At 73.1% G+C, this 57,094-nt stretch carries 52 protein-coding genes and 1 riboswitch (1 of these 53 only partly in view); of the genes, 28 read left to right on the forward strand and 24 right to left on the reverse strand.

The genetic code is table 11. The annotated features are described in order from the left end of the window. Positions 1–13 precede the first annotated feature (13 nt). The 7 genes from ACH4S8_RS35655 to ACH4S8_RS35685 form a co-directional block, all read right to left on the reverse strand. On the reverse strand, positions 14–1,057 hold the full coding sequence (locus tag ACH4S8_RS35655) for a zinc-dependent alcohol dehydrogenase family protein (RefSeq protein ID WP_398401660.1): 1,044 nt from the start codon (positions 1,055–1,057) through the stop codon (positions 14–16). A gap of 40 nt (positions 1,058–1,097) precedes the next feature. Next, positions 1,098–1,769, reverse strand: a complete 672-nt coding sequence (locus ACH4S8_RS35660; protein WP_398401662.1) for a lysoplasmalogenase — start codon at positions 1,767–1,769, stop codon at positions 1,098–1,100. Continuing rightward, positions 1,766–2,638, reverse strand: coding sequence for a sterol desaturase family protein (locus tag ACH4S8_RS35665; RefSeq protein WP_398401664.1), 873 nt, complete (start codon positions 2,636–2,638; stop codon positions 1,766–1,768). The genes ACH4S8_RS35660 and ACH4S8_RS35665 overlap by 4 nt, the downstream gene beginning before the upstream one ends. Positions 2,639–2,886: 248 nt before the next feature. Beyond that, positions 2,887–4,173: an amidohydrolase family protein gene (locus ACH4S8_RS35670; protein WP_398401666.1), complete on the reverse strand. Its 1,287-nt coding sequence runs from the start codon at positions 4,171–4,173 to the stop codon at positions 2,887–2,889. Further along, on the reverse strand, positions 4,170–5,453 hold the full coding sequence (locus ACH4S8_RS35675; protein WP_398401668.1) for an amidohydrolase family protein: 1,284 nt from the start codon (positions 5,451–5,453) through the stop codon (positions 4,170–4,172). Before ACH4S8_RS35675 ends, ACH4S8_RS35670 begins: the two co-directional genes overlap by 4 nt. Before the next feature lie 9 nt (positions 5,454–5,462). Further along, positions 5,463–6,347 (reverse strand): SDR family NAD(P)-dependent oxidoreductase, encoded by an 885-nt coding sequence (locus ACH4S8_RS35680; RefSeq protein ID WP_398401670.1) that lies wholly within the window; start codon positions 6,345–6,347, stop codon positions 5,463–5,465. Continuing rightward, positions 6,347–7,144 (reverse strand): acetoacetate decarboxylase family protein, encoded by a 798-nt coding sequence (locus ACH4S8_RS35685; protein ID WP_398401672.1) that lies wholly within the window; start codon positions 7,142–7,144, stop codon positions 6,347–6,349. The genes ACH4S8_RS35680 and ACH4S8_RS35685 overlap by 1 nt, the downstream gene beginning before the upstream one ends. A gap of 299 nt (positions 7,145–7,443) precedes the next feature. Between ACH4S8_RS35685 and ACH4S8_RS35690 the strand changes: the two genes are divergently transcribed. The 6 genes from ACH4S8_RS35690 to ACH4S8_RS35715 all read left to right on the forward strand — a co-directional run bounded on the left by ACH4S8_RS35690 (position 7,444) and on the right by ACH4S8_RS35715 (position 15,172). After that, the gene (locus tag ACH4S8_RS35690) at positions 7,444–10,023 is read left to right on the forward strand and encodes an MXAN_6230/SCO0854 family RING domain-containing protein (protein ID WP_398401674.1); all 2,580 of its coding nucleotides are present in this window, start codon (positions 7,444–7,446) and stop codon (positions 10,021–10,023) included. A gap of 202 nt (positions 10,024–10,225) precedes the next feature. Further along, positions 10,226–11,224, forward strand: a complete 999-nt coding sequence (locus tag ACH4S8_RS35695) for a DEDDh family exonuclease (protein WP_398401676.1) — start codon at positions 10,226–10,228, stop codon at positions 11,222–11,224. A gap of 78 nt (positions 11,225–11,302) precedes the next feature. After that, complete coding sequence (locus ACH4S8_RS35700; RefSeq protein WP_078943477.1) at positions 11,303–11,536, forward strand: hypothetical protein; 234 nt, start codon at positions 11,303–11,305, stop codon at positions 11,534–11,536. Positions 11,537–11,627: 91 nt separating this feature from the next. Beyond that, entirely contained in the window at positions 11,628–12,419 is a 792-nt protein-coding gene (locus ACH4S8_RS35705) for an SURF1 family protein (protein WP_398401679.1), read from the forward strand. A gap of 168 nt (positions 12,420–12,587) precedes the next feature. Further along, a complete protein-coding gene (locus ACH4S8_RS35710; protein ID WP_398401681.1) occupies positions 12,588–14,402 on the forward strand; it encodes a glycoside hydrolase family 15 protein in 1,815 nt (604 codons plus the stop codon). A 14-nt stretch (positions 14,403–14,416) separates the two neighbouring features. Then, complete coding sequence (locus tag ACH4S8_RS35715; protein ID WP_398401683.1) at positions 14,417–15,172, forward strand: SDR family oxidoreductase; 756 nt, start codon at positions 14,417–14,419, stop codon at positions 15,170–15,172. Between the two features lie 71 nt (positions 15,173–15,243). Here ACH4S8_RS35715 and amaP read toward each other — a convergent pair whose 3' ends face one another. The 5 genes from amaP to ACH4S8_RS35740 all read right to left on the reverse strand — a co-directional run bounded on the left by amaP (position 15,244) and on the right by ACH4S8_RS35740 (position 17,751). Next, a complete protein-coding gene (gene amaP / locus ACH4S8_RS35720) occupies positions 15,244–15,822 on the reverse strand; it encodes an alkaline shock response membrane anchor protein AmaP (RefSeq protein ID WP_398401685.1) in 579 nt (192 codons plus the stop codon). A 5-nt stretch (positions 15,823–15,827) separates the two neighbouring features. Beyond that, positions 15,828–16,523: a DUF6286 domain-containing protein gene (locus ACH4S8_RS35725; RefSeq protein WP_398401687.1), complete on the reverse strand. Its 696-nt coding sequence runs from the start codon at positions 16,521–16,523 to the stop codon at positions 15,828–15,830. Further along, positions 16,520–16,942, reverse strand: coding sequence for an Asp23/Gls24 family envelope stress response protein (locus ACH4S8_RS35730; protein WP_398401690.1), 423 nt, complete (start codon positions 16,940–16,942; stop codon positions 16,520–16,522). The genes ACH4S8_RS35725 and ACH4S8_RS35730 overlap by 4 nt, the downstream gene beginning before the upstream one ends. A 3-nt stretch (positions 16,943–16,945) precedes the next feature. Continuing rightward, positions 16,946–17,131: a hypothetical protein gene (locus ACH4S8_RS35735; protein WP_398401692.1), complete on the reverse strand. Its 186-nt coding sequence runs from the start codon at positions 17,129–17,131 to the stop codon at positions 16,946–16,948. A 137-nt stretch (positions 17,132–17,268) separates the two neighbouring features. After that, a complete protein-coding gene (locus ACH4S8_RS35740) occupies positions 17,269–17,751 on the reverse strand; it encodes an Asp23/Gls24 family envelope stress response protein (protein WP_398401694.1) in 483 nt (160 codons plus the stop codon). A gap of 87 nt (positions 17,752–17,838) precedes the next feature. On the opposite strand from ACH4S8_RS35740, the gene ACH4S8_RS35745 reads away from it, so the two are divergent. Further along, positions 17,839–18,744, forward strand: coding sequence for a nucleopolyhedrovirus P10 family protein (locus ACH4S8_RS35745; RefSeq protein WP_398401696.1), 906 nt, complete (start codon positions 17,839–17,841; stop codon positions 18,742–18,744). Between the two features lie 311 nt (positions 18,745–19,055). Here ACH4S8_RS35745 and ACH4S8_RS35750 read toward each other — a convergent pair whose 3' ends face one another. The 3 genes from ACH4S8_RS35750 to ACH4S8_RS35760 all read right to left on the reverse strand — a co-directional run bounded on the left by ACH4S8_RS35750 (position 19,056) and on the right by ACH4S8_RS35760 (position 22,196). Continuing rightward, positions 19,056–19,859: an enoyl-CoA hydratase/isomerase family protein gene (locus ACH4S8_RS35750; protein ID WP_398401698.1), complete on the reverse strand. Its 804-nt coding sequence runs from the start codon at positions 19,857–19,859 to the stop codon at positions 19,056–19,058. 143 nt (positions 19,860–20,002) lie between these two features. Further along, complete coding sequence (locus ACH4S8_RS35755; protein WP_006123601.1) at positions 20,003–20,224, reverse strand: helix-turn-helix domain-containing protein; 222 nt, start codon at positions 20,222–20,224, stop codon at positions 20,003–20,005. A 373-nt stretch (positions 20,225–20,597) separates the two neighbouring features. Then, a complete protein-coding gene (locus ACH4S8_RS35760) occupies positions 20,598–22,196 on the reverse strand; it encodes an ABC-F family ATP-binding cassette domain-containing protein (RefSeq protein ID WP_398401700.1) in 1,599 nt (532 codons plus the stop codon). Positions 22,197–22,521: 325 nt separating this feature from the next. On the opposite strand from ACH4S8_RS35760, the gene ACH4S8_RS35765 reads away from it, so the two are divergent. After that, on the forward strand, positions 22,522–22,935 hold the full coding sequence (locus ACH4S8_RS35765) for a VOC family protein (protein WP_398401702.1): 414 nt from the start codon (positions 22,522–22,524) through the stop codon (positions 22,933–22,935). 48 nt (positions 22,936–22,983) lie between these two features. Here ACH4S8_RS35765 and ACH4S8_RS35770 read toward each other — a convergent pair whose 3' ends face one another. The 3 genes from ACH4S8_RS35770 to ACH4S8_RS35780 all read right to left on the reverse strand — a co-directional run bounded on the left by ACH4S8_RS35770 (position 22,984) and on the right by ACH4S8_RS35780 (position 26,621). Beyond that, complete coding sequence (locus ACH4S8_RS35770) at positions 22,984–24,393, reverse strand: hypothetical protein (protein ID WP_398401704.1); 1,410 nt, start codon at positions 24,391–24,393, stop codon at positions 22,984–22,986. 201 nt (positions 24,394–24,594) lie between these two features. After that, complete coding sequence (locus ACH4S8_RS35775; protein ID WP_398401706.1) at positions 24,595–25,722, reverse strand: alpha/beta hydrolase family protein; 1,128 nt, start codon at positions 25,720–25,722, stop codon at positions 24,595–24,597. A gap of 158 nt (positions 25,723–25,880) precedes the next feature. After that, the gene (locus ACH4S8_RS35780; protein ID WP_398401708.1) at positions 25,881–26,621 is read right to left on the reverse strand and encodes a class II aldolase/adducin family protein; all 741 of its coding nucleotides are present in this window, start codon (positions 26,619–26,621) and stop codon (positions 25,881–25,883) included. A gap of 505 nt (positions 26,622–27,126) precedes the next feature. On the opposite strand from ACH4S8_RS35780, the gene ACH4S8_RS35785 reads away from it, so the two are divergent. The 9 genes from ACH4S8_RS35785 (at position 27,127) to cobI (ending at position 40,111) form a co-directional block, all read left to right on the forward strand. Then, positions 27,127–28,368, forward strand: coding sequence for an anion permease (locus ACH4S8_RS35785; protein WP_398401710.1), 1,242 nt, complete (start codon positions 27,127–27,129; stop codon positions 28,366–28,368). Positions 28,369–28,387: 19 nt separating this feature from the next. Next, complete coding sequence (locus ACH4S8_RS35790) at positions 28,388–28,606, forward strand: hypothetical protein (protein WP_385405459.1); 219 nt, start codon at positions 28,388–28,390, stop codon at positions 28,604–28,606. 204 nt (positions 28,607–28,810) lie between these two features. Further along, positions 28,811–28,954: riboswitch (cobalamin riboswitch) on the forward strand. A 105-nt stretch (positions 28,955–29,059) separates the two neighbouring features. Then, complete coding sequence (locus tag ACH4S8_RS35795; protein ID WP_398401713.1) at positions 29,060–30,031, forward strand: cobalamin biosynthesis protein; 972 nt, start codon at positions 29,060–29,062, stop codon at positions 30,029–30,031. Beyond that, positions 30,028–31,623 (forward strand): cobyric acid synthase, encoded by a 1,596-nt coding sequence (locus ACH4S8_RS35800; protein WP_398401715.1) that lies wholly within the window; start codon positions 30,028–30,030, stop codon positions 31,621–31,623. Before ACH4S8_RS35795 ends, ACH4S8_RS35800 begins: the two co-directional genes overlap by 4 nt. Continuing rightward, positions 31,620–35,273, forward strand: a complete 3,654-nt coding sequence (gene cobN, locus ACH4S8_RS35805; RefSeq protein ID WP_398401717.1) for a cobaltochelatase subunit CobN — start codon at positions 31,620–31,622, stop codon at positions 35,271–35,273. Before ACH4S8_RS35800 ends, cobN begins: the two co-directional genes overlap by 4 nt. Further along, complete coding sequence (locus tag ACH4S8_RS35810; protein WP_398401719.1) at positions 35,270–37,315, forward strand: putative cobaltochelatase; 2,046 nt, start codon at positions 35,270–35,272, stop codon at positions 37,313–37,315. The genes cobN and ACH4S8_RS35810 overlap by 4 nt, the downstream gene beginning before the upstream one ends. Beyond that, positions 37,315–37,914 (forward strand): cob(I)yrinic acid a,c-diamide adenosyltransferase, encoded by a 600-nt coding sequence (gene cobO / locus ACH4S8_RS35815; protein WP_398401721.1) that lies wholly within the window; start codon positions 37,315–37,317, stop codon positions 37,912–37,914. Before ACH4S8_RS35810 ends, cobO begins: the two co-directional genes overlap by 1 nt. Beyond that, complete coding sequence (locus ACH4S8_RS35820; protein ID WP_398401896.1) at positions 37,911–39,365, forward strand: cobyrinate a,c-diamide synthase; 1,455 nt, start codon at positions 37,911–37,913, stop codon at positions 39,363–39,365. The genes cobO and ACH4S8_RS35820 overlap by 4 nt, the downstream gene beginning before the upstream one ends. Next, a complete protein-coding gene (gene cobI / locus ACH4S8_RS35825) occupies positions 39,362–40,111 on the forward strand; it encodes a precorrin-2 C(20)-methyltransferase (RefSeq protein WP_398401723.1) in 750 nt (249 codons plus the stop codon). The genes ACH4S8_RS35820 and cobI overlap by 4 nt, the downstream gene beginning before the upstream one ends. Before the next feature lie 50 nt (positions 40,112–40,161). On the opposite strand, the gene ACH4S8_RS35830 is transcribed toward cobI, so the two are convergent. Continuing rightward, a complete protein-coding gene (locus tag ACH4S8_RS35830) occupies positions 40,162–40,890 on the reverse strand; it encodes a ZIP family metal transporter (protein WP_398401725.1) in 729 nt (242 codons plus the stop codon). A 108-nt stretch (positions 40,891–40,998) separates the two neighbouring features. Here ACH4S8_RS35830 and cobM point away from each other — a divergent pair, with 108 nt between their 5' ends. The 6 genes from cobM to cobC all read left to right on the forward strand — a co-directional run bounded on the left by cobM (position 40,999) and on the right by cobC (position 47,328). After that, complete coding sequence (gene cobM, locus ACH4S8_RS35835; protein WP_398401727.1) at positions 40,999–41,853, forward strand: precorrin-4 C(11)-methyltransferase; 855 nt, start codon at positions 40,999–41,001, stop codon at positions 41,851–41,853. Positions 41,854–41,930: 77 nt separating this feature from the next. After that, complete coding sequence (gene cbiE, locus ACH4S8_RS35840; protein WP_398401898.1) at positions 41,931–43,199, forward strand: precorrin-6y C5,15-methyltransferase (decarboxylating) subunit CbiE; 1,269 nt, start codon at positions 41,931–41,933, stop codon at positions 43,197–43,199. Then, positions 43,196–44,902, forward strand: coding sequence for a precorrin-3B C(17)-methyltransferase (gene cobJ, locus ACH4S8_RS35845; RefSeq protein ID WP_398401729.1), 1,707 nt, complete (start codon positions 43,196–43,198; stop codon positions 44,900–44,902). The genes cbiE and cobJ overlap by 4 nt, the downstream gene beginning before the upstream one ends. Then, positions 44,899–45,240 (forward strand): hypothetical protein, encoded by a 342-nt coding sequence (locus tag ACH4S8_RS35850; protein WP_398401731.1) that lies wholly within the window; start codon positions 44,899–44,901, stop codon positions 45,238–45,240. The genes cobJ and ACH4S8_RS35850 overlap by 4 nt, the downstream gene beginning before the upstream one ends. Next, the gene (locus tag ACH4S8_RS35855; RefSeq protein WP_398401733.1) at positions 45,237–46,172 is read left to right on the forward strand and encodes a sirohydrochlorin chelatase; all 936 of its coding nucleotides are present in this window, start codon (positions 45,237–45,239) and stop codon (positions 46,170–46,172) included. Before ACH4S8_RS35850 ends, ACH4S8_RS35855 begins: the two co-directional genes overlap by 4 nt. Then, positions 46,162–47,328 carry an Rv2231c family pyridoxal phosphate-dependent protein CobC gene (gene cobC, locus ACH4S8_RS35860; protein ID WP_398401735.1) on the forward strand — a complete coding sequence of 389 codons (1,167 nt, stop codon included), beginning with the start codon at positions 46,162–46,164 and terminating at the stop codon, positions 47,326–47,328. Before ACH4S8_RS35855 ends, cobC begins: the two co-directional genes overlap by 11 nt. Positions 47,329–47,613: 285 nt before the next feature. On the opposite strand, the gene ACH4S8_RS35865 is transcribed toward cobC, so the two are convergent. The 5 genes from ACH4S8_RS35865 to ACH4S8_RS35885 all read right to left on the reverse strand — a co-directional run bounded on the left by ACH4S8_RS35865 (position 47,614) and on the right by ACH4S8_RS35885 (position 52,494). Further along, positions 47,614–48,543, reverse strand: coding sequence for an SCO1860 family LAETG-anchored protein (locus tag ACH4S8_RS35865; protein ID WP_398401737.1), 930 nt, complete (start codon positions 48,541–48,543; stop codon positions 47,614–47,616). A gap of 284 nt (positions 48,544–48,827) precedes the next feature. After that, on the reverse strand, positions 48,828–49,919 hold the full coding sequence (locus tag ACH4S8_RS35870; RefSeq protein ID WP_398401739.1) for an amidohydrolase family protein: 1,092 nt from the start codon (positions 49,917–49,919) through the stop codon (positions 48,828–48,830). 102 nt (positions 49,920–50,021) lie between these two features. Next, the gene (locus ACH4S8_RS35875) at positions 50,022–50,813 is read right to left on the reverse strand and encodes an amino acid ABC transporter ATP-binding protein (RefSeq protein ID WP_398401742.1); all 792 of its coding nucleotides are present in this window, start codon (positions 50,811–50,813) and stop codon (positions 50,022–50,024) included. Further along, entirely contained in the window at positions 50,810–51,646 is an 837-nt protein-coding gene (locus ACH4S8_RS35880) for an amino acid ABC transporter permease (protein ID WP_398401744.1), read from the reverse strand. The genes ACH4S8_RS35875 and ACH4S8_RS35880 overlap by 4 nt, the downstream gene beginning before the upstream one ends. Then, positions 51,643–52,494 carry a transporter substrate-binding domain-containing protein gene (locus tag ACH4S8_RS35885; RefSeq protein ID WP_398401746.1) on the reverse strand — a complete coding sequence of 284 codons (852 nt, stop codon included), beginning with the start codon at positions 52,492–52,494 and terminating at the stop codon, positions 51,643–51,645. The genes ACH4S8_RS35880 and ACH4S8_RS35885 overlap by 4 nt, the downstream gene beginning before the upstream one ends. Before the next feature lie 195 nt (positions 52,495–52,689). Between ACH4S8_RS35885 and ACH4S8_RS35890 the strand changes: the two genes are divergently transcribed. The 5 genes from ACH4S8_RS35890 to thpD form a co-directional block, all read left to right on the forward strand. Continuing rightward, entirely contained in the window at positions 52,690–53,790 is a 1,101-nt protein-coding gene (locus tag ACH4S8_RS35890) for a pyridoxal-phosphate-dependent aminotransferase family protein (protein WP_398401900.1), read from the forward strand. A gap of 419 nt (positions 53,791–54,209) precedes the next feature. Next, positions 54,210–54,749 (forward strand): diaminobutyrate acetyltransferase, encoded by a 540-nt coding sequence (gene ectA / locus ACH4S8_RS35895; RefSeq protein WP_398401748.1) that lies wholly within the window; start codon positions 54,210–54,212, stop codon positions 54,747–54,749. A gap of 122 nt (positions 54,750–54,871) precedes the next feature. Next, a complete protein-coding gene (gene ectB, locus ACH4S8_RS35900; RefSeq protein WP_398401901.1) occupies positions 54,872–56,134 on the forward strand; it encodes a diaminobutyrate--2-oxoglutarate transaminase in 1,263 nt (420 codons plus the stop codon). Positions 56,135–56,232: 98 nt separating this feature from the next. Beyond that, the gene (locus tag ACH4S8_RS35905) at positions 56,233–56,637 is read left to right on the forward strand and encodes an ectoine synthase (RefSeq protein WP_398401750.1); all 405 of its coding nucleotides are present in this window, start codon (positions 56,233–56,235) and stop codon (positions 56,635–56,637) included. A gap of 7 nt (positions 56,638–56,644) precedes the next feature. After that, on the forward strand, positions 56,645–57,094 hold the 5' portion of the coding sequence (gene thpD, locus ACH4S8_RS35910) for an ectoine hydroxylase (protein ID WP_398401752.1). Its footprint extends 438 nt past the window's final position; the window shows 450 of its 888 coding nt (coding positions 1–450); it begins with the start codon at positions 56,645–56,647; the stop codon falls past the right edge of the window.

A 57,094-nucleotide genomic window follows, 5' to 3' on the forward strand; every position in this document is an offset into this window, starting at 1 on the left:
GACGGAGCTCGTGTCAGCCGGTGACGAGGACCTTCAGGGCGGTTCGTTCGTCCATCGCCTTGTAGCCCTCGGGCACGCCCTCCAGGCCGACGGTCATGTCGAAGACCGGCGACGGGTCGATGGTGCCGTCGAGGACGTCGGGCAGCAGCTCGGGGATGTAGGAGCGGACCGGGGCCACGCCTCCGCGCAGGGCGATGTTCCGGTCGAACATGACGCCCAGGTCGAGGCCCGTACCACTGCCGTGGGGCACGCCGACGAAGCCGATGGCGCCGCCGTCGCGGGTGATGTTCACCGCCGTGCTCATGGACTGCTCGGTGCCCACCGCCTCGACGACGCAGTGCGCGCCCTGGCCGCCGGTCAGCTCGCGGACGGCCTCGATCGCCGCCTCGCCGCGCTCGGCGACGACGTCCGTGGCGCCGAAGCGGCGCGCGATGTCGGTGCGGACCTGGTGGCGGCCGAGCGCGATGATCCGGTCGGCGCCGAGCCGCTTGGCGGCGAGGACGGCGCACAGACCGACGGCGCCGTCGCCCACGACGGCGACGGTGGAGCCCTTGCGGACACCGGCGCCGAGGGCCGCGTGGTGGCCGGTGCCGAGGACGTCGGAGAGGGTCAGCAGCGCCGACAGCAGGTGGTCGTCGGAGGCCGCCTCCTTGGGCAGCTGCACGAGCGTGCCGTCGGCGAAGGGAACGCGCACGGCCTCGCCCTGGCCGCCGTCGTAGCCGACGGCACCCCAGAAGCCGCCGTGCACGCACGACGTGGTGAGTCCGTCACGGCAGTAGTCGCAGACGCCGTCGGACCACATGAAGGGCGCCACGACCAGGTCGCCGCGCCGGACGCCGGTCACCTCGGAGCCCGTCTCCTCGACGATGCCGAGGAACTCGTGCCCGATCCGCTGGCCGGGCTGCCGGGCCGCCTCGCCGCGGTACGCCCACAGGTCGCTGCCGCAGATGCAGGAACGCAGCACCCGCACGATCGCGTCGGTGGGCAACTGCACCATGGGCTCGGGCACGTCCTCCACACGCATGTCGAACGGGGCATGGATGGTGGTGGCGCGCATGGCGAGGATCCTTCTCGTGCGGAGCGTGGGTGAGCTGCGCTCAGGGGGTGGTCGAGCGCATCTCACCGTACGCCGCCCCGGGCGCGCGTCGCACCGCGAGGGGGTCGAGCACCCCCCGGACCAGCAGGAACTGGGCCGCGATATACGTGAACATGATCCAGAAGGCCGCCTTCGGCAGCTGCGGCCAGTCGGCGACACCGGTGGCGATCAGTGTGTCCGAGAGCATGAAGAGGGCGCCGCCGAGCGCCGCGACGGGCCCGAGGCGCGTGGCCCCGTACGCCATCGCGGTCAGCAGCAGGCTGTAACCGGCGACGGGGACGCGCAGCCCGGCCGGCAGACCGGGCCACAGCAGGACGACGAGGGCGACGAGGGCGGTGGCGTACGCGAGGACGAGCCGTGCGTCGCGGACGCGTGCCGTCCGGCGGAAGAGCACGAGGTAGCACACGTGCCCCGCCGCGAAGGAGGCCATGCCGGCCAGGAAGGCGGGGTCGGCGTCGGACAGGAGCGCCAGGTCGCCGCACCAGCCGAGGAGCAGGGCCGCGATGAGCAGCCGGGGCGCGCCGCGTACACCGGCGTACACGGCGAGCAGCGGCATCAGGAGCATCTTGGCGATCCGGTGCGCGGGGTCGATTCCGGCGAGGAGCCCGAGGAGGTCGGCGGCCGCCGCCAGCGCGAAGCAGACGAGCAGGACGCGCGCGGTGCGGGGGCTCACGCGACGGGTTCCGCGGCCGGGGCCTGCGTGGCGGCCGGCGGCGCGGGCTGCCAGCCGGGCCCGCCGAGGAGCCGTCCGGCACGTTCGCGCCAGCTCGCGGCCGCCCGCAGGTCGCGGGCGATGGCGGTGTACTCGTGGGTGGCCACGCGCAGCGGGTTGTACGTGGAGATGTTCTTGGTGAGTCCGTAGACGGGCCGTTCGGTCTCCGCGACGAACGATCCGAAGAGCCGGTCCCAGACGATGAGGATGCCGCCGAAGTTGCGGTCCAGGTAGCCGCCCTGGGAGGCGTGGTGGACGCGGTGGTGGGAGGGCGTGTTGAGGGCGAACTCGAACCAGCGGGGCAGCTTGTCGATGCGCTCGGTGTGGATCCAGAACTGGTAGACGAGGCTCACCGAGGAGCAGAAGGCGAGCGCGGCCGGGTGCACGCCGAGCACGATCATCGGGAGGTAGAAGGGCCACGACGTCAGGCCCGTCCAGGGCTGGCGCAGGGCGGTGGTGAGGTTGAACTTCCGGCTGGAGTGGTGCACGACGTGACAGGCCCACAGGAGGCGGATCACGTGGTGGCCGCGGTGGGACCAGTAGTAGAAGAAGTCCTGGGCGAGCAGCATCAGCGGGATCGTCCACCACAGGACGGGCACCCGCAGCGGCGTCAGCGCGTAGACCGCGCTGTAGATGCCGACGATCGGGAACTTCCACAGGAAGTCGAAGAACAGGCTGCCGAGTCCCATGCCGAGGCTCGTCGCGGCGTCCTTCTTCTCGTACCCCGCGGCGTCCTCGTCCGGATGGATCCGGACGCTGATCATCTCGATCACGGCGAGGAGGACGAAGGCGGGTATCGACAACAGCACGACATCGGGCAGGTTCGGCATGGGTGAACCGTAGATGCGCTGGTCGGCCGCGTACAGAGGTCGTTACCGATAAGTATTACCGGCGGTATGCGCTTGCTTCTCGGCGCTCTCCGCCAAAGGCCGTCGCACGCCCGCGGCTCCGAGCAGCGCCGCGCGCTCGCCCGTGGCACCGGCCACGCCGACGCGACGGGGCCGGCGGTGGAGACGATGCCGTCGTCGGCGTCCGGGACGGCGGCCCGGTGCTCACCGCTCCCCCGCGGCCCCGGTGTTCACCACACGCGCACCGAACCCCCTCTCGCGAACACCGGGCTCGTCGCGTCGGCGGGCGGGGTGTCCAGCGGTTCGGCGATCTCGGCCACCGTGGGACCGACCTTGGCGGCGATCTCGTCGAGGTACGCCAGGTCGAAGCCGTAGACGCGGGCCGCGTTGCCGCCGGCCATGGCGGCGACCTCGGCGCGCGGCAGGCCCGCGTAGGCGAAGCGCAGTCCCTCTCGGGTGTAGGGGTGGGTGCCCTCGTCGTGCGGGTAGTCGCTGCCCCACATGATCTTGTCGAGGCCGATGCGCCCGCGCAGCGGCACCTCGTGGGGGCGCATGAAACTGGCGCCGACGAAGCAGTGCTGCCGCCAGACCTCGGAGGGACGCTCGCCCATCGTCGCGGCCAGCCCCGCGCCGAACTTGGACTCGGCCGTCGACGCCCTGCTTGCCGCCGCGACCAGCCGCCCGTGGTAGTAGTCCAGCATGTCGAGCACTCCGGGGATCCAGCCCGAGCCCTGCTCGGTCAGCACCAGCCGCAGGCCGGGGTTCCGGCGGAACGCGCCGCCGAACACCAGGTGCCACAGTGCCCGGTGCGAGAACCAGGTGGTCTCCACCATGTAGACCGCGCGGGCCGCCGGTTCGTCCCCGAGCGGCGGCGAGGCGGATCCCGCGTGGTGGTTCACCGGGACGCCCAGCTCGGCGCAGGCCGCCCAGATCGGGTCGTACGTCCGCGAGTACAGCTCGGGCAGACCCGAGCCGGGGGGTGTGCCGGGCAGCAGCAGTCCGCCCTTCAGGCCCGCGCCCGCCGACCGGTGGATCTCCTCGACCGCCGCGCCGACGTCGTTGAGGAGGATCTGGAAGACGCCCGCGCGCCGGCCGGGCGCCGCCGCGCAGAAGTCGGCGAGCCAGCGGTTGTGGGCCCGCAGCCCCGCCCAGCGCCGTTCGAACTCCGCCGCCGTCGGCGCCGGTGCCATGAGGGAGCCCGAGGGGAAGAACGGCGGGATGGTGTTCGGGAAGACCACCTCCGCGACGATGCCGTCCTCCTCCAGCTCCGCGATCCGCCGCGCGGAGTTCCAGTTCCGGTCGGCCGTGTCGGCGAGCAGGTCCTCGTACGGGTTGACGTAACCGGCCGCCCAGGCGTCGAAGTCGTCGTGGTAGCGGCGCTCCAGGTACGGCTTGTAGTCGAGGAGATCGGCGCCCGCGTGGCAGTCGGCGGAGACGACGGTGTAACGCTCCTCGCCACCGGCGCGGGCCTCGGCGGTCGCACGGTTCTCGCCGGTCGTGCGGTCCCCGGCGGTCACGGGTTCACTCCCAGCACGGGGAAGTCGTGGTCCGTCAGCCAGTGGCGGCCCACCTCGCGCGAGCGCGCCCAGGACGCCTCGACCGCCCGCTGGTCCTCGTCCTGGCCCAGTTCGGCCGGGGTCGGGCCGATCCTTTGGGCCAGCGGGGCGAGTACGCCGACGTCGAAGCCGAACACCTCGGCCGCCGCGAGACCGAGCATGCGGCGGGTCTCCGCCACCGGGATGTCGTGGAAGGTCCTCGCCAGCCACGCCCGGGTGTCGGGCCAGGTTCCCTCGGGGTGCGGGAAGTCGCTGCCCCACAGGATGTTGTCGACGCCGATCTCGTAACGCTGGGCGAGTTCACGGCGCTTGGTGTTGGTCGCGCAGACGAACACCTGCCGGTCCAGGTACTCGTGCGGGGGCCGCCTCAGCTCCGCGAAGGGCGACAGCTTCTTGCCCCCGTGCGCGCCGAGGTAGAGACGGTCCATGAACCACAGCAGGTTGGGCAGCCACCAGCAGCCCGACTCGGCGACACCGAACCGGAGTCCGGGGTGCCGTTCGAAGGCTCCCGACCAGAGCAGGAACCACAGGGGGCGCGCGGGCCACCAGGTGACCTCGGAGACGTAGATCCCCAGGTGGTCGCCGTACTCGTGGCGCGGCGCCGCGCCGGAATGGGTGAGCACGGGCATCGAGCACTCGGCGGCGGCCGCCCACACCGGGTCGTAACGGCGGTCGTGGTAGGGCTCCTTGTCCACCCACATGGAGGGGATCATCAGCGCGCCGAGACCCGACTCCTTGGCGCGGTGCACCTCGGCGACGACCTTGCCGGTCTCACCGGTGACCGGCAGCAGGGCGACCCCGCAGTGCCGTTCGGGGTGCTCGGAGACGAAGTCGGCGAGCCAGCGGTTGTGGGCCTGCGCCCCCGCCATGCCGAGGTCCGGGTCCTGGTCGCCGGAGAGGCCGAGGCCCACGCCGAACGGGGCCGCGGTGCGGCTGTCCACGGCGTCCGCGTCGGGGAAGACGACCTCGGCCGCCACCCCGTCGCCGTCCAGCTCCTTGAGGCGCTGCGCGGTGTCCCAACCACCGCGCAGACCCTCCTCGTTGTCCTGGAACCACTTGTCGGCGAACGCCTCGTTGCGGATGCCGAGACGGTTCATCTCCTCGCGGCGCCGGCCCTGGCCCGCGAGGAACTCGTCGAAGTCCCGGTGGAACCGGGCGTCCAGATAGGGCCGGTACTCCTCGGTGGGAAGCCCGGCATGGCAGTCGGAGGAGATGATCAGATACGGGTCCTGTTCGCTCACCGCGCCCCCTCAGTCGAGGATGAAACTTTCCAGGTACGACGGATCGGCCCGCTCGAGCATCGACCGCGACCGCGCCCGGATCTGCCGGTCGCTGTGCTCGCTCTCGGGCAGCAGCCAGAAGCGGCCCGCGCGGATCCCCTCGGCGACGAGGTCGGCGACCTCCTCGACGGGGGTGAACCGCACCTCCTGGCCCGCCTCGTTCATCGCGGCCTCCCACTGGGCGAGACTGCGGTACGGGGTCCTGCGGGGCCGCTCCTTCGCGTACCGCGCGGGCCGGTTGCGGTGCGACTCCCACAGGCCCGTACGGAGCATGTGCGGCCCGGGGAACAGCACGGAGGCGCCCACGCGCGCGTGCTCCGCCTTCAGATGCGCGTACAGCGACTCGGTCATCGTCACCACGGCCGCCTTGGTGACGGCGTACACGGAGGCGGTGGGCAGCGGGGCGATCCCGCCGTCGCCGGACGAGGTGTTGACGACGTGGCCGGGTTCGCCGCCGGCGAGCATCCGGGGCACGAACGCCTGGATGCCGTGGAAGACGCCCCACACGTTGACGGCGAAGGCCCACTTCCAGTCGTTCGGGTCGTGTTCCCACATCCGGCCCTCGGCACCGGAGCCGACACCGGCGTTGTTGCACAGGACGTGCACCGCGCCGCAGGTGGCGTACACGTCCTCGGCGAGCGCGAGGACCTCGGAGCGCTCCGAGACGTCCACCACGCGCGCGTGGACGTCCGCGCCGTCCTCGCGCAGCTCCCCGGCGGCCTTCTCCAGCGCGCCCTCCTCGACGTCGGCGAGGACCACCGTCAGGCCGTCGGCCGCGAACCGCCGGGCCATCGCGAGCCCGACACCGCTCGCCGCACCCGTGACGACGGCGACCTGTCCCGCGCGCAGTTCCATCAGGCGCTCCCCTCGGGCGGCCCGTCGAGGATCTGCCGCGGATCGTCGTAGCGCTGGTGGATGTACGGCAGCAGGGCCTGCGCGCTGACGCGTTCGGCGACCCTGCCCCGCTGGCCGGAGGTCTTCTCGCCGAAGGTGATCTCCACCAGTTCACGCACGGGCAGATCGGCGACCGGGTCGTACATCGACTCGCGCAGGACGACGTCCCCGGTGACCCGCTCCAGCCTGCGGACCTTCTCCTCGCGCAGGCAGTGCACGAGGACCGGGTCGGCGTCGAACCCCGAACCGTCCACCGCGGGAAGGAACTTGAAGTAGAAGTCGGTCTTCTGCGCGGGCTCCGGCAGCGGCAGGGTCCCGCTCACCGCGCCGCGCACCTCGACGAAGGCGATGCCGTGCCGGGCGAGCACGCCCCGCACGACGAGCCCGTCGCGCTCGACGGTCACCTCGCCGAGCTTCTTCGGCTCCCCGAAGACCTCGCGGCCGCCGATCAGGGCCCGCTCGTGGGTCATCGGCATGACCAGCGGATACCAGCCCTCGACGTCCCCGTGCGCGGCGGCGACGGCGAACGAGCCCGCCCCCAGCGGGTATCCGGGCAGATCGACCTTGCTGACGCTGACCCGCACCAGCGGCCGGGCGGTGGGTTTCAGCGGGGGCGGCAGAACCGCCGCGACCGCGTCCGGGTCGCTCTCCCAGACGGCCACGACTCCGGTGGACCAGATGTCGGGGAGTCGGGAACTCGTGGTGCGCGCGGCGGTGATCTCCGCCTCGGTCCGCGCGCCGTACCTCACTCGTGCCATGTCCGTACCGCCCTTCGTAGGCGCTACCTGCTGGGGCGCGCAGCACGCTTGCACCGCACGGGCGAAAGGTCCATAGCCATGCGCGGACCGGGATCCACGGGTTCCGCGCCGGGGCGCGACGGGCCGTCCCCCGGGCCCCGGAAATAATCGGTGGCCCCACGGACCGGGCCCTCCCTAGACTCACCGATCGCGGGGGCGGCTCCGCAAGCGTGCTTCCTTCTCTCTTTCTCTGACACCCGTAGCGCGCTCACTCTCCGCCTCCGCCTCACCCACTTTTCCGGCTCCCGGGAGATCTCCGCTTGTCCGTACTGTCGTCCGTGCTGCTCCGCCGCCTGCGAACCGTCTACGTCGACCAGGCCGGGCCACGGCCGGGGGACCCGGCGACGACGGAGGGCCTGGTCGCCCTGGAGACCGAACTGCTCGACCGGGGATTCGCCCCGACGGCACCACTGCGCGCGGCGCTCGCCTGGCTCGGCCCCGCGGGACTCGCGGACGCCGGCGGCACGCTGATCCGGCAGATCGACGCGGAACTGGGCGCCGACCGCACCCATATGCCGCTGTTCCGCAGCTTCCCGGCCTCGGTGCCCGACGACACCTTCCAGCTCTACGTCGACCGTGTCTTCACCCTGCTGCTGCAGTGGCCCGCCCAGCCGTGCGTCCTGTGCGCCACGGTCGGCAGCGTGCATCCCGTGTCGCCGTGCGCCCATCTGGTGTGCCGTACCTGCTGGGACGGCGGCGACTACGCCGGCTGTCCGCTGTGCCACCGCCGGATCGACGGCGCGGACCCCTTCCTGAAGCCTGCCGCACCCCGGCTGCAGCGCGAACAGCCGGTCGGCCCGCTGAAGTTGCTGGCCCTCGGCACCGACCTGCGGGCGGACACGACGAAGGCGCTGCTCCGGCTGCTGGCCCGGCGGACGCCGCTGCCGCCGCAGGACCGGGACGATGTGAAGCTGCTGCTGGGACACGCGCCCACCGGTCTCGACTGGCTGCCCGCGGACATCCCCGTCCGTGAGACGAAGGCGCTGGTGCTCGGGATGCTCCTGCTGGACCGGCGCACGCGCGCGGCCGTGCGCCCGCTGCTCGCCGCGCACCTCACCACGGCGACCGACGTGCTGCGGCTGCTGCAGGTCTGGTCGGGCGGCGAGGCCGATCTCGTCGAACTCCGCCCCTTCCGGACGATCCCCCGCCCGCTGCGCCGCGAACTGCTCGCCGTGCTCGACGGGTTCGAGGCGGCGTCGCTGGTCGAGGACGTACTGCGGCATCCGGTCGCGTGGAAGCGCGCCGCACAGGTCCTGCACCCCTACGAGCGGTACGAGCGGCAGCCGAAGGCCGCCCTCGCCTTCGCGGTGCTGCGCGGCACCGACACCTCCGCGACGCCGCTCGGCGAGGCCCTGCTGCGCACGGCGGCCGCGCACCCGGAGGCGGTCCGCGTCGACGGCTCCCGGATCAAGCCGGACTCCTGGGGCGCGCACACCGAACAGGCTCTGCGCGACAAGGACTTCCCCCGCGCGCTGGACCTGCTCGCCCGGCGGCCCGGCGAACTGCTGCGCAGGCTCGACCACCTGCTGCGCCTGCACGAACTGGAGGAACTGCCCGACGCCTTCGCCGACACCCTGCGGCGGGTGCTCCCGGGGGCCGGTCCCGGTCCGCTGCTCGCGGCGCTCGGCCGGCTGCGGGTCCGCCATCTCCCGGGCGAGCGACGGGTGTTCTTCCCGCGCGGGAAGGTCACCCACTCCTTCACCCTGGACGACACCCGGGCCCCGCTGTCCGAGGCGGTCACCGACGGCGTCTGCGCGCTGCTCGAGGCCGAGGCCGTGCGCCGGCTGTCGTCCGGCCCGCGCTTCGACCTCGCCGTCCTCGACGCGGACCTCGCGGACCTGGCCGTCCCCTCCGCCGAGCGCGCGTCGGCGAAGGCGCTGGTCTCGGTGCCGCGCGGCAGCAGCCGGCCGCTCCCCGAGGGGGAGGTCCTGCGCCTGTTCCTGCACTGGACGCAGCCCGCGAAGATCCGCGTGGACCTCGATCTGTCCGTCGCGCTGTACGACGAGGAGTGGACGTACGTCGGGGTGTGCGACTACACGAATCTCGTCCACGGGGAGCGGGCGATCGTCCACTCCGGGGACCTGACGTCGGCCCCGGCGCCCGACGGCGCCACCGAATACGTGGACCTGGACCTCGCGGCGCTCTCGGGCGGCCCCGTGCGCTTCGCCGTACCCATCGTCTTCAGTTTCAACGACATCGCCTTCGAGCACCTTCTCGACGCCTTCGCCGGCTTCATGGCCCTGCCCTCGAAGGACGGGCGCGACGCCTCGTACGACCCCCGCACGGTGCGCCAGCGCTACGACCTGGAGGGCGACTCGCGCGTCCACGTCCCGCTGCTGGTCGATCTGGAGCGCCGTACGTTCCTTTGGACCGACCTGCATCTGCCGGCGTCCGAGGGCTTTCACAGCGTGTACCGGCACAGCGCCGACCTCGGGCGCGTCGGCAAGGACCTGTTCCAGTACTTCACCACCGGCCGTACGACCCTGTGGGACCTGTCGGTGTGGCACGCGGCGGCCCGCACCGACGAGGTCGTCGTGATCCGGCGGATGCCGTCGCTCGGGGAACTGTGGCACTACACACGCGGGGAGGGCGAGACGGACGTGGCCTTCGCCGTCCGGATACGGGCTCTGGAGCCCCCGCAGCGGCGGCGGCCGGCCGAGGACCCGGAGGGGCTCGCCGCCGAGGCTGCGGCGAAGAGGCATGTGCTGCTCGCCCTGGTGCACGGCGGCGTCGCCCCCGAGGGCGCGAGCGGATCCGTGTACCGGCTGCTGCCCGGCCCGGCCGACGGCTGCGGTCTGACGCCCCTGACGGCCGGGGACCTGGTGGCGGCGCTCGGCTGAACGCGTCGGCGCCGGGCCCGCCGGTGCCGACCGCCGGGACCGTGCGCACGGGACCCGGTCGCGGGTCGCGGGAGCCCGGTGCCGGGGTGGTCGGAGGCCCGGTGCCGGGGTGGTCGGGGGCCCGGCACTGGGGTGGTCGGGGGCCCGGTGCCGGGGAAGGCGGGGGCCGGGATGTCAGCCGGGGCCCGTATCCTCATTGACCATGCTCGAAGACCTCACGACCGCAGCGCCCCCTGCCTCCTGGCCGGCCGCGTATCCGCAGGGATACGCGGTCGTCGACGTGGAGACCACAGGACTGGCCCGCGACGACCGGATAATCTCCGCCGCCGTCTACCGGCTGGACGCGCGCGGCGAGGTCGAGGACCACTGGTACACGATGGTCAATCCGGAGCGGGACCCGGGCCCGGTGTGGATCCACGGTCTGACGAGCGAGATGCTCGCAGGGGCACCGCTCTTCCACGAGGTGGCCGAGGAGTTCGCCGCCCGGCTCGCCGGCCGGGTGCTGGTCGCGCACAACGCGGTCTTCGACTGGTCGATGATCGCGCGGGAGTACGCGCGCGCGGAGCGCGAGGCTCCGGTGCGCCAGCGCCTGTGCACCATCGCGCTCTCCAAGGAGCTGGGCCTGCCGCTGCCCAACCACAAGCTGGAGTCGCTGGCCGCGCACTTCGGTGTCGTACAGCAGCGGGCGCACCACGCGCTGGACGACGCGCGCGTGCTGGCCGAGGCGTTCCGGCCGAGCCTGCGCGCCGCCGCGGAGGGCGGGGTGCGGCTGCCGCTCCTGGAATGCCTGCCGCTCAAGGAGTGGTCCGACAGCGCCGCGGCCCCGCGGACCGGGCGGCAGTCCGGGGGCTACGCGTCCGGCGGCTACCCGTCGGGGAGTTGGCGCCCCTCCCGCAAGCGTCCCGCGTGCCCCTACCCGAACCCCGGGCGGTACACGGCGGACAAACCGCTCAAGCAGGGCATGCGGATCGCGTTCTCCGGGGACACGTCCGTCGACCGCGAACTGCTGGAGGACCGGGCCGTCGAGGCCGGGCTGCACGTCGCGACGAGCCTGTCCCGGCTCACCAGTCTGCTGGTGACCAACGACCCGGACTCCGGCACGTCGAAGGTGGTCAAAGCCAGGCAGTTCGGGACACCGGTGGTCGACGAGGCCGCGTTCGGACAGCTCCTGCGCGACGTCGAACCCGCGTCGGAAGAGTGACGGGCGTACGGGTGATTGACGGGCGACTCGCCCCGCGCCCGCTCGCCCGCGCCGCCGCGGCACCCCACCCTGTGGCGCATGGCGAGATGCGAAGTATGCGGCAATGACTACGGAATGACCTTCGAGGTGCACGCACAGGGTGCCGTGCACGTATTCGACTGCTTCTCCTGCGCGATCCACCGGATGGCCCCGATCTGCGAGCACTGTCGCGTTCAGGTCATCGGCCAGGGCGTCGAGGTCGAGGGCCACTGGTACTGCGGCGCGCACTGCGCCCGCGCGGAGGGGAAGGCGGGGATCGTCGACAAGGTCTGAGCCCCGGCCCGTCCCCCCGGACAGGACATCGCCCGGCCCCCGGCGGGACCCTCCCGTCGGGGGCCGAATCATGCCGAGTACCGTCAATGGGGTGTACCGCTTCCTGTTGACCCGGCAGTGGGTGATCCTCACCCTCGTGGCCCTCGCGCTCATCCCGACGATGATCAAGCTGGGCTTCTGGCAGCTCCACCGGCACGAGCACAAGGTCGCCCTGAACACGGTGATCTCCGACTCGCTCGCCGCGAAGCCGGTTCCCGTGGAGACGGTCACCACGCCGGGCCGGCAGATCCGGGACGACGACCTGTTCCGCCGGGTGACCGCGAAGGGCCGCTTCGACACCGCGCACGAAGAGGTCGTCCGCCGCCGCACCAACGCCGACGGCGAGGTCGGCTACCACGTCCTGACCCCGTTCGTCCTGGACGACGGCCGGGTCCTCATGGTGAACCGGGGCTGGGTCCCGGCGGACGGCGCGCAGACCGCCTTCCCGAGGATCCCGGCCCCCGCCCCGGGCGAGATCACCGTCACCGGCCGGCTGATGGCCGACCAGACGACCGCCGAGAGCGGCATCAAGAACGTCCGGGGCCTGCCCGCCCGTCAGGTCATGCTGATCAGCAGCGGGCAGGAGGCACGGCGGCTCGGCAGGCAGGTCCTCGGCGGCTACGTCGAGCAGACCGCGCCGGCGCCCAAGGGCGGCTCCCCCGAGCTGATCCCGGACCCCGAGCACAGCGACATCGGACCGCACATGGCGTACGCGATCCAGTGGTGGCTGTTCTCCGCGGGCGTCCCCGTCGGCTGGGTGGTCCTGGTCCGCCGCGAGCGCCGCGACCGGGCGGAGGCCGCCGCCGCGCAGAGCGCTCCCGAGGCGGAGCCGGCGGGCGTGTAGCCCGGCGGCGGGCACTCGCGGCTCCCGTCCGTCCTGCGCCGCCGCTTCCGTCCGCCGCCCCGCCCCTCGCTCGCTCGCCGTCCCGCCGCGCACCGCCCGCCGCGCACGGGCGCGCACGCCACTCTGGCGGCCCGATTGGCCGTTGCCCCGTTCGGGAACCCGTCCACCGTGCACCGACACATCGAGGACTACGCGCTCATCGGGGACGAACAGACCGCCGCTCTCGTGGGCTGCGACGGCTCCGTCGACTGGCTGTGCCTGCCCCGCTTCGACTCCGCGGCCTGCTTCGCGGCCCTGCTGGGCGACGAGGACAACGGTCACTGGCGGATCGCGCCCGAGGGCGCGGACGTGTGCACCCGGCGCGCCTACCGTCCGGACACGCTGGTGCTCGACACCGAGTGGGACACCGCCGAGGGCTCGGTCCGGGTGACCGACCTGATGCCGCAGCGCGAGCACGCCCCCGATGTCGTACGCGTCGTCGAAGGCCTCAGCGGCCGGGTCCGGATGCGCAGTCTGCTGCGGCTGCGGTTCGACTACGGCTCGGTCGTGCCGTGGATGCGCCGCTCGGACGGCCACCGGGTCGCGGTCGCGGGGCCGGACTCGGTGTGGCTGCGCAGCGAGCCGCCCGTGCACACCTACGGCAAGGACTTCCGCACGCACTCGGAGTTCACCCTGGAAGCGGGCGAGAAGGTCGCCTTCGTCCTGACCTGGCACCCCTCGCACCGGCCCCGGCCGCCGCTGTGCGACCCCTTCGAGGCGCTGGAGACCAGCGTCCAGGACTGGAGGGCGTGGGCGGCCCGCTGCCGCTACGACGGACCGCACCGGGACGCCGTCGTCCGCTCCCTGATCACCCTCAAGGCCCTCACCTACGCGCCGACCGGCGGCATCGTGGCCGCCCCCACCACCTCGCTGCCCGAGGAGATCGGCGGCGTCCGCAACTGGGACTACCGCTACTGCTGGCTGCGCGACTCCACCCTCACCCTCGGCGCGCTCCTGTCGGCCGGCTACCACGAGGAGGCCGAGGCCTGGCGCGACTGGCTGCTGCGCGCGGTCGCGGGCGACCCGGCGGCCCTGCAGATCATGTACGGCCTGTCGGGGGAACGCCGGCTGTCGGAGTACGAGATCCCGTGGCTGTCCGGTTACGCGGACTCCTCGCCCGTGCGGGTCGGCAACAGCGCCGTGGAGCAGCTGCAGCTCGACGTGTACGGCGAGGTCATCGACTCGCTGTCGCTCGCCCGGCGCTCCGGCCTGCCGTCCCGGCCCCACATGTGGCGGGTGGAGTGCGCCATGATGGAGTTCCTCCGGGTGGCGTGGCGGCAGCCCGACGAGGGGATCTGGGAGGTGCGCGGCCCGCGCCGGCACTTCGTGTACTCCAAGGTGATGGCCTGGGTGGCCGCCGACCGCGCGGTGCGCACCCTGGAGGACGACCCGGCGCTCGACGGGGACATCGAGGCCTGGCGGGCGATGCGCGACGAGGTGCACCGGGAGGTGTGCGAACGCGGCTTCGACCCTGTCCGGAACACCTTCACGCAGTCCTACGGTTCGACCGAACTGGACGCCTCCCTGCTGCTCATCCCGCGCGTGGGCTTCCTGCCCCCCGACGATCCGCGGGTGATCGGCACGGTCGACGCGGTCCGCGCGGAACTCGCCCCGGACGGCTTCCTGGTACGCCGTTACAGCGCCGCCACGACCGGGATCGACGGACTCCCGGGCGGCGAGGGCACCTTCGTCGTCTGCTCGTTCTGGCTCGCGGACGCGCTGCATCTGACGGGCCGTACGCGGGAGGCGCGCGAGCTGTTCGAGCGGCTGGTCGGCCTCACCAACGACCTGGGTCTGCTGTCCGAGGAGTACGACCCGGTCGCGGACCGCCAGCTCGGCAACTTCCCGCAGGCCTTCAGCCACATCGGTCTCGTGGTGTCCGCACTCAGCCTGTTCGGCGTCGACGAGGCGGGCGAAGCGGACGGGGCCGTCCCACCGGGATGAGGGAGGATAGGGCCATGGATCTTGGACTGAAGGATCGTGTGTACGTCGTCACGGGAGCGACCCGCGGCCTGGGCAACGCCGCCGCGCGCGAACTCGTCGCCGACGGCGCCAAGGTGGTCGTCACCGGACGCGACGAGGACACCGCGGCCGACGCCGCCTCGGCGCTCGGCCCGAACGCGGTCGGGGTCGCGGCCGACAACGGCGCCGCCGAGACCCCGGCCCGGCTGATCGCCGGCGCCCGGAAGCACTTCGGCGGCTTCGACGGCATCCTGATCAGCGTCGGCGGACCGCCGCCCGGGTTCGCCGCGGACAACACCGACGAACAGTGGATGGTGGCGTTCGAGTCGGTCTTCCTCGGTGCGGTACGCCTCGCCCGCGCCGCCGCCGAGGAACTCGGCGAGGGCGGGGTCATCGGCTTCGTGCTCTCCGGCTCGGTCCACGAGCCGATCCCCGGGCTCACCATCTCCAACGGTCTGCGCCCGGGCCTCGCGGGTTTCGCCAAGTCCCTCGCGAACGAACTGGGCCCGCGCGGCATCCGCGTCGTCGGGCTGCTGCCGTCCCGCATCGACACGGACCGCGTCCGTCAGCTCGACGGCCTGTCCGCCGATCCCGAGGCCACCCGGGCGGCCAACGAGGCCCGCATCCCGCTGCGCCGCTACGGCACCCCGGAGGAGTTCGGCCGCGCGGCCGCGTTCCTGCTCTCCCCCGCCGCGTCGTACCTCTCGGGCATCATGCTTCCGGTGGACGGCGGAATGCGGGGCGGGTTCTAGAACCCTCCGCGGGACGGGATCCGAAGAACCTCCGCGGGGCGGGTTCCGGAACCTCCGCGAGCCGCGGCCGGTCAGGTCACGCGTTCGGCGCGGTGCTTGACGCCGCGCAGCCGCACCTCGGCCGGGAGGGCGGCGAGACCGGCCGAGTCCCGTGCGTGCGCGAGCGCCTCCACGGTCAGCAGCCGCAGCGCGTGCCCGGGGTCCACATGCGGTTCCAGCAGGAGCCGCACCCGTGCCTCGGGCAGGCTGCGCCGGCCGGTCAGGCGGACGTCGGCGTGCTCGACGCCGCCGAGGCGAGCCGACTCGGCGGCCAGCACGCCCTCCAGGGCCCGTCCGCGCAGCAGCGCGCCCGAGCCGTCGCCGGTGTCGACGAGCACGTCGGCGAGCCGACGGCGCCGCACGACGGCGACCAGCCACCACAGGGCGAGCAACAGGAGCACCGCGAGCGCGGCGATGACGACGGGCCACCACCAGCCCTGGTCCCGCCACTTGGTCCGTTCGGCGGTGCTGAGCAGCACGTCGTGCCGTCCGTCGTAGATCCACCACGACGGTGGTCGTACGCCGAGTCCGACGGCGAGCACGGAGCCGCCGAGGACGAGCAGCACGAGCCCGATGAAGCCGATCAGTACACGGTTGACGATCCGCAGCACGGACCTCACCCCTTCCGTCCGGGGCGCGCGACATGCACCGACAGGGCGGGCGAGCGGGCCAGTCCCAGCCCCTTGATGCCGTCGGCGAGCGTGGTGTCGAGATCGGCGCGCACGTCGTCGAGTTCCCGGAAGTGCGCCACCGCGCGGACGTCGACCTTACGGCGCTTCACCCGCACGCGGACCGACTGCACACCGGCGACCTCCATGGATCGGTCGCGGAGCGCCATCGCGGCGGCGCCCCGGTGCAGTCCGGCCCGGACGTCGGCATGGGTGCGCCGCATCGGCAGCACGTCCCGAAGTCCGGGTGTGGCGGCGAGGACGACCAGCCACAGTCCCAGCACGGCGGCGATCCCGGCGCCGACGAGGACCGCGGTGTCGTCGAGCGGCCGTTCGGCGAGTTGCCGGGCCAGCCAGGTCCGCCAGTACAGCGCGGAGCGTCCGGCACGCACGGCCACGACGTCGTAGAGGAAGGCACCCGCCGCGACCAGGAGCAGGAACGCGAGGATGCCCGCGGGGACACGGCGGGCGGACCAGAACCGGCCCTGACTGCCGTCCTCGTCGCCGGCGGTGCCCAGCGGTTCGTAAGCGGCGGAAGAGGCGGACTGCCCGAGGGCGCCCGCACCGTCCCCGCTCTCCGACTGCTGCGGCTTCTCCAGTACGGGTGTCTTCCGGGTGTCCTTAGAGCCCTGGGGCTCGCTCATCGCGTCCTCCCCTGTACCGCGCCGGACTCGTGCGTCAGATGCAGCCGCTCCACCTGGACGGCCACCTCGGGCACTTCCATCCCCGCCAACGCCTCTACCCGCTCGGCGACATGACGACGCACCGCGCCGCACTGGGCGCCGATGTCGGCGGGGTAGCCGAGTTCGAGGCTGACCCGGACCCGGGCGCTGTGCGTCGGGGTGCCGTCCGTGCCCCCGGAGCCCGACGCCTGCCGCCGCACGACGACCGTCGCGTGCGGGGACACGGCGTCGGCGGGCAGCGGTGGCAGTGCCTCGCGCGCCGCGCGCGCCGCGATCTTCGCGACGACACGGTCGGCGATCCGGGTGGCGCCCCGCTCGGGGGGCGGGACGATCGCGAGGCCCGGCCGGGTCTCGCCGGGCGGGTCGGCGTGATCGGGCACGCGTCACCGCCGCCGGTCGTCTCGGGCGCGGAAGAAGTCGCCGATGTCCATGTCCCCCTCCAGGAACCGTCCGGCGACGAACCCGACGGCCCCCAGAGCGGCCACCAGGAGGAAGGCGCCGAAACCGCCGAAGTACCCGGCGAAGCCCAGCGCCATTCCGGCGATCATGCCGATCACGGCCAAGCTCATAGTGCGCTCCTCAGCGGTCGGTGGCCGGGGGATCACTCATGGTGCGGCGGCCGGTGTGCCCGGTCATCGGGGACCGAGTGTTCCGGTGACCAAGGGACTGGATGTTCCGGTGACCGGGTGTCCGGTGGCCCCGGGGGTCAATGGAGCCGTGTCTCCGGCTCTTCTTCCTCTTCCTCGGGAAGCTTCACATCACTCACCGCGATGTTGACTTCCACCACTTCGAGCCCCGTCATGCGCTCGACCGCGGCGATGACGTTCTCGCGCACGGCTCCGGCCACGTCGGTGATCGACACGCCGTACTCGACGACGATCTCCAGGTCGAGCGCCGTCTGTACCTCTCCGACCTCGACCTTCACACCCCGCGACACGGATTTGGAGCCGCCCGGCACCCGGTCGCGTACCGCTCCGAAGGTCCGGCTCAACCCGCTGCCCATCGTGTGGACACCGAACACCTCGCGGGCGGCGAGCCCGGCGATCTTCTCCACGACTCCGTCGGCGATCGTGGTCCGTCCCCGCGTGGCGGGGTCTCCGCCGCCGCGCCTGGTGGGCTTACGGGTCTGCTGGGGCTCCTTCTCGGTGTCGGGGCTGTCCGTCCGGTTCCGCTCGGTCATGTCGGTCATCGCCGTACGTCCCTTTCGGTCGTCCTCCTCTGCTCACAGTAGGTCGGGTCGCGCGATCGCGCGCCATGGATGGGGCACGCTGGAACGATGACGGCGGATCGGTGGACACACGGGGTACGGCATCAACTCGGGCTCGGCAGACTCCTGCCGCTGGGGCTCGCACTCGACGGCGCGTGGATCACGGAGGAGGCGGCCGAGGCGGTGCTGCGGCGTGAGACGGCGACCGTGGCGGGGGTGCGGCTCGGGGTGCTGCGGATCGCGCTCGCCGACCCGGACCTGGCCGGCACACCGGCCGTACCGCCTCCGCCCAGCGCCCTGCCGCCCGGCCCGCTGCGCGTCACCGCGGAGTTCGGGGCCTCGGCGGATCCCACGACCCAGGGCACCGAACCCCTTCCGGCCGTCGCGGCCCGGCTGCGCCTGACCGTGGTGTCCGCGGCGACGCGGCGCCTGGGTCTCGACGTCACGGAGGTGGACCTACGGGTGACGGACCTCCTGGAGGAGGACGAGGCACCCTCGGAACACCCGGCGGGCACGGAACGGGGCACGCCCGCGGCGGCCCCGGCCGACGGCGTACGGAAGAGCGCCGTCGGCGGGGCGGCCGGCGGCGTACGGGAGAGGACCCGAGACGGGGCGGCCGACGGGACTCGGGACACGGCCGACGGCGGGGCGGCCGGTGGCACGGGGACGGCGTCCGTGCCGAAGGACCCCGAGGAGGCCCGGATCGCGGCGGCCGCCCTGGCCGTCCCTGGCGTCATCCGTCTGACGGACGCCCTGGGCCGGCCGGTCCACGTCGAGAGCGCGCCCGCCGCGGAACCGGCCCTGCCGCGCCGCCACATCCGCGTCGAGCTGGAGGTCTCCGGGGACGGACGGGCGGTGGACGTGGCACGGGCGGTCAGGGCCGCGGTCGCCGAGGCCGCACGGGACGCTCCGACCGTGGCGGTACTGGTGACCGCCGTGACCCCGGGGACCGGGACCCCGTCACGGCGACCATGACCACCGAGGGCCGGGACACCCCCGCCCGAGAACGTCGACCACCGCGGGCCGGGGCACCCAACCGTCCGAGAACGTGACCACCGCGGGCCGGGCCCCGTCCGGCAACGCGACCACCGCAAGCCGAGACGTCCGCCCGGGAAAGTACGACGTACGCACGGCAGCGCACCCGCCCCCGGAACACGTGAGCCCCGCGGACCGGGGCCTCGGCGCCCGGTCCTCAGGAGTTCGACCGTTGCGGGGCGGGGCGCCCTGCGACACCGGGTGCCGCCTCGAAAGGGCGGGAGCAAAGAGCCCGGTGCGCGCCCGGAGGGCTACTCGCCCACGCCCGCGAGGTCGCGGAGCCTGCGGGCCTGGGACGCCCGCTCGGCGGTGCGCTGCTCCTCGTACGACCGTTCCTGTGCCCCGCGCAGCAGCGCCTTCGTCTCGATCACGGCGTCCCGCGGCGCGGCCAGCAGCGCCGCGGCCAGGTCGCCGACCGCCGCGTCGAGCTGCGCTGCGGGCACGGCGAGGTTGGCGAGTCCGGTGCGCTCGGCCTCCTCGGCCAGGACGAAGCGGCCCGTGGCGCAGATCTCCAGCGCACGGGCGTACCCCACGAGGCCGACCAGCGGGTGCGTCCCGGTGAGGTCGGGCACCAGACCGAGGCTGGTCTCGCGCATGGCGAACTGCACGTCGTCGGCGACGACGCGGAGGTCACAGGCGAGCGCGAGCTGGAACCCCGCGCCGATGGCATGCCCCTGGACGGCGGCGATGGACACGATGTCGCTGCGCCGCCACCAGGCGAACGCCTCCTGGTACTCGGCGATGGTCGCGTCGAGCTCGGCGTCGGAGCCGCGCGCGAGGTCGATGAACGACGGTTCCCCGTCGAAGCCCTCGGGCGTGAACGCCTGCCGGTCGAGCCCGGCGGAGAAGGACTGTCCCTCGGCGCGCAGGACGACCACCCGGACGGAGCCCGGCAGTGACCGACCGGCCTGCGTCAAGGCCCGCCAGAGAGCAGGACTCTGGGCATTGCGCTTGGCCGGATTGGTCAGCGTCACCGTGGCGGTCGCGCCGTCGACGGTGAGCCGTACGCCGTCCTGGTCGAGTACCGGGTCGAGATCCTTGTCGAGCGAAGCCATGCGGTGCCTCCGATGGGTGCGGTCGGATCAGGCACGTGCCTCGACCAGACGAGGAACGCACCTAAGTGACTGCACAGTAACCACCCGGCCGGTCACCCGACCGACCGGGTGGTCACCACCGAAGCCGATGGGGACGCCCGGCCTCAGGCCGAGGCGGCCTTCTTGCCCCGCGTCGCACCGCCACGCCCTCGGAGCGTGACACCCGACTCGCTGAGCATCCGGTGCACGAAGCCATACGAGCGGCCGGTCTCTTCGGCCAGCGCTCGGATACTCGCACCGGAGTCGTACTTCTTCTTCAGGTCTGCCGCGAGCTTGTCGCGCGCGGCGCCGGTAACCCGGCTGCCCTTCTTCAGAGTCTCGGCCACCCGGTCCTCCTCATGGGAAGTGCGCTCTGGACTCTCATGATCACCCCTTTCGGGCGCCATGGCCACCCATTCGGCAAGGTCCGTAAGACAAGGTTTTGACGACAGGAGCCCGTCCCCACGAGTGGAATCAAGAATTCCGGGTGGTGCGACCCGTACCGCCGAACGGGTTCCACGGCGAAGTGCCTGGTCAGCGACGCAAAACGGCCGAGCCCTTGGGAACAAAGGACTCGGCCGTGAAATCGATGTACGACACACCCCGGTACGAGGAGATCTCACACAGATGATGGATCACGGATCGGCCGAATGATCCATACGGAGTGGATCAGTCAATCGATCACGCGGTACCGGCCCCCTCCAGGGGGCCGCGCGGGACTCAGGCGAGGGCCACGAGGTCGGCGTAGTCGGCGCCCCACAGGTCCTCGACACCGTCCGGGAGCAGGATGATCCGCTCCGGCTGGAGCGCCTCGACGGCACCCTCGTCGTGGGTGACGAGGACGACGGCGCCCTTGTAGGTGCGCAGCGCGCCGAGGATCTCCTCACGGCTGGCCGGGTCGAGGTTGTTCGTCGGCTCGTCGAGCAGCAGGACGTTCGCGGACGAGACGACGAGGGTCGCGAGCGCGAGCCGGGTCTTCTCGCCGCCGGAGAGCACGCCGGCCGGCTTGTCGACGTCGTCGCCGGAGAACAGGAACGAGCCGAGGGTCTTGCGGACCTCGACCAGGTCCAGGTCGGGGGCGGCGGAGCGCATGTTCTCCAGGACCGTGCGCTCGGGGTCGAGGGTCTCGTGCTCCTGGGCGTAGTAGCCGAGCTTCAGGCCGTGGCCCCCGACGACCTCTCCGGTGTCGGGCTTCTCGGCACCGCCGAGGAGGCGCAGCAGGGTCGTCTTGCCGGCGCCGTTCAGGCCGAGGATGACGACCCGGGAGCCCTTGTCGATGGCGAGGTCGACGTCCGTGAAGATCTCCAGGGAGCCGTACGACTTCGACAGGCCCTCGGCCATGAGCGGGGTCTTGCCGCAGGGCGCGGGCTCCGGGAAGCGCAGCTTGGCGACCTTGTCGGAGACACGGACGGACTCCAGGCCGGAGAGCAGCCGGTCGGCGCGCTTGGCCATGTTCTGCGCGGCGACCGTCTTGGTGGCCTTGGCCCGCATCTTGTCGGCCTGCGCGTTCAGCGCGGCGGCCTTCTTCTCGGCGTTCTGGCGCTCGCGCTTGCGGCGCTTCTCGTCGGCCTCGCGCTGCTGCTGGTAGAGCTTCCAGCCCATGTTGTAGACGTCGATCGTGGCGCGGTTGGCGTCCAGGTAGAACACCTTGTTGACGACCGTCTCGACGAGGTCGACGTCGTGGGAGATCACGATGAAGCCGCCGCGGTAGGTCTTCAGGTAGTCGCGCAGCCAGACGATGGAGTCGGCGTCGAGGTGGTTCGTCGGCTCGTCGAGCAGCAGGGTGTCGGCGTCCGAGAAGAGGATGCGGGCCAGCTCGATGCGGCGGCGCTGACCGCCCGAGAGGGTGTGCAGGGGCTGGCCGAGCACGCGGTCGGGCAGGTTGAGCGCGGCGGCGATGGTCGCGGCCTCGGCCTCGGCGGAGTACCCGCCCTTGGTCAGGAACTCCGTCTCCTGGCGCTCGTACTGCCGCATGGCCTTCTCGCGGGTGGCGCCGGAGCCGTTGGCGATGCGCTGTTCGTTCTCGCGCATCTTGCGGATCAGGACGTCCAGGCCGCGGGCCGACAGGACGCGGTCGCGGGCGAGGACGTCGAGGTCCCCGGTGCGCGGGTCCTGCGGGAGGTAGCCGACCTCGCCGGAGCGGGCGACGGTTCCCCCGGCGGGCTGGCCCTCGCCCGCGAGGACCTTGGTGAGCGTCGTCTTGCCCGCGCCGTTGCGGCCGACCAGGCCGATGCGGTCGCCCTTGGTGATGCGGAAGGTGGCGGACTCGATGAGGATGCGGGCACCGGCGCGCAGCTCGATACCGGAGGCGGAGATCACGGACAGGCTCCAGAGCGGGATAGGTGGCGGGGCGGGCGGCTGAGGACGTTCCCGCCGTCTAATGCGCGAGGAGAATGGCCATGGGCCAAGTCTAACGGGGCGGTGCAAGCACTTTTCCGGTGTGCGGGCGTCCGGGACTGTGACACTCGCCCCGTCCCGGGGCGCCGGGGATCGTCCGCGACCAGGACTTCGCCGACCGCGGCACTGCACGGTGCGGCACGTCCCGGTGCGGCGGGCCGCCGGGCCGCGGGGCGTTGTCAGTGGCCGGTGCCAGACTGGGCGGCGGATCGAAATCCGCACCGCGCGACAAGACGGAGGTATCGGCATGGCCGGCACGGACGGCGGGCGCCCGAGCATCTACCCCTCGATGCTGTACACCGACGCGAAGGCGGCGATCAGACAGCTCACGGAGGCCTTCGGCTTCACCGAGCTGTCCGTCTACGAGAGTGAGGACGGCTCGGTGATGCACGCCGAGCTGGTGCAGGGCAACGGCGCGGTGCTGCTCGGCTCCAAGGGCCGCGGGGGCCGCTTCGACGAGGCGATGAAGAACGCGGGCCCGTGCGGGGTGTACATCGTCGTGGACGACGTCGACGCCCACCACCAGCGGGCCGTGGACCACGGCGCGGAGATCCTGATGGCCCCGGCCGACCAGGACTACGGCTCGCGGGACTACATGGCCCGCGACCTGGAGGGCAACATCTGGAGCTTCGGCACCTACGCCCCGGAGACGGGCGCGTAGGACCGCCCCGGGGTCCGGCCCGCGGCGGCCTCGGGCCGGACGGGCCGGTCAGCTCCCCCCGGTGTGCACCTGGAAGGCGGCCCGGCGCACGGCCTTGGCGAGCGCCGGGTCCGGGTGGGCGGCGGCGAGCGCGACCAGCACCTGCACGGTGCGCGGGTGCCCGACCGCGCGCACCTCGTCGAGGAGCGCGGGCACGGTGGGCTGCACCGCGGACTCCAGGTGGCGGACGAGGAGCGGGGCCTCGCCGTGGTCGGCGACGGCGGCGGCGGTGTCGACCCACAGCCAGGTGGACTCGGCGCGGGTGAGGACCTCGTGGGCGTCCTCGGGGTCGTAGCCGTCGTGCTCGGCGAGCCACAGCAGGGCGTAGGGGCGCAGCGGGGTCTCCTCGGCCACGGCGCGCACATCGGGCTCGGCGGGGGCGCCGACGACGCGCAGCGCCTCGAAGGCGAGGCCGCGGGTGAGGGCGTCCTCGCCGCGGGCCGCGTCGATGAGTTCGGTGACGGCTCCGCCGACCGGGCGGGCGGCGAGCCAGGCGCGGTACTCGGCGCGGGCGGCGTTGGGTCGGAGCTGGGCGCAGCCGCGGAGCATGTCCTCGGCGGACTGCTCGATGTTGCCGGCGGGGCTCTGCGCGGCGACGCAGATCTGCTCCAGCTTGACCCAGACCGCCCAGCTGCCGAGGGCGGTGAGGGTGGCCTGTCCCTCGCCGTAGGTCAGAGCGCCGACGGAGGCGAGGGCCTGCAGGGCCCAGTCGAGGAGCGGGGCGAGGGGTGCGTCCGGGACCTCGGCGGGTTCCGGGGCGGGCTCGGTCGCGGGCTCGGGGCCGTAGGAGATCTCGCAGCGTTCGGTGCGCAGTTCCGTGACGCGCTGTCCGAGGAGGTCGAGAAGCTGGTCCACCGGGACGGGCCCGGCGGAGAGCTGGAGGAAGGAGAGCACCTGGGGCATCGCGGAGACGACCTCGGCGACGGCCGCGGGCTCGCGCTCCACCGGCTCGGGGTACGCGAGGGACCAGGCGTCGAAGAGGGCGACCCAGCCGCGCAGGACGGCGCTGTCGTCGCGGCTCCAGGCGCGCAGCCGCCATCCCGGGCGGGCGTCGTCGCCGTGCACCTCGATGAGACCGGCCAGGCGGGCGGTGTCCCAGTCGCCGCGGACCTGGACCGGGGTGAGTCCGAGATCCGTGGCGGCGCGCTGCGCGGTGGCGTCGGAGAGGGTTCCCTTGCCGTCGGGGTTCGCTCCGTCGCGCCCCGGGCGCAGGACGGCGTCGGCCCAGCGGGCCACCCGGGCCGCGTCGGACAGACGCGTTCGCGCCATGCGGGCGAGTTCCGCGGGCGGCGGTGTGCCTTCCGGCGGCCGCGGTGCGGGGCGGCGTGTACGGCGCTGGGTCACCTCTCGGGGAGCGGTCGCGAGGGACCGCGGGCTGACGAGTCGGAGCCTGGAGTCGCGCGGGTTACGGGACGTCACGGGTGCAGTCTTGCGGTTGACGGTCCGAAAACCCAAACGGAATGCCCTCGCAGGCCACGGGGGCGCCGGGAGCGGGGCCCTCCCGGGGTGCCCGGCGCATGGGAAACGGTGCCGCGCGGAGTCGTCCGGGCCCCGACCGGAAGCGCGTCCTCGCGTCGGCTCCGGGGGCGTGCCGGTCTCCTCCCGGTGGAGTGCCGAGGCCTACATCAGGGGGGTGAGGAAGCGGCGCAGGGCTTCCTCGTAGCTCGCCGGGTCGGCGTTCCACATGGCTCCGTGCGGGGCGTTCGGGACCGTGTGCAGGGTGACCAGGTCGGGGCGGCTCGCGGCGAGGCGGCGGGAGGCGCCCCAGGGGGCGATGCCGTCGTCCGGGCCGTGCACCAGCAGGGTCGGCACCTTGACCTGGTCGGGGTGCGCGGCGTGCGCGATGCGGTCTCCGCGTACGCCGGTGCGGCCCTGTGCGGCGCGCACCGCGAGCGGCAGCAGGAAGCCCGGGGTGTGGCGGGCGCCGGCGAGGGCGCGCAGGGTGGTCTCCCAGTCGAGGACCGGCGAGTCCAGGACGAGGCCGGAGATCCGCTCGCGCAGGGCGGAGTGGGCGGCGGCGCGCAGGGCCATGGTGGCGCCGGTGGACCAGCCGAACAGGACGACCCGCTCGGCGCCGAACCGGACGGCGTACCGGATGGCCGCGTCGAGATCGCGCCATTCGGTCTCGCCGAGGTGGTTCAGTCCGTCCGGCGGGCGGGGCGCCCCGAGGTCGCCCCGGTAGGCGAGGTCGAGGACGGGGAAGTGCCGGTCGTTCAGGAACTCCATCAGGTTCATGGGGTGTTCCCGGGTGGCGCCCAGGCCGTGCACGGTGATGACCCAGGTGTCGCGGACGGCGGGCACGAACCAGGCGGGCAGGGCGCCGAGTTCGCCGGGCACGTCGACGTCGGCGTGTTCGAGTCCGAGGGCGGCCCCGGGATCGCCGACGTACAGGTTCGGGGTGAGCCACACCTTGTCACCGCGCTCCAGGGAGCCGTGCGTGACGCGCTCCAGGCTGCGTACGACGGTGTCGGCGGTGTGGGGCACGGAGTTCTGGACGGGGCCGACGACCGCGTGGGAGCCGTCTCCCGCGAGGCCGTAGGTTCCCGGGCGCCGGGAGGCGAGGGCCCGGGTGAGGGTGATTCCGCCGGCCGTCGTGGCGTGCACGGTGAGCCGGGGCTCGGTGGGCAGGGGTTTGCCGGGCCGCGTCTTCAGCGCGGCGTCGCTGGCGAACCGGCCCGCCGCCACGGAGGCCGCGCCCGCGGCTATGGCTACGGTGACGGCCGCTGCCGTGGCTCTTAGGGTGCGCACCCGACCAGTTTCCCGGGGGTCCCGGCCATCGGCCAGCGGGAGCGCCTCCAGGGGTGACGGCCGACGCTCACCGGACCTCCGGGCCGACCTGCGTTCACCGGACCTCCGGGCCGGCCTGCGCTCGCCCGATCCCCGGGCCGGGGTCCGGTCCGGTGCCCTCACTCCTTCTGGCCGTACCCCGCGAGCTGCTCCCCCGCCTCCGCGAGCTGGTCCGGTGAGAGCAGGGCGGGGGTGAGGCCGGGGACCGAGGAGGCCAGGAGCCAGACGCGGCACATCCATTCCAGCTGGGCTGTGCGGTCGTACGCCTGGTGCAGCGAGGCCCCGTGCGCGATGGTGCCGTGGTTCCGGAGGAGGCAGGCGGTGCGACCGCTCAGGGCTCGGAGCGTGTTCTCGGCCAGCTCCGGTGTGCCGTAGGCCGCGTAGGGGGCGACGCGGACCGGGCCGCCCATGGCCGCCGCCATGTAGTGGACGAGCGGGAGTTCGGGGACGAGGAGCGAGACGGCCGTCGCGTGCGGCGCGTGGGTGTGGACGATCGCCCGTGCCCCGGTCGCGCGGTAGACGGCGAGGTGCATCGGCAGTTCGCTGGTCGGGCGCAGCGAACCGAGGACCTGCCGGCCGTCGAGGCCGACGCCGACGATGTCGTCGGGCGTCAGCCGGTCGTAGGGCACGCCCGTGGGTGTGACCAGGACGGTGTCGCCGACCCGGACGGAGACGTTGCCGGAGGTGCCGACGACCAGTCCGTCGGCGACCGTGCGTCGGGCCGTCGAGACCAGCTCGTCCCAGGCCCGTCCAAGGGTGTCGCGGGTGTCCCGCGGAGCCGGTTCGCCCCGCCCGCCGGCCTCGTCCGTCGTCCGTGGGTGCTCCCGCCCGTCCGGGGTGTCCCGGTGCCGCTCAGTCATGACGCGATCCTGCCAGGCGCCCTCCTTCGCGCACCCCTTGCGGGAGTGCTCGCGGGACGGATGCGGGAGGTGTCCGGCCGCCAAGACCCCATGGTTGTATGTGATTTACATCACTTCACATCAATGGAACGCCGACGTGACCCCGCTCGGACATTCACCGCGGATCACACCCCGTGGCCGGTCCACTACGACCCGACCGACGCCCGGACACCACCTCCGGGGCGACCGCTTCGGCCCTCCGGAAGGTGTGACGACGGCTACAGCCTGGACGTGACGGGGATCTCGCTCCTCAAACCTGCTCCGACCCGATGGCCGCGCCCGACCCCGCGAGCCCAAGTGGAGCACGGAATTCCGCATCCGTTCGAGCCTGCCGAGCCGGCCTCCGACACAAGCGGAACGACTGTCCACCGTTCGAGACATCGCGAAGTCCGACCCAGTTCACCTTCCGTTCACCCAGGTTGCCTACGGTCCACCTGCCACTGACGTCCAACAGAAGCCTGGGTAAATGGAACACATCACGCTCCTCCTCGGAATCGTGATCGTCACCGCTCTCGTGTTCGATTTCACGAACGGTTTCCACGACACCGCCAACGCGATGGCCACCACCATCTCGACCGGCGCTCTGAAGCCCAAGGTCGCGGTGGCCATGTCCGCCGCCCTCAACCTTGTCGGCGCCTTCCTCTCCGTCGAGGTCGCCAACACGATCTCCAAAGGCCTCGTCGACGAGACGGGCATCCGGCCGGAGGTGATCTTCGCCGCGCTCGTCGGCGCGATCCTCTGGAACCTGGTGACGTGGCTCGTCGGACTCCCCTCCAGTTCCTCGCACGCCCTCATGGGCGGTCTGGTCGGCGCCACCATCGCCTCCGCCGGCACCGGCGCGGTGCACGGGGACGTCCTGGTCGGCAAGGTGCTCCTGCCCGCCGTCGCGGCCCCGATCGTCGCGGGCCTGGCGGCGATGGTCGCCACCCGGCTGTCGTACAAGCTCAGCGGTGACGCCGAGACCAAGGCCACCAAGAAGGGTTACCGCGCCGGCCAGATAGCCTCCGCGGGCCTGGTCTCGCTGGCCCACGGCACCAACGACGCGCAGAAGACGATGGGCATCATCACCCTGGCCCTGGTCGCCGGTGGCGCCGTCGCTCCCGACTCCGACCCGCCGGTCTGGGTCATCCTCTCCGCCGGTCTCGCGATCGCGCTCGGCACCTACCTGGGCGGCTGGCGCATCATCCGCACGATGGGCAAGGGCCTGACCGACCTCCAGCCGCAGCAGGGTTTCGCCGCCCAGACCAGCGCGGCCACGGTCATCCTGGCCTCCTCGCACATCGGCTTCTCCCTCTCCACCACGCACTCGGTCTCCGGTTCCGTGATGGGTGCGGGCCTCGGCCGCAAGGGCGGTGTGGTCCGCTGGTCCACCGCCACCCGCATGGCCGTCGCCTGGGTCCTCACCCTGCCCGCCGCCGCGATGGTCGGCGCCCTCGCCGAGTGGGTGACCGGTTTCGGCGCCTGGGGCACCGCGCTCGTCGCCGTCTTCCTGGTCGCGTCCAGCTTCGCGATCTGGCGCCGCTCGCGCCGCGAGGTCATCGACCACAACAACGTGAACGACGACGCGGAGCCCGCCGGTGTGGTGACGCAGGCCATCGCCGCCGTCACCCCGCCCCCGGCCGGCACCGTGGCCGACGGCCTCACGGCCACCATCCCCGCTCCGGCCGAGCCCACGGTGAACCCGTCGGCGCAGTCCCGCGTGGCCTGAGACCCGAAGGAAAAGCAGCATGAACATCGACTGGTCAGCTCTCGGATCCGTCTTCGGGGTCAGCCTCGGAGTGACCGTGGCCCTCGTCGCCCTCTTCACCCTCGGCGTCGCCGGCCTCTCCAAGAAGGAGACGTCCCAGGGCGGTTCCGCGGTCGCGGCGGCCACCGGCGCCTACGTCTGCTTCGCGGCCTGCGCCGCGGCGGTGGCGTACGGCATCTCCCTGATCATCACCAAGTAGCCCGGCACGGGGCCTGGTCCGGACGACAGGCCCCGCGACCCGCAACCGGGTCGCGCCGGGCGGTACCGCGCGTGGGGTGCGGGACGGATCACCGTCCCGCACCCCACGCGTATGTGTCCCCCGCCCCACGCGCACGGGTCCCGCGCCCCACGCGTATGTGGGCCTGCGCACACTGTCCCTCCGCAGGTCAACAGCCAGTTGACGGCCGTTCTCGCCCCGTGGTGGACTGCCGGAGCCAAGTACGGCGGCATGAGAGGAAGCCGGTGCGAATCCGGCGCGGTCCCGCCACTGTCATCGGGGAAGGAACTCCCCGGGAGCCAGGAACTCTCACCGCCGGTCTCGTCGAACCAGGGCGTGGACACCCTGAGTGAGGACATATCGCCATGCGCGGCTGCCCGTTGCCCGTTCCGCTGAGTACGAAGGTTCCGCCTCACCCCACGGCCGGCTGACCCCGTGCGTGCCGATCGCGTCTTCGCGTACGGCGCCGCCGCCGGCCTTCTCGGCGACCTGCTGCTCGGCGATCCCCGCCGGGGGCATCCGGTCGCCGCGTTCGGGCGGGCCGCCGCGGCCGTGGAGCGGACCCTGTGGCGGGACCACCGCGGGTGGGGCGCCCTGCACACCGCCGTCTGCGTGGGCGGCGCCACCTCACTGGCCGCGCTCGCGAGCCGCCGCGTACGCACGTCGCGTACCGCCTCCGTCGCCCTGACCGCCGCCGCCACCTGGTCCGTCGTCGGGGGAACCTCCCTCGGCCGCGAGGCACGGGCGATCGGCGGCGCCCTCGCGGCGGGTGACCTGGGCGTGGCCCGGGAGCGGCTGCCGCATCTGTGCGGACGTGACCCGCAGGCGCTGGACGCCGACGGCGTCGCGCGCGCCGTCGTCGAGTCCGTCGCCGAGAACACCTCCGACGCCGTCGTGGGCGCGCTGGTCTGGGGCGCCGTCGCCGGCGTGCCTGGCCTCGTCGCCTTCCGCGCCGTCAACACCCTCGACGCCATGGTCGGACACAAGTCCCCCCGGTACCGGCGCTACGGCTGGGCCTCCGCCCGGCTGGACGACGTCGCCGGCTGGCCGGGGGCCCGGCTGACCGCCGTCCTCGCGGCCGTGGCCGGGCCGGACCCGCGCGGCGCCCTGCGCGCCTGGCGCGCGGACGCCCACCGGCATCCGAGCCCCAACGCCGGGCCCGTGGAGGCCTCGTTCGCGGGCGCGCTCGGCGTGCGGCTCGGCGGCACCCTCTCGTACGGCGGACGGGTCGAGCACCGGCCCGTGCTGGGCGGCGCGGGGCGCGCCGTCCAGGTCCACGACATCGAACGGGCCGTACGGCTCTCCCGGCGCGTCGGCTGGCTCGCGCTCGGGGTGAGTGCCACCGCACGGGTCCTGCTCACCCGAACCGGACGGGTTCCGTCCATCAGGAAGGGGCGCACCGCATGAGCGGCGGGCTGCTGATCGCCGGAACCACCTCCGACGCGGGCAAGAGCGTCGTGACCGCCGGGATCTGCCGGTGGCTGGCGCGCCGGGGCGTCAAGGTCGCGCCCTTCAAGGCGCAGAACATGTCCCTGAACTCGTTCGTGACCCGCGAGGGCGCCGAGATCGGGCGGGCGCAGGCCATGCAGGCGCAGGCCGCCCGGGTGGAGCCGACCGCGCTGATGAATCCCGTGCTGCTCAAGCCGGGCGGCGACCGCACCAGCCAGGTCGTCCTGATGGGAAAGCCGGTCGGCGAGATGAGCGCGCGCGGGTTCTTCGGGACGGCCGGGTCCGCGGCGGACCCCTCGTCGGGTGCCGCATCGCCCGGGGACCGGCTGCGCGGGGGGCGCCAGGAAGCACTCCTGGCGCCCGTCCTCGACTGTCTGGCGCAGTTGCGGGGCACGTATGACGCGGTGATCTGTGAAGGAGCCGGCAGCCCGGCCGAGATCAATCTGCGGCGCACCGACATCGTGAACATGGGGGTGGCGCGGAACGCGGGGCTTCCCGTGCTCGTCGTCGGCGACATCGACCGGGGCGGGGTGTTCGCCTCGTTCTTCGGGACGGTCGCGCTGCTGTCCCCCGAGGACCAGGCGCTCGTCGCCGGGTTCCTCGTCAACAAGTTCCGGGGTGACGTCAGCCTGCTGGAGCCAGGCCTCGACATGCTGCACGGCCTGACCGGGCGGCGCTCGTACGGCGTACTGCCGTTCCGGCACGGTCTGGGCATCGACGAGGAGGACGGGCTGCGCGTCTCGCTGCGCGGGGCCGTCCGCGAGTCCGCGGTCTCCTCACCCGTCGGCGAGGACGTCCTGCGGGTCGCCGTCTGCGCGATCCCGCTGATGTCCAACTTCACCGACGTGGACGCGCTGGCCGCCGAACCGGGCGTCGTCGTGCGGTTCGTGGACCGGGCCGAGGAACTGGCCGACGCGGACCTGGTCGTCGTGCCCGGGACCCGGGGCACGGTCAAGGCGCTCCGGTGGCTGCGCGAGCGCGGCCTCGCGGACGCCGTCGCACGCCGGGCCGCCGAGGGGCGGCCCGTCCTCGGCGTCTGCGGCGGCTACCAGCTCCTCGGGGAGCACATCGAGGACGACGTCGAGTCCCGCGCCGGTCGGGTCGAGGGGCTCGGGCTCCTCCCCGTACGCGTGCGGTTCGCGCGGGAGAAGACACTGGCACGGCCGGTGGGCACGGCCCTCGGCGAGCACGTCGAGGGGTACGAGATCCATCACGGCGTCGCCGAGGTGACCGGCGGCGAGACGTTCATGTCCGACGCCGCGGGACAGGGCCTGGACGGCTGCCGGGTCGGCTCCGTCTGGGGCACCCACTGGCACGGATCACTGGAGTCGGACGGATTCCGGCGGGCCTTCCTGCGCGAGGTGGCCGCCGCCGCGGGCCGCCGCTTCGTGCCGGCCCCCGACACGTCGTTCGCGGCGCTGCGCGAGGAGCAGCTGGACCGGCTCGGCGACCTGATCGAGGAACACGCGGACACGGACGCGCTGTGGCGGCTCATCGAGTCCGGCGCGCCACAAGGACTGCCCTTCATTCCACCGGGAGCACCCGCATGAGCACTGTGTTGTTGTTGTCGACCGCCGACACGGACCTGCTGGCGGCCCGCGCCAGCGGCGCCGCCTACCGGATCGGCAACCCGACCCGGGTGGACGTCACGGGCGAACTCCCCGCGCTCACCCGGGGCGCGGACCTGGCCGTCGTGCGCCTCCTCGGCGGCAAGCGGGCCTGGGAGGACGGGCTGGCGTTCCTGAAGGCCTCCGGGATCCCGACCGTGCTGCTGGGCGGCGAGTCCGTCCCGGACGCCGAGCTGATGGCCGAGTCGTCGGTGCCCGCCGGTGTCGTCGCGGAGGCGCTGCGCTATCTCGTCGAGGGCGGTCCGGCCAACCTGTCCGAGCTGGCCCGGTTCCTGTCCGACACCGTGCTGCTGACCGGTGAGGGCTTCGAGGAGCCGCACCGGACCGCCGAGTTCGGCGTCCACGGCGAGCGCGCCTTCACCGAGGGCCGGCCGACGGTCGGCGTGCTGTTCTACCGGGCGCACGAACTGTCCGGGAACACCGCGTTCGTGGACACCCTGTGCGACGCGATCGAGGCGCGCGGCGCCAACGCCCTTCCCGTGTACTGCGGTTCGCTGCGCGGAGCCGACCCGGGCCTGTACGAGATCCTCGGCCGGGCCGACGCGCTCGTCGCCACCGTCCTGGCGGCGGGCGGCACCCACGCCTCGCAGGCGTCCGCGGGTGGCGACGAGGAGGCCTGGGACATCGGGGCGCTCGCCGACCTCGACGTCCCCGTCCTCCAGGGGCTCTGCCTGACCTCGTCGAAGAGCGCCTGGGAGGCCTCGGACGCCGCCCTGTCCCCGATGGACGCGGCCATGCAGGTCGCCATCCCGGAGTTCGACGGCCGCCTGATCACCGTGCCGTTCTCGTTCAAGGAACAGGGACCCGACGACGTCCCGGTGTACGTCGCCGACCCCGAGCGGGCCGCCCGGGTCGCCGGAATCGCCCTGCGGCACGCGGAGTTGAAGCACAAGCCGAACGGCGAGAAGAAGCTCGGGATCGTCTTCACCGCCTACCCGACCAAGCACTCCCGGGTCGGCAACGCGGTCGGCCTCGACACCCCCGCCTCCGCGGTCCGGGTCCTCGACGCGCTCCGCGACGCGGGCTACGCCCTCACCGAATACCCCGACAACGGCGACGAGTTGATCCACCGGCTGATCGCGGCCGGCGGCCACGACGTCGAGTGGCTGACCGAGGAGCAGCTCGCCGCCGCCCCGGCACGGGTGCCGCTCGCCGACTACCGGGCCTGGTTCGACACCCTCGACCCCGCGCTGCGCGAGGGCATGCTGGAGGCCTGGGGCGAGCCGCCGGGCTCCCTCTACGTCGACGGCGACGACATCGTGCTCGCCTGCCTGGAGTTCGGGAACGTCGTCGTGATGATCCAGCCTCCGCGCGGCTTCGGCGAGAACCCGATCGCGATCTACCACGACCCCGACATGCCGCCCTCGCACCACTACATGGCCGCCTACCGCTGGCTGGAGAACAGTTTCGGCGCGGACGCCGTCGTGCACATGGGCAAGCACGGCACCATGGAGTGGCTGCCGGGCAAGGGGCTCGGGCTCAGCGGCGGCTGCGCGCCCGACGCCGTCCTCGGCGAACTCCCGCTGATCTACCCGTTCATCGTCAACGACCCCGGTGAGGGCACTCAGGCCAAGCGCCGCGGGCACGCCACCGTCGTCGACCACCTCGTACCGCCGATGGCCCGCGCCGACACCTACGGCGACCTCGCGAAGCTGGAGCAGCTCCTCGACGAGTACGCGCTGGTCTCCGACCTGGACCCGACGAAGGCCCCCGCGGTCCGCGCGCAGATCTGGACGCTGGTCAAGGCGGCCGAGCTGCATCACGACCTGCATGTCGACGAGCAGCCGGACGACGGCGACTTCGACGAGTTCGTCATGCACATCGACGGCTATCTCTGCGAGATCAAGGACGTACAGATCCGCGACGGCCTGCACATCCTGGGCGGCGGCCCGGAGGCCGAACCACGGGTGAACCTCGTGCTCGCCGTGCTGCGCGCCTCGCAGGTGTGGGGCGGAGCGGCCAACGCGCTGCCCGGTCTGCGCGCCGCCCTCGCCGAGCACTTCGGCCTGGTGGAGAAGGAGTTGCTCGCCGAGCCGGGCGCCCCGGTCAAGGCGCCCGTCGAGCTGACCGACCTCGTGGAGGGTCCGGCCCGTACGGCGGCCGACGCGATCGACCTGCTGGAGCAGCTCTGCCGCCGGGCGGCCCTCGGCATGGAGGAGCGGGGCTGGGACCCGGCCGCCGTCCCGGCGCTCGTGCGTGACGTCCTCGGCACCGAACTCCCCGACGCCGTCGCGGTCCTCGAGTTCGCCTGCCGCGAGGTCGTGCCGCGGCTCGCCCGGACGACGGACGAGATCGGGCACATCCTCAAGGCCCTGGACGGCGGTTACGTCCCGGCGGGCCCGTCGGGCTCACCGACGCGCGGGCTCGTCAACGTCCTGCCGACCGGCCGCAACTTCTACTCGGTCGACCCCAAGGCCATTCCCTCCAGGCTGAGTTGGGAGGTCGGCCAGTCCCTCGCGGACTCCCTGGTCCAGCGGTATCTGCAGGACACCGGCGCCTACCCGACGTCCGTCGGACTGACGGTCTGGGGCACCTCCGCCATGCGCACCCAGGGCGACGACATCGCCGAGATCCTCGCGCTGCTCGGCTGCCGCCCGGTCTGGGACGACGCCTCGCGCCGGGTCACCGGCTTCGAGATCGTGCCCCTGAAGGAGCTGGGCCGCCCGCGCATCGACGTCACGGTCCGCATCTCCGGCTTCTTCCGGGACGCGTTCCCGCACGTGGTCGGTCTCCTGGACGACGCCGTACGGGCGGTGGCCGAGCTGGACGAGCCCGCGGACCGGAACTTCGTCCGCGCGCACGCCGACGAGGACACCGCCGAACACGGCGACCGGCGGCGCGCGACGGCCCGTATCTTCGGCTCCAAGCCGGGCGCGTACGGCGCCGGTCTGCTGCCGCTGATCGACGCCCGCAACTGGCGCTCGGACGCCGACCTCGCCGAGGTGTACGCGGTGTGGGGCGGCTACGCCTACGGGCGCGGGCTCGACGGGCGGGCCGCGCGGGGTGACATGGAGACGGCGTTCCGGCGGATCGCGGTCGCCGCCAAGAACGTCGACACCCGCGAGCACGACCTCGTCGACGCGGACGACTACTTCCAGTACCACGGCGGCATGGTGGCCATGGTGCGGCACCTGACGGGCGCGAGCCCCGAGGCGTACGTGGGCGACTCCGCCGTACCGGACCAGGTGAAGACCCGCACGCTGGGCGAGGAGACGCACCGGGTGTTCCGGGCCCGGGTGGTCAACCCGCGGTGGATGGCGGCGATGCGCCGGCACGGCTACAAGGGCGCCTTCGAGATGGCCGCGACCGTGGACTACCTGTTCGGGTACGACGCCACGGCCGGGGTCGTGGACGACTGGATGTACGAGAAGCTCAGCGCGGAGTACGTCTTCGACGCGGAGAACCGGGACTTCATGAAGAAGTCCAACCCGTGGGCCCTGCGCGGGATCACGGAGCGGCTGCTGGAGGCGGCGGACCGGGGGCTGTGGGCGGAGCCGGACGCGGACACGCTGGAACGGCTGCGCGCCACCTATCTGGAGCTCGAAGGCGACCTGGAGGGCGACGACCAGTGAGTACCCCCTTCCCCTTCACGGCCGTCGTCGGCCAGGACGACCTGCGGCTCGCGCTGCTGCTGAACGCCGTGTCGCCGGCCGTGGGCGGTGTGCTGGTGCGCGGCGAGAAGGGCACCGCCAAGTCGACGGCGGTACGCGCCCTTTCGGCGCTGCTGCCGGAGGTGACCGTCGTGCCCGGGTGCCGGTTCTCCTGCGACCCGGCCGCCGCCGACCCGGCCTGCCCGGACGGGCCGCACGAGGCGGGGACCGCCGCACGGCGCCCTGCCCGCATGGTCGAGTTGCCCGTCGGCGCCTCCGAGGACCGGCTGGTGGGCGCCCTGGACATCGAGCGGGCGCTCGCCGAGGGCGTGAAGGCCTTCGAGCCGGGCCTGCTGGCCGACGCGCACCGCGGCATCCTGTACGTCGACGAGGTCAACCTGCTCCACGACCATCTGGTCGACCTGCTGCTGGACGCGGCCGCGATGGGCGCCACGTACGTCGAGCGCGAGGGCGTCTCCGTACGGCACGCGGCGCGCTTCCTGCTCGTGGGGACCATGAACCCCGAAGAGGGCGAGCTGCGGCCGCAGTTGCTCGACCGGTTCGGGCTGACCGTCGAGGTCGCCGCCTCGCGCGAGCCCGATCAGCGGGTCGAGGTCGTGCGGCGCAGGCTCGCCCACGACGACGACCCGGCGGGCTTCGCCGCGCGCTGGGCCGACGAGGAGGCCGCCGTGCGGGCGCGGATCGTGGCGGCCCGCGCGCTGCTGCCCTCCGTGCGGCTCGGCGACGGGGCGCTGCGGCAGATCGCGGCGACCTGCGCGGCCTTCGAGGTGGACGGCATGCGCGCGGACATCGTGATGGCGCGGACCGCGACCGCGCTGGCCGCGTGGGCGGGACGCACCGAGGTGATCGCCGAGGACGTACGGCAGGCGGCGCTGCTCGCGCTGCCGCACCGGCGCCGCCGCAACCCCTTCGACGCGCCCGGACTCGACGAGGACAAGCTCGACGAGACGCTGGAGGAGTTCGGCGGTTCGGACGAGACGTCCGGCGAGGGTCCCTCCGACGACGACCCGGACCCGGACCCGGACGGGCCCGGCGGGGGTGGACAGCCGCCTCAGGACGGGCCGGACGACGGCTCTCCCGCCGGTGACGTCCCGGCGCAGGGCGAGCCCTCGGACGACGGGAAGGCACCGGCCGGACAGGGCGGCGAGCAGGCGCCGGTACGGGCCGCCGAGCCGTTCCGCGCCAAGGCGCTCAGCGTGCCCGGGGTGGGCCAGGGTGCCGCCGGACGGCGTTCGCGGGCGCGGACCGAGCACGGCCGCACGACCGGGTCGCGTCGGCCCCGCGGGGCGCTCACCAAGCTGCACCTGGCGGCGACCGTGCAGGCCGCCGCTCCGCACCAGCGGGCACGGGGGCGGTCGGGCCGGGGTCTGGTCGTACGGCGGGACGATCTGCGGCAGGCGACGCGCGAGGGCCGTGAGGGCAACCTCGTGCTGTTCGTCGTGGACGCCTCCGGGTCGATGGCGGCCCGGCAGCGGATGGGCGCGGTCAAGGGCGCCGTGCTGTCGCTGCTGCTCGACGCCTACCAGCGGCGGGACAAGGTGGGCCTGGTGACCTTCCGAGGGTCGGCCGCGGAGGTCGCGCTGCCGCCCACCTCCTCGGTGGACGCGGCGGCGGCGCGGCTGGAGTCGCTGCCGACGGGCGGGCGCACTCCGCTCGCGGCCGGACTGCTGAAGGCGCACGAGGTGCTGCGGGTGGAGCGGCTGCGGGACCCGGCGCGCCGGGCGCTGGTCGTGGTGGTGACGGACGGGCGCGCCACGGGCGGGCCGGAGCCGGTGGCGCTGGCCGGGCGGGCGGCGCGGCTGTTCGCGGCCGAGGGCGTCGCCTCCGTGGTCGTCGACTGCGAGAGCGGGCCGGTACGGCTCGGTCTCGCGGGGCGGCTCGCGGGTGAACTGGGCGGTACGGCGGTGACGTTGGACGAGCTGCGGGCCGATTCCATCGCCGGTCTCGTCCGGGACGTACAGGGTGTTCAGGGTGTGCAGGGGACGTCGAGGAGGGCCGCGTAGTGCCGCAGGGACAGCCGAGTGTCGTACCGGAGGACGGACTGACGACCCGTCAGCGTCGTAACCGGCCGCTGGTCGTCGTGCACACGGGGATCGGGAAGGGCAAGTCCACCGCCGCGTTCGGGCTCGCGCTGCGCGCCTGGAACCAGGGGTGGCCCATCGGGGTGTTCCAGTTCGTCAAGTCGGCGAAGTGGAAGGTCGGCGAGGAGAACGCGCTGCGGGTGCTCGGGGCCTCGGGCGAGGGCGGGTCCGTCGACTGGCACAAGATGGGCGAGGGCTGGTCCTGGGTCCAGCGCGACGCGCAGATGGACAACGAGGAGAAGGCCCGCGAGGGCTGGGAGCAGGTCAAGCGCGACCTCGCCGCGGAGACGTACAAGCTGTACGTGCTCGACGAGTTCGCGTACCCGATGCACTGGGGCTGGATCGACACGGACGAGGTCGTCGCGGTGCTGCGGGACCGTCCCGGCACCCAGCACGTCGTGATCACCGGGCGCAACGCCCCGGAGAAGCTGGTCGAGCTGGCCGATCTGGTGACCGACATGTCCAAGGTCAAGCATCCGATGGACGCCGGCCAGAAGGGCCAGAGGGGCATCGAGTGGTGACGTCCTCCGTTCCCCGGCTGGTCGTCGCCGCGCCCTCCTCGGGCAGCGGCAAGACCACCGTCGCCACGGGGCTGATGGCGGCCTTCGCAGGGCGGGGGCTCGCCGTGTCCCCGCACAAGGTGGGTCCCGACTACATCGACCCCGGGTACCACGCGCTCGCCACCGGGCGCACGGGGCGCAATCTCGACGCGTACCTGTGCGGCACGGAGCTGATCGGGCCGCTGTTCGCGCACGGGGCGCGCGGGTGCGACATCGCGGTCGTCGAGGGCGTGATGGGGCTGTACGACGGGGCCGCGGGCGAGGGGGAACTCGCCTCCACGGCCCAGGTGGCGAAGCTGCTGCGGGCGCCGGTGGTGCTGGTCGTCGACGCGTCCTCGCAGTCGCGGTCCGTGGCCGCGCTGGTGCACGGGTTCGCCTCCTGGGACCCCGAGGTGCGGATCGGGGGCGTGATCCTGAACAAGGTCGCCTCGGACCGGCACGAGGACCTGCTGCGCGACGCTCTGGACTCCTCCGGGGTTCCGGTGCTCGGGGTGCTGCGGCGGGCGCCGCAGGTGGACACGCCGTCGCGGCACCTCGGTCTGGTGCCGGTCGCCGAGCGGCGGGCGGAGGCGGTCTCGGCCGTCGCGGCGATGGCCGCGCAGGTCTCCGACGGGTGCGATCTGGACGCGCTGGCGGCGCTGGCGCGGAGTGCCGGTGCGTTGTCGGGCACGGCCTGGGACGCCGCCGAGGCCGTGGATTTGCCCACCCACGACCACCCGACTCGCTCGGCCGAGAAGCGGGGACTGCTGAGGGCCGGCGCCAGTGGCGAGGCGTTGACCGTCCACCCGACTCGCTCCGCCGGCCGGCGGGCGCCCGTGGTGGCCGTCGCCGGCGGGGAGGCGTTCACCTTCTCCTACGCCGAGCACGTCGAGTTGCTCACCGCCGCCGGGGCCGAGGTCGTCACCTTCGATCCGCTCCGCGACGAGCAACTGCCGGACGGGACGGGCGGGTTGGTCATCGGCGGCGGCTTCCCCGAGGTGTACGCGGCCGAGCTGTCCGCCAACGAACCGCTGCGCAAGGCCGTCGCGGCCCTCGCGGAGTCGGGCGCCCCCGTGGCCGCCGAGTGCGCCGGGCTGCTCTATCTGTGCCGGGAACTGGACGGGCGGCCGATGTGCGGGGTGCTCGACGCGACCGCCCGGATGGACGAGCGGCTGACCCTCGGCTACCGGGACGCCGTGGCCCTCGGCGACAGCGTGCTCGCCGCGGCCGGCACCCGGATGCGCGGGCACGAGTTCCACCGGACGGTCGTGGAGCCCGGCGCCGGTCCCGTTCCCGCCTGGGGGATGCGCTCCCCCGAACGGCGCGTCGAAGGTTTCGTGCAGCAGGGCGTGCACGCGAGTTATCTGCACACGCACTGGGCGTCCGAGCCCGGCGTGGCCCGTCGGTTCGTCGAGAGGTGCCTGACGTCATGAGCAGCAAGCTGATCGGAGTCGGGGTCGGCCCCGGCGACCCCGAGCTGGTGACCGTCAAGGGCGTCAACGCCCTGCGCGCCGCGGACGTCGTCGTCGTCCCCGTCATGGCTGCACCGGACGGGAAAGACGGTGGCGAGCGGGGGCGGGCCGAGGCGACCGTCCTGCACTACGTGCCCGAGCAGAAGGTCGTCCGGGTGGTGTTCGCGCTCAACGAGCGCAGCGACCGGGGGCGGCGCGAGGCGGCCTGGGACGCCGCGGGCGCGCGGGTCGCGGGTCTTCTCGCCCGGCACGGCACGGTCGCCTTCGCCACCATCGGCGACCCCAACGTGTACTCGACGTTCACCTATCTCGCCCACACGATCGGGGAACTGGTCCCGGGCACGGTCGTGGAGACCGTGCCCGGCATCACCGCCATGCAGGACCTCGCCGCACGGTCGGGAGCCGTCCTCACCGAGGGGACCGAGCCGCTCATCCTCGTCCCGGTGACCGCGGGGGCGGCCGTGCTCAAGGACGCCCTGAACGGACCCGGCACGGTGGTCGCGTACAAGTTCGGGCGGCAGGCCGCCGAGGTGGCCGAGGCGCTGCGGGACAGCGGGCGGCTCGACGACGCCGTCTGGGGGTCGGCGCTCGGTCTGGAGGACGAGTCGATCCGGCCGGCCGCCGATCTCGACGGGGAGCCGCTCCAGTACCTCTCGACGCTCATCGCGCCCGCGCGCCGCGACGGGACACGCGGCGGAAAGCTGTGACCAGGAGCCGCCCAGGAGCCCGCGCGCCGTACCCCGCGAACCGTCCGGGCTCAGCCCGCGAGGCCCACCACCAGCCAGATGAAGGCCACGCCCGCGACCGTGCACAGCAGGGTCGAACGGGCGGGGTGCTCGTGGTGCGCCTCGGGGAGGATCTCGGCGGCGGCGAGGTAGAGGAGCACGCCGCCGAAGAGGCCGAGGTAGCCGCCGAGCAGCCGCTCGGGGATGGTGAAGAAGAGCGTCGAGGCCGCGCCGACCATCGGGGCCGCCGCGTCCGCGTACAGCATGAGCAGGGCCTTGCGACGGGCGTTCCCGTACAGGCTCGTGATCGTGTACGTGTTGAAGCCGTCGGCGAAGTCGTGCGCGATCACCGCGAGGGACACCGCGAGACCCATGCCGCCGCCGACCTGGAAGGCGGCCCCGATCGCGACGCCGTCCATCGCGCTGTGACCGACCATCGCGGCGGCCGCCGTGAGGCCCACCTCGGGCGCGCGTCCGGCGTGCTCCTCGCCGCCGTGCGCGGCCTGGCGGTGGGCGAGGAGCCGTTCGACCAGATGGGCCAGCAGGAAGCCGGCCACGAACAGGAGCAGCGCGGCCGGTACGCCGAACACCTCGGTGCCCGCCGCGGCCAGCGCCTCCGGCAGCAGGTCGAGACCGACCACGCCGAGCATCAGGCCGCCGGCCAGGCCGAGCACCAGATGGCGGCGGTCGGTCACCCGCTGCGCGGTCCAGCCGCCGACCAGCGTCATCAGGAACGCGCCGAGCGCGACGAGGACCGCCATAGGCCCTTGCTATCCGATGCACCCCCGTGTCCGCACCCGGGGCGACGGCCCCGGGCCCACTGAAGCTTCCGCAGCACCCTGATTTTCCGTAGGAGAGGACCGATTCCCATGGCCGATGCCCCCACCGGCAAGGTGACCTTCGTCGGTGCCGGCCCCGGCGCCGCCGACCTGCTGACGTTCCGCGCCGCGCGCGCCATCGCCGAGGCCGATGTCGTGATCTGGGCGGCGAGCCTGGTGCAGGCCGAGGTGCTCGGCCACGCGCGCGAGGACGCCGAGATCCTCGACTCGGCGACGATGTCGCTGGAGGACGTCGTCGCCGTCTACGAGCGGGCCCGTGACCAGGGCCTGTCGGTGGCGCGGATCCACTCCGGCGACCCGGCCCTGTGGGGCGGGACGCAGGAGCAGGTCGACCGGTGCGCGGAGCTCGGCATCGAGACCGAGATCGTCCCGGGTGTCTCGTCCTTCTCCGCGGTCGCCGCGATCGCGCAGCGCGAGCTGACGATTCCCGAGGTCGCCCAGTCCGTGATCCTCACCCGGCTCGGCGGCGGCAAGACTCCGATGCCGCCCGGGGAGGACGTGCGGGAGTTCGCGAAGCACGGCACGACGATGGCGCTGTTCCTGTCGGCGGCGCGCAGCGGACAGCTCGTGCGGGAGCTGCTGGAGGGCGGCTATCCGACGACCACACCGGTCGTGGTCGCCTACCAGGCGACCTGGCCGGAGGAGCTGATCGTGAAGTGCACGGTCGGCACGCTGGAGGAGACCGTCAAGGAGCACAAGCTCTGGAAGCACACGCTCTTCCTGGTCGGCCCGGCGCTGGACGCGAGCGGCACCCGCTCGCACCTCTACCACCCGGGTCATTTCCACGGCTTCCGCAGGGCCGACCCGCAGGCGCGCGCGGAGCTGCGCGCCGCGCGCCGGGGCGGTGCGGGCGGTACGGACGGCGCTCAGGACTCCGCGTCGTGAGCGTGGACGTCACCGGCACGGAGGGTCGACCGGTCGGCGCGGAAGGGGAATCCGCCGGTCCGGCGGACCGCCGCGGCGTGATCACCGTTGTCGGTACGGGCACGGGGGCACCGCTGTCCCCGGACGCCGAGGGAGTGCTCGCCGGGGCGGGGCTGGTCGTGGGTGCCCGGCGGCATCTGGCGGCGGCCCGGCCGCCGGAGCGGGCGGAGCGGGTGGTGCTCGGGCCGCTGGCGCCGGCCCTGGACCGCATCGAGCGGTACACGGCCGACGGCGCGCGCGGGGGCCCGGTCGTGGTGCTCGCGTCGGGCGACCCCGGGTTCTTCGGGATCGTACGGGCGCTCGCGGAACGGTTCGGGAACGGGCGGCTGGACGTCCGGCCCGGGGTCTCGTCCGTGGCGACCGCCTTCGCCCGGCTCGCCCTGCCCTGGGACGACGCCGTGGTGGTCAGCGCGCACGGGCGTGATCTGCGGACGGCCGTCCAGGTCTGCCGGTCGCGGCCCAAGGTGGCGGTGCTGACCGCTCCCGGGTCCGGGCCCGCCGAGCTGGGCGCCGCCCTCGCCGACGCGGGCGCCGAGCGTGTCCTGGTGGTGGCGAGCGCCCTCGGCGATCCGGAGCGGGAGCGCGTCGAGCGGGTCACGCCCGCCGAGGCCGCCGCCCGCGGCTGGGGTCCGGCGGTCAGTGTCGTGCTCTGCCTGGACGGGGCGCGGGCCCTGGCTCCCGTGCGGACCGTCGCCGGACCGGTGGCCGGTCCGGGCCGCTGGGCCCTGGAGGAGAGCGAGTTCGCCCACCGCGATTCGATGATCAGCAAGTTCGAGGTGCGGGCGCTGGCGCTGGCCCGGCTCGGGCCACGGCTCGGTGACCTGGTCTGGGACATCGGGGCGGGTTCGGGTTCCGTCGCCGTGGAGTGCGCGCGGTTCGGCGCCGCGGTGACCGCGGTCGAGAAGACCGCGGACGGCTGCGGCCGCGTCCGCGCCAACGCGGCGGCGCACGGCGTGGACGTGCGGGTCGTGCACGGGGCCGCGCCCGCCGTGCTGTCCGGCCTGGACGAGCCGCACGATCCGGACGCCGTCTTCATCGGCGGCGGCGGACGTGAGCTGTCGGAGATCGTCGCGGAGTGCGCGCGCCGTGCCCGGCGGGCCGTCGTGGTCGCGATGGCCGCGCTCGACCGGGTGCCGGCTGCCCGTGACGCGCTCACCGCCGCCGGATTCACCTGCGACGGCGTCCTGTTGCAGTCCTCGCGGCTCGCCCCGCTGCCGGGCGGGGTCTCCCGGCTCGCGGCGGCCAATCCCGTCTTCGTGCTGTGGGGCGTCCGGCCTCCGGCCACTACCGAAGGAGTCCCCCAGTGATCGGCCTGATTTCCGCCACGGCGGCGGGCGCAGCGGCCCGTGACCGGCTCGCCGCGGCCTGGTCCACGCGTACCCGGGTGTACGACGGGCCCGTGGCGGACGCCGTGCGGCGGGCCTTCGCGGAGTGCGACCAGGTGGTGTGCTTCCTCGCCACGGGCGCGGTCGTACGGCTCGTCGCTCCGCTGCTCTCGGACAAGAAGGCGGATCCCGGCGTGGTGTGCGTCGACGAGGCGGGGCGGTTCGCCGTGTCGCTGGTCGGCGGCCACGCGGGCGGCGCCAACGAACTCGCCCGCGAGGTGGGCGGATTGCTCGGAGCCGAGCCGGTGGTGACGACGGCGACCGACGCGGTCGGGGTACCCGGGCTCGACACCCTCGGCCTCCCGGTCGAAGGGGATCTCGCCGGGGTCTCGCGGGCCATGCTGGACGGCGAACCGGTGGTGCTGGAGCGGGAGTCGGACTGGCCGCTGCCCGCGCTGCCGCCGAACGTGGGGAGCCCCGCGGCACCGGGTGCCGCCGTCGTCCGGGTGGACGACCGGGTCCGGGAGAGGGCCGCGCGCGAGGTCGTCCTGCGTCCGCCGACCCTCGTCGTCGGTGTCGGCGCCTCCCGGGGCGCGCCCGTGGAGGAGGTCCTCGGTCTCGTCGAGGACACCCTGCGCGAGGCCGGACTGTCCGCGTCGTCGGTGGCCGAACTCGCCACCGTGGACGCCAAGTCCGAGGAGCCCGGCATCGTGGGGGCCGCGGCCCGGCTCGGGGTCCCGGTCGTGACGTACACCGCGGAGGAACTGGCGGCGGTGGCGGTCCCGAACCCCTCCGGCGCACCGCTCGCCGCCGTGGGGACCCCGTCCGTGGCGGAGGCCGCCGCGCTGATCGGCGGGGGCGAACTCCTCGTGCCCAAGCGGAAGTCGGTGCGCGCGGACGGGCGGCCCGCGATGGCGACCTGCGCGGTCGTACGGCGCCCGGCGCGCGGACGGCTCGCGGTCGTCGGCCTCGGCCCTGGGGCCCGTGATCTGCTCACCCCGCGGGCGACGGCGGAACTGCGGCGGGCCGCGGTGCTCGTCGGGCTCGACCAGTACGTCGACCAGATCCGCGACCTGCTGCGGCCCGGCACCCTGATCCTGGAGTCGGGTCTCGGCGCCGAGGAGGAGCGGGCGCGCACGGCGGTGGCCGAGGCGCGCCGCGGACAGGCCGTCGCGCTGATCGGCAGCGGCGACGCGGGCGTGTACGCGATGGCGTCGCCCGCGCTGGCCGAGGCGTCCGACGACATCGACGTCGTCGGGGTGCCGGGGGTGACCGCGGCGCTCGCGGCCGGGGCGATCCTCGGCGCGCCGCTCGGCCACGACCACGTGTCGATCAGCCTGTCCGACCTGCACACGCCGTGGGAGGTCATCGAGCGCCGGGTGCGCGCGGCGGCCGAGGCCGACATCGTCGTGACCTTCTACAACCCGCGCAGCCGGGGCCGGAACTGGCAGCTCCCCAAGGCCCTCGCGATCCTCGCGGAGCACCGGGAGCCGACGACGCCGGTGGGTGTGGTGCGCAACGCCTCCCGTCCGGACGAATCGAGCCGGGTCACGACGCTGGGGTCCCTGGATCCGGGAATCGTCGACATGATGACCGTGGTGACCGTGGGCAACACCGCGACCCGCGAGATCGCCGGGCGCATGGTGACCCCGCGCGGCTACCGCTGGCAGAAGGAGCCCGAGTGAGACCGGTGAACCAGGCACCGCCCGGGCCCCGGGCCGGGCACCCCGTCGTACGGGGGTCCTTCCGGCGGCTGCGCGCCCGCCCGGACACCGCGCGCCCGGCGCCGCCGACACCTCCGGTGGCGCGGCCGGCCCGCTCCGCCGCCGGCCCGCCGTCCGCACGCCGTCGCACGGCCGGCGAGGGCCTGTGTGCGCGGTGCGGTCCGCCGGCCTCGGCCGTCGCGCCCGACACCGTGCCGTATCCCCCCGTTCCCGAGGCCGACCGGGCCTCGAAGACCACTGAGGCCCACCAGGCCCCGAAGACCGCCGCGGCCGACCCTGCCGCCGAGGAGACATCGTGACCACCCCGCCCCCCGCCCTGCTCATCGCCGGACACGGCACCCGGGACGAGGCCGGAGCCGAGGCCTTCCGTTCCTTCGTACGGGAGCTGGGCCGCCGCCATCCCGAACTGCCCGTCGCCGGCGGGTTCATCGAGCTGTCGCCGCCCCCGCTGGGCGAAGCCGTCGGCGAACTCGTCGGACAGGGCGTACGGCGTTTCGCCGCCGTACCGCTGATGCTGGTGTCCGCCGGGCACGCCAAGGGCGACATCCCGGCGGCACTGGCCCGCGAGAAGGAACGGCACCCCGGGATCTCGTACACGTACGGGCGTCCGCTGGGCCCGCACCCGTCGCTGCTCGCCGTGCTGGAGCGGCGGCTGGACGAGGCCCTCGGCGACGGTGCCCGCACCCCCGAGGAGCGGGCCGGGGTCACGGTGCTGCTCGTGGGCCGCGGGTCCACGGACCCGGACGCCAACGCCGAGGTGCACAAGGCCGCGCGGCTGCTGTGGGAGGGCCGGGGGTACGCGGGCGTCGAGACCGCGTTCGTGTCCCTGGCGGCACCGGACGTGCCCTCGGGCCTCGACCGCTGCGTGAAGCTCGGCGCGCGCCGGATCGTGGTGCTGCCCTACTTCCTGTTCACCGGCATCCTCCCGGACCGGGTGCGGCGGCAGACGGAGGACTGGGCCGCCGCGCACCCGGGCGTCGAGGTGCGTTCCGCCGACGTCATCGGTCCCGAGCCCGAGCTGCTCGACCTGGTCATGGAGCGCTACCGCGAGGCCGTCGCGGGCGATCTGCGGATGAACTGCGACTCCTGCGTGTACCGGATCGCGCTGCCCGGCTTCGAGGACAAGGTGGGGCTCCCCCAGCAGCCGCACTTCCACCCGGACGACGACGGCCACCACGACGGACACGGGCACCACCATCACGGGGGACACACGCATTCCCATGCCCACTGAAGAGGCCGCCGAGGGCGGGCACGATCTGCGGCACCACGGCGACGCCGAGGTGCGCGACGACGGTTCCAAGCTGACCGATCTGGCCGTCAACGTCCGGGCGGACACCCCGCCCGGGTGGCTGCTGGACCGGATCGCCGCCTCGCTGCCGTCGCTGGCGGCCTACCCGGACGGGCGGGCCGCGCGGGCGGCGGTGGCGGCGCGGCACGGGCTGCCGGTGGAGCGGGTGCTGCTCACGGCGGGCGCGGCCGAGGCGTTCGTGCTGCTCGCGCGCGCCCTGGAGGTGCGTCGGCCGGTGGTCGTCCATCCGCAGTTCACGGAGCCCGAGGCCGCGCTGCGGGACGCCGGGCACACGGTGGACCGCGTCCTGCTGCGCGAGGAGGACGGATTCCGGCTCGATGCGGCCGCCGTCCCCGAGGACGCCGATCTGGTCGTGATCGGCAATCCGACCAATCCGACCTCGGTGCTGCACCCGGCCGGGGCCGTCACCGAACTGGCCCGTCCCGGGCGGGTGCTGGTGGTCGACGAGGCGTTCATGGACGCGGTGCCGGGCGAACGCGAGAGTCTGGCCGGGCGGACCGACGTGCCCGGACTCGTCGTGCTGCGCAGCCTCACGAAGACGTGGGGGCTCGCGGGGCTGCGGATCGGCTACGTGCTCGCCGCCCCCGGGACGATCGCCCGGCTGGAGCGCGCCCAGCCGCTGTGGCCGGTCTCCACGCCCGCGCTCGCCGCGGCGGAGGCGTGCGTGTCCTCGCAGGCGCTGGCGGAGGCGGCACACGCGGCACGGCGGATCGCCAAGGACCGGGACCATCTGGTCGCGGGGCTGCGGGAGTTCGCCTGCACCGACGGTCTGCGGGTGGTGGAGCCGGCGGAGGGTTCCTTCGTCCTGGTCCGGCTGCCACGGGCCGCCGGGGTGCGCCGTGTGCTGCGCGATCTCGGGTTCGCGGTGCGGCGCGGGGACACGTTTCCCGGGCTCGGGGACGGGTGGCTGCGCATCGCGGTACGGGACCGGGCGACGGTCAACCGGTTCCTGCAGGCCCTGGACCGGGCGATGACGGCCGCCGGGGACGGCGGGGCCCACTCCGCCGGCGACGGCGAAGGCACCGGGGGTGGTGTGAGCGCCGGGGCGACGGAGGGAACGGCACCGGGGACGGTGTGAGCGCGGGAAGCGGTGTCAATGCCGCGGACGGCGGAGACGAAAGCGCCGGGGGTGGTCACCGCACCGGCGCCGGTGCGGGCGCCGGGGGCTGAACGGGATCGTTCCGCCCCCGACAGCCCCCGCCGTCCTCGCCCGCCCGCACCCGGAGCCCCCACGGACGTCCTCCCCGGCCTGACCGGCCGGGCCCTCGAACCTCCTGACGGGCCGGGGCCGTTCAGTCCTCGCGGCGCCCGGGGAACACGGGGCGGGGAGGGCGCCCGGGGCGGCACCGGGGTGCGGCGGGCGTCAGCTCCTGCGGCGGCGGGAGAGGGTGACCGCTCCGGCGCCCGCGGCGAGCAGGACCACCGCGCCGCCGGCCAGGTACGGCGTCATGGAGCTGCTTCCGGTCTCGGCGAGGTCTCCTCCCTCGGGAGCTCCCTGCGGGCTCGCCTCGGCCACCGGGGCGGCCGCCTCCTTGGAGGGTACGGCCGACGCGGACTCCCGGGCGGCGAGCCCGGCCGGGGATTCGCAGGTGGCCTTCGCCAGGGTCACCGTGCCCTCGACCGCGGCCACGCCGAGCTTCAACGGGTCGACGGACACGTTGAGTTCGAGCGCCGAGGCGGCGGCCGTCCGGGAGGTCGTCCGGGTCAGGGAGAGGTCGAGGCGCACCTCACCGACCCCGGGCACCTTCACGTGTGTCGGGCCGCCCGTCGTTAGTGTGACCTTCTTGCCGAGAACGGTGACGGAACCCAGCAGGTTCGCGGTGGCGACGGGTTTTTTGCCCGCCTCGCAGGTCGCCTTCGAGGTCACCTCCTCGACCTCGATGAGCGACAGCAGCGGCAGCCCGGGGACGTGGACCGCGGCGTGCGCGAGACGGGTGGAGCCCTCGGCCTTCGTGGCGGACACGGTGGCCCGGGCGGTGGCGACGTCCGCGCGCAGCACGCTGAACGGACGCCCGCCGTCGACACCGTCCAGCCGGGCGGTGAGCGCGGTCTTCTCGGCGCTCCGCGGTGCCTGCACCTCGTTCAGGGAGACCGCGAGCGGGACGTTCACGGTCTTCTTCAGGAGGGACACGTCGAGTCCGGTGCGGAGCACGACGGCGCTCGCGCGGCCGTGGCCGTCGCTCGCGTGGGCGGAGCCCGCGCCGGCCAGCGCGGTGGGACCCGCGGCGAGGACGGTGGCGGCCGCGGTGACGGCGAAACGGCGTGCGGGCATGCGGTGGTTGATGCTGTTCAAGGGTGGGACCCCCATAGGAGAAAGCCTGGGACCCGGACAGAATTACGCACTGAGAGTGAACAGTCAGGCACCTGACGTGAGTTCACTCCTTCGTGGGTTCTCCGTGCACGCCTTCGAATCCCGGGGCACGGCTGTTCCCCACCGTCACTCGGTCAACACCCGCGATGAACGCGCCGGTTGACGCGCCCGCCGATGAACCGTTCCCGCACGCGGCGGGCCCGGTGGTGTGCAACGAGCGCGCCACCGGGTCCGTCACGCTCCGTCAACCGGCGTTCCGCCCGCCGTCAACCGACGATCCGTCCGTTCAGGACCACCCGGCGCGGATCCGCCAGGACCCGTACGTCGTCGCGCGGGTCCCCCGCGTAGACCACGAGGTCCGCGGGCGCCCCCTCGTCGAGTCCGGGCCGCCCGAGCCAGCGCCGGGCGCCCCAGGCGGTGGCGGAGAGCGCCTCGACCGGCGGGATGCCCGCGGTGACCAGCTCGGCGACCTCGGCCGCGACGAGGCCGTGCGCGAGGGAGCCGCCCGCGTCGGTGCCGACGTAGACGGGGATCCCGGCGTCGTAGGCGGCGCGCACGGTGTCGTAGCGGCGTTCGTGCAGCCGTCGCATGTGCGCCGACCACTGCGGGAACCTGGCCTCGCCGCCGTCCGCGAGCCGCGGGAAGGTGGCGATGTTCACGAGGGTCGGGACGATGGCGACACCGCGCTCGGCGAAGAGCGGGACGGTGTCCTCGGTGAGGCCGGTGGCGTGCTCGATGCAGTCGATGCCCGCCTCGACCAGGTCGCGGAGCGAGTCCTCGGCAAAGCAGTGCGCGGTGACCCGGGCGCCGAGCCGGTGCGCCTCGGCGATCGCCGCCCGGGCGGCCTCGCGCGGCCAGCAGGCGCTCAGGTCGCCGGTGCCGCGGTCGATCCAGTCCCCGACGAGCTTGACCCAGCCGTCACCGCGCCGGGCCTCCTGGGCAACGTACGCGACGAGGTCCTCGGGCTCGATCTCGTGGGCGTAGTTGCGGATGTAGCGGCGGGTGCGGGCGATGTGCCGGCCCGCGCGGATGATCTTCGGGAGGTCGTCGCGGTCGTCGATCCAGCGGGTGTCGGAGGGCGAGCCGGCGTCCCGGAGGAGGAGCGTGCCGGCGTCGCGGTCGGTCAGCGCCTGCTTCTCGGAGACGTCCGCGGGGACCGGGCCGTGGGCGTCGAGCCCGACATGGCAGTGCGCGTCGACCAGGCCGGGCAGGGCCCAGCCCTCGACGGTGCGGACGTCACGGGCGCCGCCGGGGCGCTCGTACGAGATCCGGCCGCCGACGACCCACAGCTCGTCGCGGACGTCGTCGGGCCCGACGAGGACCCGCCCCTTCACGTGCAGTACCGGGTGATCGCTCATACTCCGCACCTTAGTGAGGCGGGTCCCCCCTCGTGGCTCCCCTCCCCGCCCCCGCTCCCCCGGTCCGCTTCCCCGCCCCGCCCCGGCCTCGCGCGGCCGGTCCTACGCCTCCGTGTCCTCCGCGTCCGCCGTCCCTTCCTCGACGTCCGCCATCGCCGGGTCGAGCAGCCGGGACAGGAAGTGCCGGGTCCGCTCGTGGGCCGGGGCGCCGATCACCTGCGCGGGGGCGCCCTCCTCGACGATCACGCCGCCGTCCATGAAGACGACCCGGTCGGCGACCTCGCGGGCGAAGGACATCTCGTGGGTGACCACCATCATCGTCATGCCCTCGTCGGCGAGCATCCGCATGACGGCGAGCACGTCGCCGACGAGTTCGGGGTCGAGTGCCGAGGTCGGCTCGTCGAAGAGCATCACATCGGGGCCCATGGCCAGTGCGCGGGCGATCGCGACGCGCTGCTGCTGGCCGCCGGAGAGCGAGGCCGGAAAGGCGTCGGCCTTCTCCGCGAGACCCACCCGGGAGAGGTTCTCCGCGGCGATCCGGGCCGCCTCGCCCTTGTCCCGGCCGAGCACCCGGCGCTGCGGCAGCGTGAGGTTGGCGGTCACCGACAGATGGGGGAAGAGGTTGAACTGCTGGAAGACCATGCCGATACGGCGGCGCACGGCGTCGATGTCGACGTCGGGGTCCGTGACCTCCGTGCCGCCGACGAACACCCGGCCCTTGGTGGGTTCCTCCAGGAGGTTCACACAGCGGAGCAGGGTCGACTTGCCGGAGCCGGACGGGCCGATCACGCAGACGACCTCGCCCTGGCCGATCTCCAGATCGATGCCCTTCAGCACCTCGTTGTCACCGAAGGATTTGTACAGGCCCTTCACCTGGACCTCGGACGTGCTCACTTGGCGACCTCCCCCGACTTCGCTTCGAGACGTCGTACGACGAAACCGAGCGGGATCGTGACGAGCAGATAGCACAGGCCCGCGACCAGGATCGGCGTGGAGTTGGCGGTCGTGCTGGCCAGGTCCCGGCCGTACTTGGACAGTTCCCGCTCCTCCAGGGTGACACCCAGGAACAGCACCAGCGAGGAGTCCTTGAAGAGGGTCACGAGTTCGTTGGTGAGCGGCGGGAGGATGATCCTGAACGCCTGCGGGACGATGATCGAGACCATGGCCCGGGCGTGCGAGAAGCCCAGCGAACGGGCCGCCTCCATCTGCCCCCTGGGCACGGCCTGGATGCCCGCCCGGAACGTCTCGGCCATGTACGCGGCCCCCACCAGGCCGAGCGCGATGGCGACCTTGCCGTACGTCCCGCCCGGGATCTCCGTGCCCGGGAACGCGAGCGGCACCGCGACGCCGACGAAGATGAAGATCACCAGGGCGGGCAGACCGCGGAAGACTTCGATGTAGATACCGGCGAACCAGCGGTAGGGGCCCACCGACGACAGACGCATCAGGGCGATGACGATGCCCAGCACGAGCCCGACGACGAAGCCGAACGTCGTGTAGAGGACCGTGTTCTTCAGCGCCAGCGTGATGACTTCCGGGAACATCTGCTTGACCAGGTCCCACTGGAAGAACTGGTTCTTCAGACGGCCCCAGTCCGCCGTGACCGCGAAGGCGATCACGACGGCGGCGAAGACGACGTACTGCGCGCCGCGCGAGATCCGGCGCTTCTGGCGCCGGCTCAGGCCGGACCGGCGGGGCTGCTGGACGGGTGCACCGGCATCACTCATGAGGCGGACGGGGAGGCGGAGGCCGCGGCGGCGTCGTACGGGCCGATCCACTTCTCGTAGAGCTTCTTGTACGTGCCGTCGGCCTTGGCGTCCGCGATGGCCTTGTTGATGGCGGCGAGGAGCTTGGTGTTGCCCTTCTTCACCGTGAAGCCGTACTGCTCACCGGTGTTGAGGTTGTCGACCACCTTGAAGGCGTCGGCGTTGGCCTTGTCCTTCAGCCAGCCCTGGACGACCGGGTAGTCGATGATGACGGCCTGGACCTGCCCGCTGCGCAGTCCGCTGAGGACGGCGTCGGAGGATTCGAAGGAGACCGGGTCGAAGCCCTGCTTCTTCGCGTAGTCCTCACCGGTGGTCTGCGCCTGGGCACCGAGCTTCTTGCCCTTCGCCTTGACGTCGGCGAGCGAGGTGATGCCGCTCTTGTTGTCGACCAGGACGGCCTGGGTGGCGTCGAAGTACGGGTCGGAGAAGTCGACGTTCTTCTTGCGCTCCGGGGTGATCGTCATACCGGCGGCGGCGAGGTCGCACTGCTCGGAGTTCAGGAACGCGCCCGTCTTGAAGTTCTCGAAGGGCGTGTCGACGATGGCCTGCTTCACGCCCAGGTCGGCGGCGACGAGGTCGATCAGCGACACGTCGAAGCCCTGCACCTTGCCGTCGATCTCCGACTGGAAGGGCGGGTAGGGCAGGTGGGTGCAGGTCGTGAGCTGCCCGCTCTTGACCAGCGGGACCCCGCTCGCGGTGGTGGTCTTGCCGCCCCCGCCGCCCGAGGAGCAGCCGGCCACGAGCAGCAGCCCGGCCGTGGCGGTGGTGGCGGCCAGAATGCGGGTCCGGCGTCCGAGGACCGGGTACACGGAGACCTCCAGTGAGGGGAACAGAGGGTCGACTGAGAGAACAGAGAGTTCCGATTATAAGGAAAGGTTTGGGTTGCTCAAATCAATCCGATGGCCACTGGGCCGTCTGGCCTCAGAATTCGCCGGTCCGAGTACCTCAGGATCGGCGGTTACGCTCTGATCGTCGACCCCACCGTGAGTGAAGAGAGCAACGCCGTGACCCACCCCTTCCTTGACCTCGCGCCGATGAGCGCCGCCCGCTTCGCGTCGATCGAGGACCGTGTCGCCCGGCTGCTCGGCACCGCGCAGGACGTCGTGATCATGCAGGGCGAGGCGCTGCTCCCGCTGGAAGGGGCCATCCGGGGCACGGCCGGTCCCGGCACCACGGCCCTGAACGTCGTCACCGGCCCCTACGGCCAGACGTTCGGGAACTGGCTGCGGGACTGCGGGGCGACCGTGATCGATCTGGCGGTGCCGTTCCACACCGCGGTCACCGCCGCGCAGATCCGTGAGGCCTTCGCCGAGCACCCGTCGATCGACTTCGTGTCGCTCGTGCACGCCGAGGCCGCCACCGGCAACACCAACCCCGTGGCGGAGATCGGCGAGGTCGTACGCGAGCACGGCGCCCTCTTCTACCTGGACGCCGTCGCGTCGATCGGCGCCGAGCCGGTGCTGCCGGACGCCTGGGGCGTCGATCTGTGCGTGATCGGGGCACAGAAGGCGATGGGCGGTCCCGCCGGGGTGTCGGCGGTGTCGGTGAGCGAGCGGGCGTGGGCGCGGATGGCCGCGAACCCCGGTGCGCCGCGCCGCTCGTACCTCTCCCTGCTGGACTGGAAGGAGCGCTGGATCGACGGCGGCCGCACGGCGCTGCTGCACGCACCGGCGCAGCTGGAGATGCTGGCACTGGAGGCGTGCGTCGAGCGGATCGAGAGCGAGGGCCTGGACGCGGTGACGGCCCGCCACGCCTCGGCCGCCGCGGCCACCCGGGCGGGCGCACTGGCCCTCGGCGGCGGTCTCGCGCCGTACGTGGACTCCGCGGCCGAGGCGGCGCCCGTCGCCACCACGCTGCGGGTGCCCGAGGACGTGGACGCGTCCGCCGTGGTCGCGAAGGCGCTGGCCGTGGATCCCTCGCTGCCGCTCGCCGCGGGCGGCGGCGCGCTCGCGCAGTCGATGATCCGCGTGAACCACTACGGTCCCGACGCCACCCGGGATGCCGTCCACGCCGGCCTCGCGGGCCTCGGTGCGGCGCTGGCCGAGTCCGGCGTCGAGGCGGACCTCGAAGGGGCGCGCCGGGCCGTGGCACTGGCCTGGGGCTGACCCCGGCGCGACCGGCGGGGGCACCCGGACCCCCGCCGGCCCGGAAAGCACCGGGGAATCACAGATCCGCTTCACGCGACGACCCCTGCATCAAACGGTTCGCCGATCCAAACAGTGCGCCAAAGGGAACCGAATTGATTCCGATCGGCCTCCCGCATTCTTCTGCCCGCTTTTCCGGTGGCTAAACGCAAAGATTTCGCGAACACGGAACGGCGCGATCCAGGCGGTTCCTCCATGCATTTCATCGCTGTGACGCACTCCACAGCACGCCCTTTTTCTGTGGTATTTTCCAGGCAAAACCGGTCATAGAACCGTGTCCGCGGTCACCCTTTCACGGGCGCGTGATAACACACCGGAATGCCGCGCGTAACCCTGAACGACGATGCAATCCGATCTTTCCGTCGGTAAATTCAATCCGCATGACCGCCGCACGCACAGACCTGTCAGAGGAATTCCTGGAAATGCCGGACGGCCTTCGGATCGACCGTCCGGAGGTGGCCGACGGGGCCGCCCTCTGGCGTATCGCCAAGGACTCCCGAACCCTCGACCTGAACTCCTCCTACAGCTACCTGCTGTGGTGCCGTGACTTCGCCGGCACCTCGGCGGTGGCGCGTGACGCCGACGGACACCCCGTCGGGTTCGTGACCGCGTACGCGCGCCCCGAACGTCCACGGACCCTGCTCGTGTGGCAGGTGGCCGTCGACGCGGCGCACCGTGGCCGGGGACTGGCCGCGCGTCTGCTCGACGGACTGACCGCGCGGGTGGCGGCCGAGCGCGGGCTGTCCGCCGTCGAGACCACCGTCACTCCGGGCAACACCGCCTCCGAGCGCCTGTTCACGTCGTACGCGCGGCGTCACGGCGCGGCCGTCGAGCGCGAGGTGCTGTTCGAGGCGGGGCAGTTCCCCGACGGACCGCACGACCCCGAAGTCCTGTACCGCATCGGCCCGTTCCCCGCCTGAGCCCCCGCCTCCTCCCTCTTCCTCCCCTCCCCCCACGCTTCGAGGAGCGATTCTTCGTGACCGTCACCCAGCCTTCCCACCCGTCTCCCACCACCGCCCTCAACCGAGCGGCCTCCGGCCGCATCCTTTCTCCCCATAGCGTCTTCGAGACCCTGGAGTCGGAGGTGCGCAGCTACTGCCGCACCTGGCCCACCGTCTTCGACCGGGCCCGGGGCAGCCGCATGTACGACGAGGACGGGCACGAGTACCTCGACTTCTTCGCCGGTGCCGGGTCGCTGAACTACGGGCACAACAACCCCGTGCTCAAACGGGCCCTGATCGACTACCTGGAGCGCGACGGCGTCACCCACGGGCTCGACATGTCGACGACCGCCAAGCGCGGCTTCCTGGAGACCTTCCAGAACCTGGTGCTGCGGCCGCGCGACCTGCCGTACAAGGTGATGTTCCCCGGCCCGACCGGCACCAACGCGGTCGAGTCGGCGCTGAAGCTGGCGCGGAAGGTCAAGGGACGCGAGGCGATCGTGTCGTTCACCAACGCCTTCCACGGGATGTCGCTCGGCTCGCTCGCGGTGACCGGCAACGCCTTCAAGCGGGCGGGCGCCGGCGTCCCGCTGGTGCACGGCACCCCGATGCCGTTCGACAACTACTTCGACGGGCAGGTCCCGGACTTCCTGTGGTTCGAAAGGCTCCTGGAGGACCAGGGATCGGGGCTCAACCAGCCCGCCGCGGTGATCGTCGAGACCGTGCAGGGCGAGGGCGGGATCAACGTGGCGCGGCCCGAGTGGCTGCGCGCCCTGGCCGACCTGTGCGCGCGCCGCGACATGCTGCTGATCGTCGACGACATCCAGATGGGCTGCGGGCGGACCGGCGCGTTCTTCTCCTTCGAGGAGGCGGGGATCGTGCCTGACATCGTGACGGTGTCGAAGTCCATCAGCGGGTACGGGCTGCCGATGTCGCTGTGCCTGTTCAAGCCCGAGCTGGACGTCTGGGAGCCGGGCGAGCACAACGGCACCTTCCGCGGCAACAACCCGGCGTTCGTCACGGCCGCCGCCACGCTGGAGACCTACTGGGCCGACGGGGCCGCGATGGAGAAGCAGACCCGCGCCCGCGGCGAGCAGATCGAGCAGGCGCTGATCTCCGTCACCGAGGAGAACCTCGCCGACGTCAAGGAGTACCGGGGCCGCGGGCTCGTCTGGGGCCTGGAGTTCAAGGACAAGGCCCGCGCCTCGCGCGTCGCCCGCCGCGCCTTCGAACTCGGCCTGCTCATCGAGACGTCGGGCCCGGAGAGCGAGGTCGTGAAACTGCTGCCCGCCCTGACCATCACCCCCGACGAACTCGACGAGGGCCTGCGCACCCTCGAACGCGCCGTCCGCGAGACCGTCTGAGCCGGCGCTCCGAGAGACCGGCAAGCAGCACGAGCAGTACGACTCGCACGACTCGCACGACTCGCACGACTCGCACGAGAGAGAGGTATCGCACCACCGTGATAGTCCGTTCGTTCAAGGAACTCGAGGGCACCGACCGGCATGTGAAGGCCGCGTCCGGCACCTGGGAGAGCAAGCGCATCGTCCTCGCCAGGGAGAAGGTCGGCTTCTCCCTGCACGAGACGGTCCTGTACGCGGGTACGGAGACGCGGATGTGGTACGCGAACCACATCGAGGCTGTGCTCTGCGTGGAGGGCGAGGCCGAACTCACGAACGAGGAGACCGGTGAGAGGCACTGGATCGCCCCCGGGACGATGTACCTGCTGAACGGTCACGAGCGCCACACCCTGCGCCCGAAGACCGACTTCCGCTGCGTCTGCGTCTTCAACCCGCCCGTCACCGGACGGGAGGACCACGACAAAAACGGCGTCTACCCCCTGCTCACCGAACCCGAGGAGGTGTGACACACCGATGACCACACTCACCGATCCGTACCCCAGCCGTACCGCCACCGAGGTGACCGTGCCCCGCCAGGACCCGGTCCTCTGGGGCGCGCCGGACGAACCCGGCCCGATCTCGGTCCCGGACCTCCACTCCTACGAGCGCGACGGCTTCCTCTCCGTCGAGCAGCTCATCGCCGACGACGAGGTCGCCGTCTGCCGGCGGGAGCTGGAGCGGCTCGTGGCCGATCCGGCGGTCCGCGCCGACGAGCGTTCGATCGTCGAGCCGAGCACGCGGGAGATCCGGTCCGTCTTCGAGGTGCACCGGATCAGCGAGGTCTTCGCCCGGCTCGTGCGCGACGAACGCGTCGTGGGCCGGGCCCGGCAGATCCTCGGCTCGGACGTGTACGTCCACCAGTCGCGGATCAACGTCAAGCCGGGCTTCGGGGCGAGCGGCTTCTACTGGCACTCGGACTTCGAG

The organism is Streptomyces sp. NPDC021080, assembly GCF_044333225.1.
Taxonomy (GTDB): domain Bacteria; phylum Actinomycetota; class Actinomycetes; order Streptomycetales; family Streptomycetaceae; genus Streptomyces.

Bases quoted from the DNA above. Each gene is read 5' to 3' on its own strand.
- ACH4S8_RS35725 (WP_398401687.1), bottom strand. From the start codon at position 16,523: ATGAGCGAGCCCCAGGGCTCTAAGGACACCCGGAAGACACCCGTACTG.
- ACH4S8_RS35685 (WP_398401672.1), bottom strand. From the start codon at position 7,144: ATGGCACGAGTGAGGTACGGCGCGCGGACCGAGGCGGAGATCACCGCC.
- ectA (WP_398401748.1), top strand. From the start codon at position 54,210: ATGACCGCCGCACGCACAGACCTGTCAGAGGAATTCCTGGAAATGCCG.
- ACH4S8_RS35800 (WP_398401715.1), top strand. From the start codon at position 30,028: ATGAGCGGCGGGCTGCTGATCGCCGGAACCACCTCCGACGCGGGCAAG.
- ACH4S8_RS35750 (WP_398401698.1), bottom strand. From the start codon at position 19,859: ATGGCTTCGCTCGACAAGGATCTCGACCCGGTACTCGACCAGGACGGC.
- ACH4S8_RS35830 (WP_398401725.1), bottom strand. From the start codon at position 40,890: ATGGCGGTCCTCGTCGCGCTCGGCGCGTTCCTGATGACGCTGGTCGGC.
- ACH4S8_RS35780 (WP_398401708.1), bottom strand. From the start codon at position 26,621: ATGACTGAGCGGCACCGGGACACCCCGGACGGGCGGGAGCACCCACGG.
- ACH4S8_RS35785 (WP_398401710.1), top strand. From the start codon at position 27,127: ATGGAACACATCACGCTCCTCCTCGGAATCGTGATCGTCACCGCTCTC.
- cobC (WP_398401735.1), top strand. From the start codon at position 46,162: ATGCCCACTGAAGAGGCCGCCGAGGGCGGGCACGATCTGCGGCACCAC.
- ACH4S8_RS35740 (WP_398401694.1), bottom strand. From the start codon at position 17,751: ATGACCGACATGACCGAGCGGAACCGGACGGACAGCCCCGACACCGAG.
- ACH4S8_RS35715 (WP_398401683.1), top strand. From the start codon at position 14,417: ATGGATCTTGGACTGAAGGATCGTGTGTACGTCGTCACGGGAGCGACC.
- ACH4S8_RS35790 (WP_385405459.1), top strand. From the start codon at position 28,388: ATGAACATCGACTGGTCAGCTCTCGGATCCGTCTTCGGGGTCAGCCTC.
- ACH4S8_RS35765 (WP_398401702.1), top strand. From the start codon at position 22,522: ATGGCCGGCACGGACGGCGGGCGCCCGAGCATCTACCCCTCGATGCTG.
- ACH4S8_RS35735 (WP_398401692.1), bottom strand. From the start codon at position 17,131: ATGAGCTTGGCCGTGATCGGCATGATCGCCGGAATGGCGCTGGGCTTC.
- ACH4S8_RS35665 (WP_398401664.1), bottom strand. From the start codon at position 2,638: ATGCCGAACCTGCCCGATGTCGTGCTGTTGTCGATACCCGCCTTCGTC.
- cobN (WP_398401717.1), top strand. From the start codon at position 31,620: ATGAGCACTGTGTTGTTGTTGTCGACCGCCGACACGGACCTGCTGGCG.
- ACH4S8_RS35655 (WP_398401660.1), bottom strand. From the start codon at position 1,057: ATGCGCGCCACCACCATCCATGCCCCGTTCGACATGCGTGTGGAGGAC.
- ACH4S8_RS35680 (WP_398401670.1), bottom strand. From the start codon at position 6,347: ATGGAACTGCGCGCGGGACAGGTCGCCGTCGTCACGGGTGCGGCGAGC.
- ACH4S8_RS35880 (WP_398401744.1), bottom strand. From the start codon at position 51,646: ATGAGTGATGCCGGTGCACCCGTCCAGCAGCCCCGCCGGTCCGGCCTG.
- ACH4S8_RS35745 (WP_398401696.1), top strand. From the start codon at position 17,839: ATGACGGCGGATCGGTGGACACACGGGGTACGGCATCAACTCGGGCTC.
- cobM (WP_398401727.1), top strand. From the start codon at position 40,999: ATGGCCGATGCCCCCACCGGCAAGGTGACCTTCGTCGGTGCCGGCCCC.
- cobI (WP_398401723.1), top strand. From the start codon at position 39,362: ATGAGCAGCAAGCTGATCGGAGTCGGGGTCGGCCCCGGCGACCCCGAG.
- ACH4S8_RS35700 (WP_078943477.1), top strand. From the start codon at position 11,303: ATGGCGAGATGCGAAGTATGCGGCAATGACTACGGAATGACCTTCGAG.
- ACH4S8_RS35870 (WP_398401739.1), bottom strand. From the start codon at position 49,919: ATGAGCGATCACCCGGTACTGCACGTGAAGGGGCGGGTCCTCGTCGGG.
- ACH4S8_RS35695 (WP_398401676.1), top strand. From the start codon at position 10,226: ATGCTCGAAGACCTCACGACCGCAGCGCCCCCTGCCTCCTGGCCGGCC.